The organism is Nitrospira sp. (genome assembly GCA_024998565.1).
GTDB lineage: Bacteria > Nitrospirota > Nitrospiria > Nitrospirales > Nitrospiraceae > Nitrospira_A.
Genome location: JACOEM010000001.1, coordinates 563744 through 621414, shown reverse-complemented (window position 1 = coordinate 621414; position 57671 = coordinate 563744). Strand labels below are relative to the sequence as shown.

58 protein-coding genes and 1 tRNA gene (2 of these 59 running past the window's edge) are annotated in these 57671 nt (G+C 60.0%); 25 read left to right on the top strand and 34 right to left on the bottom strand.

Annotation, left to right across the window (positions count from 1 at the left end; all coding sequences use genetic code 11):
• Positions 1–376: the start of an MBL fold metallo-hydrolase gene (locus tag H8K11_03180; GenBank protein MCS6262735.1), read on the bottom strand. 1247 nt of this gene lie to the left of the window's left edge; only the first 376 of its 1623 coding nucleotides appear in the window; it begins with the start codon at positions 374–376; its stop codon lies off the left edge, out of view.
• A gap of 5 nt (positions 377–381) precedes the next feature.
• Positions 382–870: a VOC family protein gene (locus H8K11_03175; GenBank protein MCS6262734.1), complete on the bottom strand. Its 489-nt coding sequence runs from the start codon at positions 868–870 to the stop codon at positions 382–384.
• A 115-nt stretch (positions 871–985) separates the two neighbouring features.
• Between H8K11_03175 and H8K11_03170 the strand changes: the two genes are divergently transcribed.
• Both H8K11_03170 and H8K11_03165 read left to right on the top strand, forming a co-directional pair.
• Entirely contained in the window at positions 986–1825 is an 840-nt protein-coding gene (locus tag H8K11_03170) for an SUMF1/EgtB/PvdO family nonheme iron enzyme (protein ID MCS6262733.1), read from the top strand.
• 41 nt (positions 1826–1866) lie between these two features.
• Positions 1867–2709 (top strand): uroporphyrinogen-III synthase, encoded by an 843-nt coding sequence (locus H8K11_03165; protein ID MCS6262732.1) that lies wholly within the window; start codon positions 1867–1869, stop codon positions 2707–2709.
• Here the strand turns inward: H8K11_03165 and H8K11_03160 are convergent.
• The 5 genes from H8K11_03160 to H8K11_03140 form a co-directional block, all read right to left on the bottom strand.
• Entirely contained in the window at positions 2684–3208 is a 525-nt protein-coding gene (locus tag H8K11_03160; protein ID MCS6262731.1) for a hypothetical protein, read from the bottom strand. The two genes, H8K11_03165 and H8K11_03160, sit on opposite strands and share 26 nt — an antisense overlap.
• A gap of 6 nt (positions 3209–3214) precedes the next feature.
• Positions 3215–4141: an SUMF1/EgtB/PvdO family nonheme iron enzyme gene (locus H8K11_03155; protein MCS6262730.1), complete on the bottom strand. Its 927-nt coding sequence runs from the start codon at positions 4139–4141 to the stop codon at positions 3215–3217.
• Between the two features lie 29 nt (positions 4142–4170).
• Complete coding sequence (locus tag H8K11_03150; protein MCS6262729.1) at positions 4171–4821, bottom strand: hypothetical protein; 651 nt, start codon at positions 4819–4821, stop codon at positions 4171–4173.
• 305 nt (positions 4822–5126) lie between these two features.
• A complete protein-coding gene (locus tag H8K11_03145; GenBank protein MCS6262728.1) occupies positions 5127–5738 on the bottom strand; it encodes a polyisoprenoid-binding protein in 612 nt (203 codons plus the stop codon).
• 2 nt (positions 5739–5740) lie between these two features.
• On the bottom strand, positions 5741–6766 hold the full coding sequence (locus H8K11_03140; protein MCS6262727.1) for an energy transducer TonB: 1026 nt from the start codon (positions 6764–6766) through the stop codon (positions 5741–5743).
• A gap of 152 nt (positions 6767–6918) precedes the next feature.
• On the opposite strand from H8K11_03140, the gene tdh reads away from it, so the two are divergent.
• Complete coding sequence (gene tdh / locus H8K11_03135; GenBank protein MCS6262726.1) at positions 6919–7953, top strand: L-threonine 3-dehydrogenase; 1035 nt, start codon at positions 6919–6921, stop codon at positions 7951–7953.
• A 90-nt stretch (positions 7954–8043) separates the two neighbouring features.
• Positions 8044–9234, top strand: coding sequence for a glycine C-acetyltransferase (locus H8K11_03130; protein ID MCS6262725.1), 1191 nt, complete (start codon positions 8044–8046; stop codon positions 9232–9234).
• Between the two features lie 4 nt (positions 9235–9238).
• Here H8K11_03130 and H8K11_03125 read toward each other — a convergent pair whose 3' ends face one another.
• The 4 genes from H8K11_03125 to H8K11_03110 form a co-directional block, all read right to left on the bottom strand.
• Positions 9239–10183 (bottom strand): VacJ family lipoprotein, encoded by a 945-nt coding sequence (locus H8K11_03125; protein ID MCS6262724.1) that lies wholly within the window; start codon positions 10181–10183, stop codon positions 9239–9241.
• Positions 10184–10441: 258 nt separating this feature from the next.
• Entirely contained in the window at positions 10442–11203 is a 762-nt protein-coding gene (locus tag H8K11_03120) for an alpha/beta hydrolase (protein MCS6262723.1), read from the bottom strand.
• 6 nt (positions 11204–11209) lie between these two features.
• Complete coding sequence (locus tag H8K11_03115) at positions 11210–11842, bottom strand: outer membrane beta-barrel protein (protein ID MCS6262722.1); 633 nt, start codon at positions 11840–11842, stop codon at positions 11210–11212.
• Positions 11843–11946: 104 nt separating this feature from the next.
• Entirely contained in the window at positions 11947–12186 is a 240-nt protein-coding gene (locus H8K11_03110) for a hypothetical protein (protein ID MCS6262721.1), read from the bottom strand.
• Between the two features lie 461 nt (positions 12187–12647).
• On the opposite strand from H8K11_03110, the gene H8K11_03105 reads away from it, so the two are divergent.
• Both H8K11_03105 and H8K11_03100 read left to right on the top strand, forming a co-directional pair.
• Entirely contained in the window at positions 12648–13067 is a 420-nt protein-coding gene (locus H8K11_03105) for a hypothetical protein (GenBank protein MCS6262720.1), read from the top strand.
• Between the two features lie 218 nt (positions 13068–13285).
• Entirely contained in the window at positions 13286–13738 is a 453-nt protein-coding gene (locus H8K11_03100; GenBank protein ID MCS6262719.1) for a PEGA domain-containing protein, read from the top strand.
• A 33-nt stretch (positions 13739–13771) separates the two neighbouring features.
• On the opposite strand, the gene H8K11_03095 is transcribed toward H8K11_03100, so the two are convergent.
• The 5 genes from H8K11_03095 to H8K11_03075 form a co-directional block, all read right to left on the bottom strand.
• A complete protein-coding gene (locus H8K11_03095; protein MCS6262718.1) occupies positions 13772–15727 on the bottom strand; it encodes a DUF4105 domain-containing protein in 1956 nt (651 codons plus the stop codon).
• A 2-nt stretch (positions 15728–15729) separates the two neighbouring features.
• The gene (locus H8K11_03090; protein ID MCS6262717.1) at positions 15730–16239 is read right to left on the bottom strand and encodes a DUF3015 domain-containing protein; all 510 of its coding nucleotides are present in this window, start codon (positions 16237–16239) and stop codon (positions 15730–15732) included.
• A 121-nt stretch (positions 16240–16360) separates the two neighbouring features.
• The gene (locus H8K11_03085) at positions 16361–16846 is read right to left on the bottom strand and encodes a metallophosphoesterase family protein (GenBank protein ID MCS6262716.1); all 486 of its coding nucleotides are present in this window, start codon (positions 16844–16846) and stop codon (positions 16361–16363) included.
• Between the two features lie 14 nt (positions 16847–16860).
• Complete coding sequence (locus H8K11_03080; GenBank protein MCS6262715.1) at positions 16861–17994, bottom strand: M48 family metallopeptidase; 1134 nt, start codon at positions 17992–17994, stop codon at positions 16861–16863.
• Positions 17995–18168: 174 nt separating this feature from the next.
• Complete coding sequence (locus H8K11_03075; protein ID MCS6262714.1) at positions 18169–18852, bottom strand: TIGR00266 family protein; 684 nt, start codon at positions 18850–18852, stop codon at positions 18169–18171.
• A gap of 246 nt (positions 18853–19098) precedes the next feature.
• On the opposite strand from H8K11_03075, the gene H8K11_03070 reads away from it, so the two are divergent.
• From H8K11_03070 to H8K11_03060, 3 genes are read left to right on the top strand one after another with little or no spacing between them, the layout of a single operon-like run.
• Positions 19099–19434, top strand: coding sequence for a hypothetical protein (locus H8K11_03070; GenBank protein MCS6262713.1), 336 nt, complete (start codon positions 19099–19101; stop codon positions 19432–19434).
• Positions 19431–20267, top strand: a complete 837-nt coding sequence (locus tag H8K11_03065) for an HDOD domain-containing protein (protein ID MCS6262712.1) — start codon at positions 19431–19433, stop codon at positions 20265–20267. The genes H8K11_03070 and H8K11_03065 overlap by 4 nt, the downstream gene beginning before the upstream one ends.
• Entirely contained in the window at positions 20264–21238 is a 975-nt protein-coding gene (locus H8K11_03060) for a diguanylate cyclase (GenBank protein MCS6262711.1), read from the top strand. The genes H8K11_03065 and H8K11_03060 overlap by 4 nt, the downstream gene beginning before the upstream one ends.
• 50 nt (positions 21239–21288) lie before the next feature.
• On the opposite strand, the gene H8K11_03055 is transcribed toward H8K11_03060, so the two are convergent.
• From H8K11_03055 to H8K11_03040, 4 genes are all read right to left on the bottom strand, one after another.
• The gene (locus H8K11_03055) at positions 21289–21795 is read right to left on the bottom strand and encodes a DUF3106 domain-containing protein (protein MCS6262710.1); all 507 of its coding nucleotides are present in this window, start codon (positions 21793–21795) and stop codon (positions 21289–21291) included.
• 300 nt (positions 21796–22095) lie between these two features.
• The gene (locus tag H8K11_03050) at positions 22096–22455 is read right to left on the bottom strand and encodes a hypothetical protein (GenBank protein ID MCS6262709.1); all 360 of its coding nucleotides are present in this window, start codon (positions 22453–22455) and stop codon (positions 22096–22098) included.
• Positions 22452–23003, bottom strand: coding sequence for an RNA polymerase sigma factor (locus tag H8K11_03045; protein ID MCS6262708.1), 552 nt, complete (start codon positions 23001–23003; stop codon positions 22452–22454). Before H8K11_03045 ends, H8K11_03050 begins: the two co-directional genes overlap by 4 nt.
• A gap of 445 nt (positions 23004–23448) precedes the next feature.
• A complete protein-coding gene (locus H8K11_03040) occupies positions 23449–28347 on the bottom strand; it encodes a hypothetical protein (protein ID MCS6262707.1) in 4899 nt (1632 codons plus the stop codon).
• 401 nt (positions 28348–28748) lie between these two features.
• Between H8K11_03040 and H8K11_03035 the strand changes: the two genes are divergently transcribed.
• Positions 28749–29585 carry an HAD-IIB family hydrolase gene (locus H8K11_03035; protein MCS6262706.1) on the top strand — a complete coding sequence of 279 codons (837 nt, stop codon included), beginning with the start codon at positions 28749–28751 and terminating at the stop codon, positions 29583–29585.
• Between the two features lie 55 nt (positions 29586–29640).
• Here H8K11_03035 and H8K11_03030 read toward each other — a convergent pair whose 3' ends face one another.
• From H8K11_03030 to pyrF, 8 genes are all read right to left on the bottom strand, one after another.
• Positions 29641–29868, bottom strand: coding sequence for a hypothetical protein (locus H8K11_03030; GenBank protein ID MCS6262705.1), 228 nt, complete (start codon positions 29866–29868; stop codon positions 29641–29643).
• Between the two features lie 47 nt (positions 29869–29915).
• Positions 29916–30623: a hypothetical protein gene (locus H8K11_03025; protein MCS6262704.1), complete on the bottom strand. Its 708-nt coding sequence runs from the start codon at positions 30621–30623 to the stop codon at positions 29916–29918.
• A gap of 57 nt (positions 30624–30680) precedes the next feature.
• Positions 30681–31982 (bottom strand): glycosyltransferase, encoded by a 1302-nt coding sequence (locus H8K11_03020; protein MCS6262703.1) that lies wholly within the window; start codon positions 31980–31982, stop codon positions 30681–30683.
• Positions 31983–32281: 299 nt separating this feature from the next.
• Positions 32282–32647 (bottom strand): hypothetical protein, encoded by a 366-nt coding sequence (locus tag H8K11_03015; protein MCS6262702.1) that lies wholly within the window; start codon positions 32645–32647, stop codon positions 32282–32284.
• Between the two features lie 227 nt (positions 32648–32874).
• Positions 32875–33219: a PilZ domain-containing protein gene (locus H8K11_03010; GenBank protein ID MCS6262701.1), complete on the bottom strand. Its 345-nt coding sequence runs from the start codon at positions 33217–33219 to the stop codon at positions 32875–32877.
• Positions 33220–33380: 161 nt separating this feature from the next.
• A complete protein-coding gene (locus H8K11_03005; protein MCS6262700.1) occupies positions 33381–33755 on the bottom strand; it encodes a PilZ domain-containing protein in 375 nt (124 codons plus the stop codon).
• Between the two features lie 37 nt (positions 33756–33792).
• Positions 33793–33869: transfer RNA gene (locus H8K11_03000), tRNA-His, on the bottom strand.
• A gap of 168 nt (positions 33870–34037) precedes the next feature.
• A complete protein-coding gene (gene pyrF / locus H8K11_02995; GenBank protein MCS6262699.1) occupies positions 34038–34757 on the bottom strand; it encodes an orotidine-5'-phosphate decarboxylase in 720 nt (239 codons plus the stop codon).
• 115 nt (positions 34758–34872) lie between these two features.
• Between pyrF and rpsT the strand changes: the two genes are divergently transcribed.
• Positions 34873–35148, top strand: coding sequence for a 30S ribosomal protein S20 (gene rpsT, locus H8K11_02990; GenBank protein MCS6262698.1), 276 nt, complete (start codon positions 34873–34875; stop codon positions 35146–35148).
• Here rpsT and holA read toward each other — a convergent pair.
• From holA to H8K11_02975, 3 genes are all read right to left on the bottom strand, one after another.
• Positions 35132–36241: a DNA polymerase III subunit delta gene (gene holA / locus H8K11_02985; protein MCS6262697.1), complete on the bottom strand. Its 1110-nt coding sequence runs from the start codon at positions 36239–36241 to the stop codon at positions 35132–35134. The genes rpsT and holA overlap by 17 nt on opposite strands.
• Before the next feature lie 20 nt (positions 36242–36261).
• Positions 36262–36888, bottom strand: coding sequence for a hypothetical protein (locus tag H8K11_02980; GenBank protein ID MCS6262696.1), 627 nt, complete (start codon positions 36886–36888; stop codon positions 36262–36264).
• A 67-nt stretch (positions 36889–36955) separates the two neighbouring features.
• Entirely contained in the window at positions 36956–39391 is a 2436-nt protein-coding gene (locus H8K11_02975; protein MCS6262695.1) for a leucine--tRNA ligase, read from the bottom strand.
• A gap of 227 nt (positions 39392–39618) precedes the next feature.
• Here H8K11_02975 and H8K11_02970 point away from each other — a divergent pair, with 227 nt between their 5' ends.
• Entirely contained in the window at positions 39619–40263 is a 645-nt protein-coding gene (locus H8K11_02970; GenBank protein MCS6262694.1) for a class I SAM-dependent methyltransferase, read from the top strand.
• Positions 40264–40421: 158 nt separating this feature from the next.
• Positions 40422–44366: a PAS domain S-box protein gene (locus H8K11_02965; GenBank protein ID MCS6262693.1), complete on the top strand. Its 3945-nt coding sequence runs from the start codon at positions 40422–40424 to the stop codon at positions 44364–44366.
• A gap of 46 nt (positions 44367–44412) precedes the next feature.
• Here H8K11_02965 and H8K11_02960 read toward each other — a convergent pair whose 3' ends face one another.
• The gene (locus H8K11_02960) at positions 44413–45099 is read right to left on the bottom strand and encodes an HAD hydrolase-like protein (protein MCS6262692.1); all 687 of its coding nucleotides are present in this window, start codon (positions 45097–45099) and stop codon (positions 44413–44415) included.
• Positions 45100–45159: 60 nt separating this feature from the next.
• Between H8K11_02960 and der the strand changes: the two genes are divergently transcribed.
• From der to H8K11_02915, 9 genes are all read left to right on the top strand, one after another.
• The gene (gene der / locus H8K11_02955) at positions 45160–46554 is read left to right on the top strand and encodes a ribosome biogenesis GTPase Der (protein ID MCS6262691.1); all 1395 of its coding nucleotides are present in this window, start codon (positions 45160–45162) and stop codon (positions 46552–46554) included.
• A 227-nt stretch (positions 46555–46781) separates the two neighbouring features.
• Complete coding sequence (locus H8K11_02950; GenBank protein MCS6262690.1) at positions 46782–47174, top strand: PAS domain-containing protein; 393 nt, start codon at positions 46782–46784, stop codon at positions 47172–47174.
• A gap of 214 nt (positions 47175–47388) precedes the next feature.
• A complete protein-coding gene (locus H8K11_02945; protein ID MCS6262689.1) occupies positions 47389–48399 on the top strand; it encodes a hypothetical protein in 1011 nt (336 codons plus the stop codon).
• 76 nt (positions 48400–48475) lie between these two features.
• Positions 48476–49105 (top strand): RNA polymerase sigma factor, encoded by a 630-nt coding sequence (locus tag H8K11_02940; protein ID MCS6262688.1) that lies wholly within the window; start codon positions 48476–48478, stop codon positions 49103–49105.
• Positions 49106–49136: 31 nt separating this feature from the next.
• Entirely contained in the window at positions 49137–49436 is a 300-nt protein-coding gene (locus H8K11_02935; protein ID MCS6262687.1) for a zf-HC2 domain-containing protein, read from the top strand.
• Between the two features lie 18 nt (positions 49437–49454).
• Positions 49455–49928, top strand: coding sequence for a cytochrome c (locus H8K11_02930; GenBank protein ID MCS6262686.1), 474 nt, complete (start codon positions 49455–49457; stop codon positions 49926–49928).
• A gap of 87 nt (positions 49929–50015) precedes the next feature.
• Positions 50016–51737 (top strand): hypothetical protein, encoded by a 1722-nt coding sequence (locus H8K11_02925; GenBank protein MCS6262685.1) that lies wholly within the window; start codon positions 50016–50018, stop codon positions 51735–51737.
• A gap of 108 nt (positions 51738–51845) precedes the next feature.
• The gene (locus H8K11_02920; protein ID MCS6262684.1) at positions 51846–52289 is read left to right on the top strand and encodes a PEGA domain-containing protein; all 444 of its coding nucleotides are present in this window, start codon (positions 51846–51848) and stop codon (positions 52287–52289) included.
• A 51-nt stretch (positions 52290–52340) separates the two neighbouring features.
• Positions 52341–53387 (top strand): NAD(P)-dependent alcohol dehydrogenase, encoded by a 1047-nt coding sequence (locus H8K11_02915; protein ID MCS6262683.1) that lies wholly within the window; start codon positions 52341–52343, stop codon positions 53385–53387.
• Positions 53388–53580: 193 nt separating this feature from the next.
• Here the strand turns inward: H8K11_02915 and H8K11_02910 are convergent, their stop codons facing one another.
• Both H8K11_02910 and H8K11_02905 read right to left on the bottom strand, forming a co-directional pair.
• A complete protein-coding gene (locus tag H8K11_02910) occupies positions 53581–54546 on the bottom strand; it encodes a multicopper oxidase domain-containing protein (GenBank protein ID MCS6262682.1) in 966 nt (321 codons plus the stop codon).
• A 156-nt stretch (positions 54547–54702) separates the two neighbouring features.
• Complete coding sequence (locus H8K11_02905) at positions 54703–56067, bottom strand: M20/M25/M40 family metallo-hydrolase (protein MCS6262681.1); 1365 nt, start codon at positions 56065–56067, stop codon at positions 54703–54705.
• A gap of 88 nt (positions 56068–56155) precedes the next feature.
• Here H8K11_02905 and H8K11_02900 point away from each other — a divergent pair, with 88 nt between their 5' ends.
• The 3 genes in view from H8K11_02900 to H8K11_02890 are tightly spaced (at most 13 nt apart) and all read left to right on the top strand, a layout consistent with a single transcriptional unit that may run on beyond the window.
• A complete protein-coding gene (locus H8K11_02900) occupies positions 56156–56644 on the top strand; it encodes a hypothetical protein (protein MCS6262680.1) in 489 nt (162 codons plus the stop codon).
• Between the two features lie 3 nt (positions 56645–56647).
• Complete coding sequence (locus tag H8K11_02895) at positions 56648–57598, top strand: NAD(P)-dependent oxidoreductase (protein MCS6262679.1); 951 nt, start codon at positions 56648–56650, stop codon at positions 57596–57598.
• Positions 57599–57611: 13 nt separating this feature from the next.
• Positions 57612–57671, top strand: the 5' portion of a protein-coding gene (locus H8K11_02890; GenBank protein ID MCS6262678.1) for a hypothetical protein. The gene runs 672 nt beyond the window's last position; only the first 60 of its 732 coding nucleotides appear in the window; the start codon lies at positions 57612–57614; the stop codon falls past the right edge of the window.

Below are 57671 nucleotides of genomic sequence, written 5' to 3'. Positions count from 1 at the left end.
CGCTGTTGACCACGGTGGCGGATTTCGTGGCATCGAAGGGATGCGACCAGTGAAACTGCCCATCCGGCTGACGCCGGGCCGTGATGTGCTGACTCAGCTGTTGTCGGGAATTGACCAGCTCGGCATAGGCGTCTTCCAGCCGTACCCTGGTCTGTGGGTCGCCGAGTGTCGCGCGACGGGAGAACACATCGCTGATGGCGGTTTCCACACAGGCGAGAAAGAGGCTGTGGGCTTCGTGCAAACTCGCCACCACCTCCGGGGCCACACCGCCGATGAATGGAAACGGCCCCGGGGGCTGATTACTTTCGAGCTGCACCCACACCCAGGGCGCCAGCCCTACATACTGATCGCGCGGCAATGTGTCCCAAATACCCATGGTGGTCAGGCGGGAGGCAAGAATTCCATCCGGCTGATCGTCGGTTCGTATAACGCCTGGATGACATTCCCGTCCGGATCAGTAAAGTAGAAGGAGTAGCTGCCGTCGCGATGTTGCTTGGGAGGCTTGGCGATGGTGGCCCCATACTGAGCCGCATCCTGCTGGACATCGCGGAACATCTCATCCACGTGCGCCGGGCTTTCCAGAATCACACCGACGTGATCGAGTAACTGCCCACCCAACGGCTGGTAGTGAGCCAACTCGGCAGACGCGATTTGATGCAGGGCCAGGTTGTCAGATCCCGAACTGAAGTACACATTGTCCGGGTCGGGCTCCCACACCACTTTCATGCCCAGAAATCGCTCATAGAACGAACGGGACCGGGCAAGGTCGGTCACACGCAGGGCCAGATGTCGCAAGCCTCGATGAGTCGGCACGTCGGAGTCTCCTTGGCCGTATAGTAGGTGGGGGCCCGTCACCCCGTCAATCCTCATTCTCCGGCCTCGGCCACCCCCGGCGAACACATTCTCCGCCCAAGCCGTGTCTGAATTCTCCGCCGCTGTGGTACGATCTGCCATCGACTTTTTTGAACCAAAGGAGTGTTGAGCTATGGTGGCACGATCCGTCCTCGCAATAGTGGTGGCGCTCATCGGACTGAACGATGTGAGTTCGCACGTATTCGCAGCGCAACAGACGGCTCTCCCCAAAGAGATCACAGGGAAGGATGGCGCGCCGTTGATCCTGATTCCATCAGGGTCGTACCCGATGGGCGTGCCGACCGGAGACCGCGACGGCGGACGCGATGAATACCCACGCCACGTCGTGGAGATTACCGACTTCTATATCGACAAGTATGAAGTCACGAACGCGCGCTACCTGGAATTCGTGAAGGCCACGAACCACCGCGTTCCGCAAAATCCCAAAAACCCGACCCGCAATCTCTGGGAGGGCATCGGCATTCCAGCCTCCCTGGCCGACCGTCCGGTGATCAATGTCGATTGGGCCGATGCCGACGCCTACTGCAAGTGGGCCGGCAGGCGATTGCCGCGAGAGGCCGAATGGGAGAAGGCCGCCAAGGGCAACAACGACTGGCGCTTCCCCTGGGGCAACGTCGAACCGACCGACAAACATCTCAACTTCAACCAGAAGTGGATCGGCGAGAAGACGCTCATGCCGGTGGGCAGCTACGAGAGCGGAAAAAGTCCGTACGGTGTCTATGACATGGCCGGCAATGTCTGGGAGTGGGTCAACGACTGGTACGATGCGAGGTACTACGAAAAGAGCCCCGACAAGAATCCTCCGGGACCGGACAGCGGCGAGAAGAAGGTCATTCGAGGCGCCGGCTGGCAAAATGAGACCCCCACGGTCCGTATCTTCACTCGCGTAGACAGCGATCCGACGATCAGAAATGAATCGACCGGGTTCCGGTGCGCGATAGATGCGAAGTAACTCAGCCGGCGGGGTAACCGGTGGTTGAATCACGGAGTACGATGGCCAGTGCGGGGTTTAACGGGTTGACCGTCGCTGCGTTTGAATCGCGCATGGCGGCGGAAATGACGCGGCTGATCGAGCGCCACGGCGGCAAACCGCTGGTGGCACCGGCCCTGCGGGAAATTCCGTTGGAAGACAACTCTGCCGCGCTGCAATTCGGCGAGCTGCTGTTGACTGAAGGCCTCGACGTGCTGGTCCTGCTGACCGGGGCCGGCACGACCACCCTCTTCGAAATCCTGCACAGCCGTCACGCCAAAGACACGATCAAGAATGCTTTAAAAGAGACGGTGCTCATTGCGCGCGGCCCCAAACCGGTGGCCGCACTCAAAGCTCTGGGATTCCAACCGACGTTGACGGTCCCGGAGCCCAACACCTGGGTGGATGTCGTCTCGACACTGGATGCCTACCGGCCGGTCACAGGGTTACGCGTGGCGGTGCAAGAATACGGGTTACCGAACCGCGACTTGCTGGAGGCGTTGAAGCAGCGTGGAGCCAATGTGGTTCAGGTGCCCGTCTACCGCTGGGCACTCCCGGAAGACACGGCTCCACTGAAACTGGTCATCAACCAGATTCTGGCTGGGCAGGTGCAGGTGATGCTGGTGACCAATGCCGCCCAGATCGATCACGTGATGCAGGTCGTGGAGCAGGAAGGAAACACGGCGCAGTTCAAAACGATCTGCCGGCAACTGGTCGTCGCCTCCATCGGTCCCACCGCCAGCGAGCGCATCCGCAGCCACGGCTTGCCGGTGGATTTCGAGCCCTCACACGGAAAGATGGGGATTCTGGTGAAAGAGACGAGCGAACAGGCCCACTCGCTTATGGCGAGGAAAGCGGGTGCGTGACGGGAGGAAGCTTGACGGCTACCCCATGCTCAATCGTGAATGATATGTGCCCTCGCTGTGCGCCTCGGTTGGCATAGGCTTCGTAGACTCTGCCTTCCTCCAACGCGACGAGGTGATTGCCTGAGGAGCCCTGGATGAAAAACCCGCTCGGCACCTCCCCGAACCGAATCGCTCCCACTGCGAGAGCATTGATCTCCGGCAACTCATCCAGCGGTTTGAGCAGCTTCTTGCCGTCTTGCATCCTGTACAGCGATGACTCTTCGTAGGTCGCAACCTCCCATCTCGCGCCGGAGTAGTGAGAGACGACGCCGAACCGGCTTAGAGGTGTGGGATCCGGTGCATCGTTTTCGTGAACGATGAATAGAACTGATCCGTCTTCATTCAGAATCTCAATGTTGAGATCCTCAATCTGACAGGCCGCGAGCAGCAGAACAAGGCTCATCAGGCCTGAGACGAGCTGATTGGTCCTTCGCTGTGTGGGAATTGCCAGGTGAGGCACCTCCGACTACTTCGCTTCGGTCGGCTGTCCTGAGGCCCCTTCGTTCACATCCCGCGCACAGCGGAAACCCATCCAGTTCATTTTGGTATTAGGATCCGTGCCATTGCGCTGCGCGACACGCACGCTGGGGGTGCTGTCGATCCAGCCTCCGCCGCGAAAGCTCCGCTGACTCCCCGTCTCCGGGCCTTTCGGATTCTTATCCGGTCCGGTGGTGTAGTATTTCGGGTCGTACCAGTCTGCGACCCACTCGGCCACATTTCCCGCCATCTGAAACACGCCATAGGGGCTGGCGGCATTGTCGTACTTGTCGACAGAAATGATCGGCGGATAGAGCAACAGCCGCTCGGGGCGGTCTCGCACCGGTCCTGACAGGCCCGTACGGCCAAAATTCGCCCTGGAGAGTCCGGCCATCTGATTGCCCCATGGATAAATGCGCCCATCCTCACCGCGCGCGGCCTTTTCCCATTCCGCCTCGGTCGGCAACCGTTTCCCCGCCCACTTGCAGTACGCCTCTGCGTCGAACCAGGACACGTGCATGACCGGGTGACTGACCATCGTCTCCTGAAAATTCCCGCCGTCATACTGCCAATCGATGAGGGGGTCGCGGTTCGACGCCAGGACAAACTTCAAGAACTGCACCGTGGTGACTTCGTACTTGTCGATCTCATAGGCATCGAGATAGATCTTCCGCTGAGGAAATTCGGCCAGGTAAGAATTCTTGTCGACTTTTCTATCGCTCCCCATGAGGAACTCGCCCGCCGGGATACGGATCATCTCGTCATGCGCCGGCAACTTGGCGCGCTCCATCGCCAGCTTCTTGCCTTCCGGCGTCCATTCACGAACGACATCGGCAACATCCAGCGCATAGAGGGACCCGCTCATTCCCAAGACCACCGCACTCATAGCCCACAGGGCCGTTCCTAGCTTACGCACGATGAGACTCCTTTATCTTCGAACACGCATTACATCGGCTGCTGGCTCGGTTCCGCGGCAGCCGGCTGGTGATCGAACTCTTCCAATGGCTCGAAATTGAGCGGCAACTGAAACAGATAGTCGATCAGGGGCCTGAATTTGACGTGCTGGTACTCGACAATCCAGCTCCCGTCTTTCTTGGCCAGTTTCATCGGAAAGTGGATATCGGTCGCGAGCCATTGATAGTAGACTTCCGTCCGCTCGCCTTCCTTCACCGTCACTTCATAGAGCGTGGTCGGATGCCCCTCGCGCGTTTCCGTCCCGATCTCTTCGCGCGACACCTCCCCTTCCAGCCGCTCCGTGACCTTCAGATCCTGCTCCGCCAGGTACGGCACGGTCTTGAAGTGCTTCATACGCGACAGCAGGAGCCAGACTACCTTCTTGTCTTTGCGCACAATGCTGATGTTGACGGGCCCCATCGTGTGATGTTCGATCCGCCACATGTTGTCCCGATAGAAAATGTTGGACTTCTGGGTTCGACCATTGATCTTGGTGATCTGATCGGCTGTAAACTCCAGCGCCCCGGCTTCCACGGCAGCCAGGCTCCACAGTAACGCCAGCACTGTCACCAGCCGGCCCATCCACATCCCGCGTATGTCACCGATGCCCGATCCGATTTTTCCAGCCCGCTTGCGACACATGACGATGCTCCTACTCTCGGCCTCCGAATGCCCCTTGTTGATCCATCACCCCACACCACCCATCGGCCCACAGCACCGAGTCGCCCGTAACGCGGCCAAGGGACCAGCCCGAACAAGAACCGGATGCCCGGGGACATCCTCCCTGCGCCTCAACCAGCTGCTGTGTCGGTTACAACCGGCATCACGGAGAGGGCGGCCCGCAGCGCTGATTCAGAGAGACCTCGCTGCATGCGCCGCGGCTGGATCCGCCTGCCCGGCATGGTGACCGGGCAGGCGTGCGGCTTCTGAGAGAGGGGGTATTCGACTTACGACTTGGCTTTAATACACTCGATGTCCAGCTTGATGAAGACCTCGTCTCCCACCACCAGCCCTCCGCTATCAAGGGCCTTGTTCCACACCATGCCGAAGTCTTTCCGGTTCACTTTGCCTTCGGCCGTAAATCCGGCCCGGATATTCCCCCACGGATCCTTGGTGACCCCGTTGAAATTGCCCGTGAGCGTCACCTCTTTCGTCACGCCATGCAGCGTCAGATCACCGACGGCGGTATAGCCGTCGCCCGTCTTTTTGTAGCTCTTCATTTTGTACGTGATCGTCGGGTATTTCTCGACATCGAAGAAATCGGGATTGCGCAGATGCGCGTCGCGCTTTTCATGGTTGGTCGTCACCGAGGCCGTCTTGATCGTCGCTTCAAGCCCCTTGACCGTCCCGGCGTCGGGGTCCATTTCGATAAATCCGGTGTAGTCTTTGAAATGCCCGGTGGTTTTTGAAATCACCATATGGGCGACTTTGAACTCCACGATCGAATGATCCAGATCCACATCGTATCGCGCCGTCTCGGCATGCCCGAACGTCGCGCCGAACAGCACCGTTGCGCCCATACACCACATGGCCATCGCACGACCGATCCGATTCGTCATAGCTACTCCTTTGCAGGACCGCTTCCGGCGGTGCCTTCCTTCGGTGATGGGGGCACGACAGGCTTGGACGGTTTTTTCTCGACCGTCATTTGCACATCGCGGGTCGCGACTTTCGCCCCCGTTCGCATGCGCACATGCACATCGACGACATCGCTGCTGATATCCGGCGGTATCGGAGGGAACGGATGGGCGTGGATGATCGTTTGCAACCCGGCGTCGTTGACATCCCGCGCTCCCGAGCCTTTCTCCAACTGAATCAACTGCGCCACACCGCTTGCATACATCTTGAAATGCACACGCACTGTCTCGCTGCTGGGAGCCCGGCGTATCGAGCGTATCTGCCGGCTCCAGTTCCGGCTGATCAAATCGCTGACCTGCTTCCAATAGGCTTTGGATTCTCCGGGGGGCGGCAAGGGCAAGAGGTCTTCCTCGGCGATGGTCGCATTCACCGCCATCACCTGCTCCGTCGCCTTTTGTACCGCCTCGGCATCGGCTTCAGGACTCTCGGCAGGCGGCCCGGGAACCACCTCGGCTTCGGCTTCTTCGACCGGCCGGTCGCCGAGCGTGACATAGACATCCCGCTTGAGAAACTCTTCGAGCCCCGTGATTTTTGCGCGAGCGAACGACACCCGAATCCGCACGGCCTTCGGATGCACGGTGGTCCGGCTCTTCAAGATGGAATTGGGCTCCAGAATCGCCGTGCCCTGAAAGACCGCGGGAGCGGCGTCTTCGCTCAACGATACCGTCTGACTCTGAAAGCCGGGAGACTCGATGATCGCCATGACCGACTCGGTTCCTGCGGGCACCCCGCCAAGGGTGATGCCGAGCACGACGTCCTTGCCGACCTGGACCGATCCATCCGGCTCCGTGCTGACCAGTTCGAATTGCGCCCACCGCTTCGCGGGTGTCGGCGTCGAGGCGGGAGAGGCACCGGCTGCGGCCTGAGCAGCCATGATCAGAAGGCCTAGTACGAGCCACAATCCGCCGAGAGCCAGGCCCGGAACCCTACCAAAGGTGTATCGCATCATCGCATCCTACCCATGAGCCCTACCCAGTTCAACCCGTATTTTGCCCCGGCGATTCGGGCGAACCGCATGCTCACATTCAGGCCAGAGACCACCTGGTCGGGCAAGTTCTCGCTTCGGCTAGGCATTTCCGGCGGTCTTGTTATAATGAGCCCATGCGCGCACTCGTGAAGACCGCCGCTCAACCGGGGCTGACCTATTCCGATCGCCCCGATCCCACACCCGGTCCATCTGAGGCCGTCATCCGGGTCAAAGCCACGTCGCTGTGTGGAACCGATGCCCACATCTATAACTGGGATGCCTGGGCCCACAGCCGCATCCATCCTCCCAGGACGATCGGACATGAAATGTGCGGCGAGGTGGTGGCCGTCGGGGCGGATGTCACGCTCGTGCGCGTGGGCGACTATGTCGCGGCTGAATCGCACTTGACCTGCGGCGCCTGCTTTCAATGCCGCACGGGCCAGGCCCACGTGTGCAAGAACTACCGGATTCTCGGCGTCGATCTGGACGGCTCGTTTGCCGACTACGTCGCACTCCCTGAAACCGTGCTTTGGAAAACGTCTCCGGACATTCCGCCGGAGCTGGCTTGCCTACAAGAACCTTTGGGCAATGCCGTCGATGCGGCCCTCGTGGAAGACTTGACCGGCCACACCGTTCTGATCACCGGCTGCGGCCCGACCGGCCTGTTCGCGGCGGCCGTCGCCCGCACCGCAGGAGCCGCCACCATTATCGCCACCGACGTCAGTGATTACCGCCTGAGCCTGGCCAAACAAGTGGGCGTCGATCACGTATTCAACGCCAAGACCGACGGCCCGGAGGCCATTGCCGCAGCGATTCTGGATATCACCAAGGGAGAAGGCGTCGATGCGTCGTTGGAAATGTCCGGACACCCCACGGCCTTGCACCATGCCTTCCGCGCGGTGAAAAACGGCGGTCGCGTCACGCTGTTCGGCATTCCCACCGGCCCCGTCACCTGCGACCTCGCCAACGAGGTCATCTTCAAAGGCATCCGTGTCCATGGGATTACCGGTCGTCGCCTGTTCAGCACCTGGTATCGCCTGGCCGGTCTCTTCAAAGCCGGCCTCAATATCCGTCCGGTCCTCACCCATACATTCCCCCTTAAAGACTTTGCCCAGGGATTTGAATTGATCAAATCCGGCCAATGCGGCAAAGTAGTCCTGTTTCCATAAACGACCGGGGCCAGAGTTCCACGAAACGGATCGGATATCGGAGCTTCCCTCAACCGTTTCACGCTTCATCTTTTACATTTCACGAGGATCATGGCCTATACCTCGCTCAAAACAGCCGCCGAACAACAACTGGCGGAGATCCGTGCCGCCGGTCTCTACAAGACCGAACGGCAGATCCTGAGCCCGCAGAGCACCGAGATTCAGGTGGCACAGGGGGACGTCGTCAATCTCTGCGCGAACAATTACCTCGGGTTGGCGAATCATCCGGATGTGAGGCAGGCGGCCATCGACGGACTCAGAGAATTCGGGTATGGCATGGCGTCCGTGCGATTCATCTGCGGAACGCAACGACTGCACAAAACCCTTGAAGCGGCGATCAGCACCTTCTTCGGCACTGAAGACACCATCCTCTATAGCTCCTGCTTCGACGCCAACGGCGGACTGTTCGAAACCCTGCTGGACGAGCGGGATACCATTATCAGCGATGCCTTGAACCACGCGAGCCTGATCGACGGCATTCGCCTCTGCAAAGCCGCCCGGCTGCGCTATGCCCATGCCGACATGGCCGAGTTGGAGACACGACTGGTGGAATCGACCTCAAGCCGCGTGCGCATGATCGTGACCGACGGGGTATTTTCAATGGACGGCGATCTGGCGAAGCTGGACCGCATTGTGGAGCTGGCCGATGGATACGATGCCGCCGTGGTCGTGGACGACAGTCATGCCACCGGCGTGTTGGGGAAAGGCGGACGCGGCACCCCGGACCATTTTGGAGTCGCCGGGCGGATTGACCTCGTCACGAGCACCCTTGGCAAGGCGCTGGGCGGCGCAACCGGAGGATTTACCACCGGCCGGAAAGAGCTGATCGAACTGTTACGACAACGTTCCCGGCCCTATCTCTTCTCAAATAGTCTACCGCCGGTCATCGCCGCAGCGGCACTGAAGGCCATCGAGTTGGTGGAACGAGGCGACGACCTGCGCCATACCTTGATGGAGCAGGCCCGCTGGCTCAGGGGGCAGCTGACCGCTCTCGGCTTCACCCTTGTGCCGGGCACCCATCCGATTATTCCGGTCATGCTGGGGGAGGCAACGGTCGCAACGCAGATGGCCGACCGCCTGCTACAAGAAGGAATCTACGTGGTGGGATTCAGCTATCCGGTCGTGCCGAAAGGACAGGCCCGCATTCGCTTGCAGCTGTCTGCAGCCCACACCCGCCCGCAACTTGAGCGGGCCGTGGCGGCCTTCGCGAAGGTAGGCCGCGAACTCAACGTGATCGGGTAACCGGTTATTCCCTGATCGCGTTTCGCCGTTTCTGAATGTAGGCGTTCTTCACTGCTGTATACAGATCAAGGGTCGCTTCCTCGACTCCCTGAAACTTCTCCAGGTTCAACGAGCGATCGTTCAGAATTTCTTCGACCCGGCCGCCGATCTGTGCGATGGACGAGGTCGTCCGATTGTGATGGGCGACCAAGGAAGGAATACCGTTCACCTCGATAATAGGGAACACCATCCAGTTGATCGGGTTCAGGGCGATATCTCCAACATACCCGATGAGATCCCGCAGGGTAAACGGAGGCAGAAACGGCAGCACTACGTAGGGCCCGGGCTTCATGCCGTAATACCCCAATGTCTGCCCGGTATCTTCTTCAGGCGTCGTGATGTCCATATACTTCGCGACATCGACCAGCCCGCCCAACCCGAAGGTGCTGTTCAGGAGAAACCGGCCGACCTCGGTGCCGGCACCGGATAATTTGCCCTGGGCGAGATTGTTGATCAGCCGGGACGGAAAGCGGATGTTATAAAACAGGTTACTGATCCCGATCTGCACCGGGTTCGGCACCACCGCGTTATACCCCTGCGCAGCCGGCTTGAGGACCCAGCGGTCCACTTGCCTATTGAATTCGAACACTTTCGTATTGAGCGGCTCCCACGGGTCATATTCTTCCCCCCCCGCAGGCTCGTCGCTTTTGGCAAACGGATCGTAAAACGGATCTTCGGCCGGTTCGACAGTCGGTTCCGTCGCCGCAGGGGGAGCGTTCTTATTCGCCACCAAAATCACATTGGACGAGACGGCTGGGGCGGCAGCGACCTGAACTGTTTTCACCCCCTCGCCTCGAGACTCCGCCCGTGCAATGGGGTCCGCCCCGGCACTTGTATTCAACGCGGTTTGAGACGGCCCGCCGGCACATCCCACCACCGTCAAGACCGCGCCTGCACACACCACCCTCACGAACCTTCTTGCGTTCACCCCTATCCGATGCACCATGCCTCCTCACCGAGAGCTCATCATGCCCGATTCGACTCAACTACCACACCTATCCGGTGCGACGAGCGGACGCACTCTAGCAGAATATACGGACAGCTGCCAGATGATGACGAGCCGCATGCCGACCTCACAGCCAAGCACGCGATCGCTTCATCGCATCTTACCAAGCGAACCGATCCTGACCAGAAAAAACACAGAAGGTGCGGAGCGCCCCTCACGACCTCAGCGACCGAACGCAGCGGCAATGAAGGCGGACAGTTTGGCAAAATAGGCCCGCCCGCCGACCGACGGCACATCGTTGTGATCGGCCCCGCGCACGATGTAGAACTCCTTCGGCTCTTTGGCGGCGGCAAAAGCCTGTTGGCCCAGTTCGATCGGGATAATGTCGTCACGATCTCCGTGCACGAACAGCTTGGGCAATGACAAATGTGGGAGCCGATCCTCCAGTCGAAACGAGGCTCCCAGCAACCAGTGCACCGGTAAACCCATGTAATGATGGCGGGCCACGGCCTCGATCGAAGGGAAGCAGGACTCCAGCAGCAGCCCCATGGCAGGCCGCTGCGTCGCCAGTTCCCCGGCCACCGCGCCGCCCAATGAGCGCCCGAAAATCATCAGACGTTCCGGCCTGATTCGGCGAACGCGTGTGAGATAGTCATAGGCCCCGATCGCATCCCGATAGAGTCCGTCTTCCGAGGGACGCCCCTGGCTCCTTCCATACCCTCGATAGTCGAACAGAAACACCGACAGCCCCAACCGATACAGGGCGCGAAGATTGTCCAACCGGTGGATCATATTGCCCGCATTCCCGTGGCACCAGAGCAGGACCGGAGACGCAGCAGACTGCTCTGCATACCAACCGAACAGCTTCGTCCCATCGGAAGCTTGAAACCAGACATCCTCCAACGGCACGCCGCCGGCCGCGGACCAATCGCCCTCTTTCCACGGTTCCGGATGATAGACAAAGAATTGATCGAGCAGACTCATGGCAGCTTAGAACCGCAGTCCAACGCCGACCACTCCATAATGAACGCGAAAATCTACCGCGAGCCCATCCCAATGGTAGTTGGCGGAAAAGTGGCGATACTCTCCGAAGACATAGACCTTCGGACTCACCATGACCTGAGCCCCCGCCAGATACTGATGACCGAATGCGCGCGCAGACTCGAAATCCTTGTCGGCCCGTCCGATGATATTGGGATTGAGCAAGGTCCCATGCGACCAGCCGCCACCGATTCCGATATACGGTGTCACCACCTCACCCGGATACCGGAGCACCAGGTTGACCATCGTATTCAACACCAGCAAGCTTGAGCGTCCGGTCCCGTTATTCTGTCCGTTCGCTGTATTCGGGAAGGAAAGTGCGCCGCCATGCCCGTAGGAATCAATCTCGATTCCGAACATCCGGCGCGTGGCATGGGGAAAGAGGCCGATTTTCAACCCCGCGCCGAAGCCATGCTGCACTGAAGCCGGCACCGTATCGCCCTGGTTGAAGAGGTTCTGGTCCCTCGGCCAACTCCCCAGTAAATATCCGCCCAGATCGATTTCGCCGAATTCCGCGCTGCCGGCTGCGAGCGGATGCCACAGGGAACCCACGAGAAGGCACAGGAGGATGGGAAGCCACATACACGTCGTACCGTACCATGTAGGAGGCCACTGAACGAAGAAAGAAAAAAGGGTCTTCGGGAGAGTATCCCGAAGACCCTTTCTCAGAGGGATAACAAACCGGATCAGCTGCCCTTAACGATGGTGCACCATTCGCCAAGGATGCCGAGAATGTTCTTCGCCGAGTGATCAACCGACGCCACCGTGGTGATCCCGCCCGCCGCTTTCGCCGCCGAGACGCTGGCATCACCCGTTGCAACCCAGCCGAGGATCGACTGGCCGCAGGCCTTGCCTTCCTTCGTGGCGCTGTTGTGGGTCGTGGCCACATCGCCGTATTTCGTTTCATTGTAGATTCCACCCGCCATCGGAGACGCCACGATCTGACAGCCCGTGAGGCTGAGATACGCTGCGCTGATCAAGCTCAGAGAAAACAAGACGGTCACCTTCTTCATAAGTCCTCCCTCTCGAGGTTAGTTGATGGCGCCCACCAAGTTGGGGCTCTACGTGGCGGGAGTATAGGTAACCTCTCCAGGCTTGTCAATCGCAAAGCCAGAAGTACCACGTACGATTACGCCGAACCGTACAAACCCTAGGGCCGTACGGCCCCACTGCGGAAGGGTCCGTTGATGGGGTGACTCACGAGGCTGAGATCGAGGCTCAGCGCAACGATGTGTCGCCTCCCACCGTTTGTAGGTCTCTGTTCGTGCCTCTGTACGTTAGCCGCACGTATTCCTCCTACCTCATAAAAGCCTTCGAGTCCTCGCAGACCGGAACGGCCATGTTCCCCCTGCGCGGATCGACTCACCAGAAATTCAAGGAGGCGGATATGAGGCATTGGGGAAAGACCAGAAACACCCTCTTGGCGTTGATTGCGGTTTCAATGATGACATCAGGCTGCTCCGTGGTTATGGCGGCCAGCCGATCTAGCTATCGCGGCGATGTGGCAGTGATTAAGGAGGGCGCGCCACGCACTGAGGTGCTTGCCGAACTGGGTCAGCCGGATTCGTTCAGCAAGACTGAAACGGGAGGATTTGACGATCGGTATGTGCTCGACCCAGATGCTCATCGTACATGGGTAAAAGTTGCTACCGCGATCGGTCACCTCGGGGCAGACTTTTTCACGCTGTGCCTCTGGGAGTTTGTCGGCACCCCGTACGAAATTGCCGTCCGCGACAAAGTGGTCACCTACCATCTGCAATATTCTCCTCAGGGAACATTGACCTCAATCGAAAAGATCAAGGGTTAGCACGGCGCCCACGTCTTCCTCATTGAGAGAATAGCTGTGGTTTGGCTGAGGGTCACGACCACAGCCAAACTATCCCCCCCCCAGAACGATTCATCTTTTCAAACCACTCGGCTTCGTTGACCTCCGGCAATCACCTGCTAGACTTTCCGATGGAACTGGAATTCAGCGGCTTCGAGACACGACCGCCTGAGAGCCATCACACCAGCTGAGGACTACCCATGCGCATATGGTTTATTCAAGCAATCCCGGCCATGTTCATCCTGGCGCTGAGCAGCGTCGTATCCGGCTGCGCCACGATCGTTCACCTGGGTGGCAACGAAGAACTCAACGTTTCCTCGGAACCGGCCGGCGCGAACGTCGTCATCGATGGGACGGAACGAGGCGTCACGCCTCTGGCCACCAAGGTCGAGCGCAAAAAAGACCATGCGGTGGTGCTGACCAAAGAAGGATTCGAGGAGAATCAGTCGAGAGTCGAAAGCCACCTCTCCTGGTGGGTAGCGGGAAATGTGATTCTAGGGGGAGTGGTCGGAATTCTGGTCGATGTCTTGAGCGGTGGCGGGTATACGATCGAACCCGACGCGGTGGCCGTGACGCTGAAGCCAATCGAAGGCGTAGCCACATCCGCAGCGCCCTCCCTCTCCAGCCTGACCCAGTCGCCGCCCGTTCCGTAATCTCCGAAATTTCCAGTCCGCCGTGCAGGCAAGCTAGAAAAATGCCTGCACGGTGAACAGTACATCATTGTCGTGATCGCGGTGACTGTACTCCAGGCGAAGCGCCCAATTCTGCGCGAGTGTATACCGCTGGCCCACCGACCAGCGCACATCGTCGGTCCTTTCACCCAACGCATACCGCAAGTAGCTGGTCGAGGCCAGCAGCCGCCACCGCTCAGCCAGATCGGCATAAAAGCCGACCGACGCTCCCCCGCCGACCCGATGCCTCTCCTCATAGGCTCGACTGTAATTTCCCTCCACCTCGGCAAACGCAAACCATACTTCACGGCGTAGCATATGTGTTTCCGCGGCCGCCCCGATCCCGCCGTTGAAATTCCAGTTACTGCACAACTGGCATTCGCGATGGCTGATTGTCTGCATGCCGATATTTAATTTCCACGACGGCGCATGAAACAGACTATCGATCGGCGAAAGCGACAACACGTTCAGCAGGGTGGCCCGTTCGATTCTTGTCTGGTCCGCTCGATTGTAATGGCGGACACTGATCGAGCCCACCTCGATCTGCGCATCCGGGGTATAGCCAGGTTCCGGATCCAGCAGATCGTGATACGCCATCCGCACACCGACCTCTTCGTAGCTGTCGTCGTTGCGCCAACCTGCCCCCAGACTTGCGCGAGATGTCTTGTGCCCCAGCTCCGGCTGCATGGCGAAGGGAGCAATCGAGAGATCCTCTGACGGAATTCGCAAGAGACTCCGTGCGGTCAGGATCTGCCGGTTGTGATCTCGAGCCGTCGCCGCCTGCGCCTCGTCGCGCTCAGCCTTGTACCGCACATAGTCGGACGCGACATCCAGCACGAACGCCTGACGGGAGAGCGACAGACTCCGAACAGCCTCCGATTGAGCGGCCGACGCATCGCCCACCAATTGTTTCACCAGCCTATGCTCCGAATCCGTCAGCTGTTCTCGCTTACGACGAATGAGCGTCACACGGGACGGGCGAAAAGCAATCTCTTGTACGAGGCTCGCCTCGGCGGCAAGCACTCGAACCGTGTCGGCCGGAATAGTCCAGAAACGGAACCGTTCGATGAGGTGCAGCGAGGGATCCGCATACTCCAGCAACGACAACAGGTGGTACGAACAATTTTCCTTGAAGAAAAAATAGTCAAACGACGCGTTCCCAAGTTCCCAGGCGTGCATGAGGAGCCGGCGGATCTGCCGATCGTTAAGATTCAGTCGATACTCCCAGATATCACGATTTTCGATGTCCCGATATTCCTGCACCTTCAGGTAATAGGGGACGGTGGAGAACTGCCCCCGGTAGCCGCCCAAAATACCGCGCACCGGATAGGCGAGACCTTCATCCGGAGGGACGTCGGCCGCAAAGTTGATCGTATAGGCCAGCAAACGAGTCTGAGCCGTTTGTCCTTCTTGATCGATGCGCAAGAAGGTGTGGCCGAACATGGAAGCCGGATTGTTCATAAAGGCCGACGGAAACACGAGCGTGATGGATCGAGCATGAAACTCCTCCAGCCATCGTTCGAACCGTTCGCACCGCATGGGTGGGAGCTGGACCGGATCGAAGCCGAGACGCTCTTGCAGCCATGCATACCGCGCCACAAAGGCGCATTGAGCCGGTTGCTTGGAGCGACCGACCAGCTCCGGCGAAAAAAACTGTCTCAACGTCGCCTCGAGTTCCACCTGGGGATCGGTTTTCCCCTCCGGCGCGAGAAAGAACCCGGGGTCGTCCTGCTCACTCGTGTAACCGCCGAACAAATTGGCACGATAGTGCAACAGGAGATGCCATTCGCGCGCATCCGCCAATCTCGCCTGGCGGGCCTGTTGAAGGAGTTGTGTGAAATACGGCGCGGGCGGATCTTCCGCCGCAACAGAAGTCGCGAGCAAAAAAATGACCAACAGAGAAAACAGGATGAACACGATGGGAAGCCGAGAAGCGAACAGGGCTCCGGCCGATGACCGGAGCCCTGACATCATTAGCGGCTGACGGCTTGAGCGAGGACAGGGCTCTTCGATACCGCGTCATTCAGCGTCTTCACCAACGCCACCGACGAGGTTTCACCGTCCTGCACGAGCGCCGTGTAGCGTTCCTGGGTCAACGCGAAAAACGCCGGATGCTGTTCATCCGGAATCCCCATGAGCGACGCCAGGGAGGCCAAATGCTCACCTTTTCCCTGCGCCATCTCCTGCGTCAGATTCTCAAAATTCAGGAGCGCAAACATGGTGGTCTTCTGATCCGCCATGACCTGCCCGTCGTTCGTGCACCCCGACGTCCCCGAACTGATCCCGAACGTGCCGCTGCCGAAGGTGCCGTTGGTCGTGGCCATCATGACCTGTGGCGCAATGTTCTTCTGATTCTTATAGTCCGCCCACGCCAGCTTCCCGAGACCACAACCCGGTCCGGTATCAGGATTCGCTGCCATGACCAAGCCGGCCTGGGACGCCACCGCCACCACACCCAACGCAACGATCAATTGTCTCAGCATAGGTCCTCCTCCTTTGCACAAGTGAATGACTCCGCCCGATGCTCCCCACAAATGACCTGCTCATTATAGCCAACGCTCCCCACCATGTAGAGCAAAAAATCCTGCAAGCGGGCAGAGCATCTCATTCCGCCCGATCGGCCAGCATAATGTGCCGCGCGTCGATGGTCCCGGCATCGAGCAGGAGCAGGCCCACTGCACGAGGCAGGTGAAACCGTTTCGGTCCCGCCGACCCGGGATTGAACAACAACACCCCCTCCTGCCATTCCACCTTCGGTTTATGGGTATGTCCGTAGACACAAATCGCCGGATGTGTCCGCGTCAAGAATCCAGTCCCGTCGCGGGTGAATCGCCCCCCTTCATACAGCCGGTGATAGAGGGCCACCCGATGCCCCGCCAGATCGAGCACCTGCTCCACCGGAAACCCGCTCGCCTCGAACCCATCCACGTTGCCGGATACGGCTGTGACCGGAGCAATCTGTGTCAGCAGTTCGATGACGCCACGCGTACCGATATCGCCGGCGTGAAGGATATGGTCGACCCCGGAAAAGTGACGGAGTAGCGCCCGATCGAACAGTCCGTGCGTATCCGAAACCACTCCAATCCGCATCCGCAGCTCCGCAACTATTTTTTTGGTTCGGACGCGCCCAGTGAATCCTGAACGCCTTTCCACTCAAAGGTGAACGGCTCGGGGGTCTGCTTGGGCAAGGCGGCCAGCTCTGCTTTCAACCGCTCGGCGCGAGCCGCGCTCATGGGATGCGTGGAGAAGAGCTCCACACGTTCCTTGTCTTTTTCCGAGAGACGTTCAAAAAACCGGATCATGCCGTCCGGGGCGATTCGTGCATCGGACAAGAGGCGAATGCCGGTGACATCCGCTTCCGTCTCCTGCTCACGGCCGAACTTCAATGTGGCCAACTCCAAACCCAGTTGCCTGGCCAACCCAATCAGGCCTTGCTGATCTCCGACGAGAATACTCACCACCGCGGCTAACCCCATCATCTTCACGAGGCGTTCCATCCCATGCCGCTGCAACACATGGTTCAACTCATGACTCAATACCCCGGCCACTTCTTCGCCGCTCTCCGCCTTCTTCATCAGGCCGGTGAACACCACCACATACCCCCCCGGCAACGCAAACGCGTTCACCACGGGGCTCTGGACCACCGACACCTGAAACGTGTAGGGGTTGTTGGGAATCTTGGCGGTCATGCGCTGAGTCATTTCCTGCACCGCGCTGACAGCCGGGCCTTCCTTGAGCACCGTTTCTTTTGAGAGGAAGTCCTGGTAGACCGTTTCGCCGAGCTTCTGTTCCCACTGGACCGGTATGCGAACGACCACCCATTCGACGATCAGATCCGACCCGAACCACACCATCAATCCCAGCCCGACCACCACCCCCACGGCACTGCCCCACAGGGCGCGATGACTGTGGCGCGCGCGACGAACTTGCTCAGCCGCCTGTTCCACACGCGCCATCAATGCAGACGGAGCGGCGCGACGAAACGCGATGATCAATGCCGGATCCTTGAGATACAACGTCCGGACCGATGCGCCGGCTCCCCACGACACCACCAACTGATCATGATCCAAGCCTCCGGCCTCGACCGACATGTCCGCGAACGAGACCAGCTGCTCGACGAGCGGAGAATCGCCCGTCGGCCTGATGTGCAAACCATCCGCCGACACTGCCACCACACAAGGGGCACCTGACGCCGGCAGTCCGTCAGCGAAATAGAGCGCGTTGGGAGTAGAGTTCATCGGGCCTGGACTTTCCTCATGAAAAACTATCGTCTGTGAAGCGGGCGTTCAAAACGGCGGCCAACGCGGCCGCAGGCGAGAAAAAACCGGAGGCGTACCCTCTGGGGTACGTTGAGGATTTTTTCGAACCGAGTACAAAGTTGGCCGGCGTTTTCAGCGCCCGCCATTCAGCCGCTACTCAGAGACGGGGATGAATTGCCTAATCCAATTCCCGAAGCTGCCGGGATTGCGGCTTTGGATATAGACCACACCGGGGCCACGGAAGCGGCACACCAGCCCTTCACCTGACGTCAGGCTGGCAATCCAGCCGGAGGAGGCCTTTTCGATATTGTATGTGGTGGTGGACGTCCAGGCCACGAGGTGGCTGTTATCGACGATATACTCTTCGTTCGGCTTCAGCTCGATTTTGTGGATCGCCCCGAAGCTGTTCAGGATCAGCTGACCGGTCCCGCCGATCTTCAGAATAAAAAACCCTTCGCCACCCAGCAAACCGCGCGTGAGACTTTGCATCTTGCTTTCGATCTTCACACCTTCCGCGCCGGCCAGAAAGCCATCCTTCTGCACCATGTATTCATTCACGCCGTCGAGATCCAGCAAGACAATTTCACCGGGCACGGTCGGGGCTAGGAGCACTTCCCCCGCTCCGCGGCTGGCGCGCAACGTCTGGAAGAAAAATTTCTCGCCGCTCAGCATCTTCCGCGATAACGCGCCCAGAAAACCGCCTTCCATTTTGCTTTCGATATCGATCGTCGGCGAGGCGGCCACCATGGCGCCGGACTCGGCTTTCACCGTCTCCCCCTCGTTCAGATAGACGCGCACCATCGGAAATGCCCCGGGATACAGAATCTCACTCTTCATCTCGCGCTCCCTTCTTGAAACCACAGCCCGCTGACGATGCAGCCGATTCTGTGGAATGTCCCCCATCCTGTCAAGTCACGCCCGACTTCCAGCAAGGCACCGTCTTACGCGACCAACGCAGCCTGCTCAAGATCGGTAGAGTTTACTCCGATAGAGACCACACGGGCACCCTCATGTTCGAACGGTCGGCCCATCCAGACAACGCACCGGTATGACTGAACACATCGACGGTATACGAGCGCAACGATGAAACGAGTCGTCATCGAAGAACTCACGACAGGCATGATTCTCGCCAAACCGGTCACCAACAACGCCGGGCTGGTAGTGCTTCCTGTCGGCGCCGAGTTGGATGAAGCGACCCTCTCGCGATTGCAGCGACTCGGCCTGACGTCCGTCTATGTGGAGGGGGAGGCCGGTGATGCGAGTGGCAAGACGCTCGACGAACTGGAGGCCGAGCTCGACCACCGCTTTCGACTGGTGGCACAGGATCCGATTCAATGCCAACTGCGCGAGGCGATTCGACTCCACCTTCGAGCCACCCATGGCATCAGCGACCATCCGGAGGCGACACCCTCGGCATGAATCCTTCAGAGAAAATCGATCTTCGACGGCGAATCGAGCAAGTCGGTGAGTTACCGACTCTCCCGCATGTCGTCCAAAAACTGGCTTCCATGATCGGCCGCCCCAACGTATCGGCGGAAGAAATCGGGGCTCTGATTGAAAAGGATCAAGTACTGTCCGCCAAAGTGTTGCGGCTGGCCAATTCGCCCTTTTACGGATTTCCTTCGCGGATCGCGTCGGTCGCCCATGCCGTAGTGGTCCTGGGCTTAAACGTGGTGAAGGGCCTCACCCTTTGCGCGACGGCGTTCGACATGATGCGAAACGCCGGCATGAACGAACTCTGGCGGCACTCGCTCGGGGTTGCGATGACCGCGCATATTCTGGGCACCAAGGCGGCCATGAAGAATCCCGAAGAAGTGTTTGTCGCCGGGCTCCTGCACGATATCGGCAAAGTCGTGCTGTACGTCAAATGGCCCGATGTCGGCCAACGGATCACCGCCGTGACCCGCAACACGTCCCAGCCCCTGATGGACGTGGAGCAGGAATTGTTCGAGGTGACCCATGCCGATGTCGGAGGCTGGCTCGCGAGCGCCTGGCACCTTCCGACCAGCCTGCGCGAGCCGATTCTCCACCACCACACTCCTGCGGCTGCTCAGGACGCAAAGCTCCAAACTGCCATCGTGCACGTCGCCGATGTATTGGTGAAGGGTCTGGCCTGCGGCAATCCCGGCGACAACCTGGTCCCGCCGCTGTCCCGGTCAGCCTGGGATCTGGTGGGTCTGGACGCGCAGAGCCTCGCCCACAGCCTCGCTCAGGCCACGGAAGAGTTCCAGACCATCGACGACTACTTATGAGCGGATCTCTACAAAACCGACGCATTTTGTTGCTGCACAGCGACCCGCTTGAAATCGAACGCCTGACAGCAGGATTGAACCGGTCAGGATTGACGGTGGTGTCAGCGGATGCCGGCCGCCTGGCGATGCACGAGCTGGTGCATGATCCGCCCTGTCTCGTGCTCGCGGCCGAAGGCACCAACGGCCGTTCGGCAGATACGTTAGCCCGGGACTTGCGCGCCGACCCCTTCCTGGGACGATTGCCCCTGATCATTCTGGTACGCGATATCCGGGTCAACGATTTGGATTGGGCGACGCTGGGGGTGGACGACTATATCGCCGTCCCCTACCGCCCCGACGAAGTGCCGCAGCGGGTGCGCCTCTGCCTGAGCCGACTTGAACGCTCGCTGGACGCGAATCCCCTGACCAGACTCCCCGGCAACAGCACAATTCTCCATGAAACGACCGCGCGCATCGAAAGCCGGGCGCCCTTCGCGCTGGCCTACCTGGATATCGACAACTTCAAATCGTTCAACGACCGGTATGGCTATGCCCGCGGCGACGAAGTCCTGGTCGTCACCTGCCGCATCCTTACGACTGTGGTCAGTGAACTAACCGGTACCGACGGATTCGTCGGGCATGTGGGTGGTGACGACTTTGTGTTTATGAGCGCCCCCTCCGCCATCGATGCGATTTGTCAGACTCTCATCAAGCGGTTCGATCTGGTCATTCCGGACTTTTACGATCCGGAGGATCGACAGGCTGGATTCATCGACTCCGTCGACCGCCGCGGCAACCACGAACGATTCCCCATCATGAGTCTGTCCATCGCCGTGGTGACGAATGAACATCGCGTGATCTCCCATCCGGGAGATGTCAGTAAGATTGCCTCGGAATTGAAGAAGGTCGCCAAGGGCCGGCCCGGCAGCGTCTACGTGAAGGACAGCCGGAAAATAGATTCCTCTGATTCAGCTTCTGAATCGACCCACTAGGTGCACGAGGAAAGTGTCATAGGGAGAGACCGATCGACACATTCCAATGATTACTGCGGCGATGACCCGCCGGGAGCCTGTCCGCCGCCGTTCCCGCCATACTGACGACGAAGTTCCCGCCGGTACGTGCGCCGTTCCTCCGGAGACATGCTTTTGAATTTTTCCCGCAGCTCTTTTCGCTGTTCGGGCGGGAGGGACCTGAACCACCGACGGGCATCGCGCACCGACTCGCGTTGTTCAGGAGGAAGCTGGCGAAACTGCTGATACCGTTCGCGCAGCTGTTGCTGTTGCTCCGGCGGAAGCGTCCGCCATTGTTTGAACCGTTGCTTGGCTTCCTGACGCTCTTCCGGCGTCATCGTCCCCCACTGCTGCGCCCCGTTGCGTAACCGTTGTTGTTTACGCGGAGGCAGCTGATCCCAGTTGTCGCTGAACCGTTGCAGCAGTTGCTGCTCGCCGGGGCTCAACTGGCTCCACGGCACGCCCGCCGCATCGCCCTGCGCCCAGGCAGACGCCACGCCGCATCCCAGCACGATTACACACACCAGCAACGCTCTCATGGTCCGGTCTGCATCCTCATCGGATCAGGTGGCACGTTCGAATTACGCTTCTGCTCGCCGCCCTTCGACGGTCTTCGGGGACTTGTCGCCGGGCCTCTCGTATCGTCCTTCGATGTCAGACGTTCGTCTCTAGGAACATCCTCCGTGACTTCGAATGGATCCACCCAGCGGCCTGAGTCGTTCTGCCAGGACCCCAGGAAGTCGAGAAAATCGGCATCGATCTCGTCCGGTTTCGGCGCCGGCTCCGGAGCTGCCTGAGCCAGTGAGGCAACCAGACAAAAGCCGAGCCACAGCCAACACCTAGCCGGTCGTGGCGGTGCCATCGGCCAGCCAGTTGTAAAATTCAAGATCTTCCGACAATTCGATATTTTCAGGGGATTGCATCAGTTCGAGATCTTCGAGCAAAAGATGGGAGTGATTCGCTCCGTTGGCTTGCCACAGCCAGATGGTGACAATCAGCGTGGCCATCGATGCCAGCGCCACACCCCCGGCCCACCGAAGCCAAGGTTGCCGGCGCCGCGAAGCCGCGTCCAGCGCAGCCAGTCTGGCCCGCTGCACCGACAGCACTGTCTTCTGATCGAGATCCTGCACACTGCGATCGAGGAGGTGTTTCGCCGCAACTGCGAGCGGATCCCGTTGTTCATCCGATCGTTCGTTCATGGCCAATGCGCTCCCAACCGCGTTCGCAACACCTGCAACGCCCGGAACAAATGCGTTTTGACACTGCCTTGCGAACAGCCCATGGCTTGAGCCGTTTGCGCGACATCCAGTTCTTCCCAAATGCGCAACAGAAACGCCTGCTGCTGTCGCAGCGGAAGGGCTCGCAACGCCACCTCCAGCTCCGCACAAGCACGTTTACGCTGCACGTCCTCATCCGGCGCCACGGCGGTCGCATCCGCAATCTGCTCCAGTGGATCCTCCCCCTCCTCTTCATCGTGAGGGCTGCGGAAAAATTCCCGCAGGCGATTGCGCACCCTCTCGCGGCGATACCAGTCCCGAATGCGGCTCTGCAGAATACAGTGGAACAGCGGGCCCCATTCCTCCTCGGCCCGTTCGCCATACTTGTGCGCCAGCTTCAACATGGCATCCTGCACCAGATCGAGCGCCTCATCCTCATTCCCCGTGGCGATATGGGCCATGCGGAATGCGCGCCGCTCAATCCCTGCCAGGAACCGATCCAATGCCTGGGTTCGATCCAGTGATCCCACCCTCTCACCCAGGCACAGGCTGCCTGGCTGTCCATCGACGGCAATCTGGGAATGACAGCCGTTCATTCCCGCCTATCCACTTCCACCCGACAACCTGCCGGACCACCATCTCCAATACCTGCCGACACGAGGATCGCCTCCTGCGAGCAAGTCCCATAGTGAGCACTTCTCCGAACGCAGATACTGGTGGCCCGGCTGAAGCTGAGATCGGGTAGATTCTCGACTCGAACGACCGTGAAATCAAGGAAAGGCAGGCAATGCACCATGGCATCGCCGACCATCCGCTCGTCCATCCCCTCTTCCCGTCTCTGGATAGTCACACCCTCTCCCCTAGACCGCGTGCTAGGAGAGGACAACGCATTAGGATGCTTCCGGTTGACCGGGCTGAAAAGGAAGGTGGGAGGGAGGGTCGGCAGCAGACCAGAATGTGGTTGAGGAGATCGGGTTACTTGGATTTATCCGCGTCTGCAGGCCGCTTTCCACCGGCCCATGCGACCGAGGGAATCGGCGCCACCAGGTCGAACCGGTCCTGTGCTTCATTGTCCTTCAAGTCCTGGCCGACACTATAGAGAACACCCTTCTTCATGTTCACCAGCATGGGGAACCCGGTGAAGGGGTCGTACACGCCTTGCCCCGCCTTGGCAATTCTGGTGAGCAGGTCTTGCTCCGGTGGCGTCCGGCGCAACCAGGCCTGCAGGGAAGCCAGCCGTAAGCGCGCATCCGTTTCCAGCACTCGACCTGCATAGGTCTCCCATGTCGGAAGGGTATCCACCCCGACGAGGCTTTCAATGGGATTCATCACCATGTCCCCGATCCCATACGGAGGCGCGTGCACAAACTGAGACTGTTTCGGCAAATCAATGTACCGCCCCTCTGCCGCAGCCTTGCCCGCGGCCTCATAATATTGCGCATAGGCATTGAACCGGCGCTGCTTCGGGAGCGGTAACGCCGCCGCGATGGAGCCATAGAACGGCCGAGCATCGGACCGGTCCTCGTTCATCGCCTGGTTCAGCGTCTTGGTGGCCAGCACGAACTGACTCTGCATCGGCCATCGGACCGACTGCTCTGCCTGCTCAAGCGGCCGGGCGAGTTTAGCCAATCGGCTGACGAATCGGTCGTCAAGCTCAGGCCGGAGCAAGAGTCCGCTCATGACCCTGACGTCATCATTCATCGCGGCACTGGCCAGCATTTTCACCGGCAATGTTCTGGCCTGCCCCAAGACCGTACGCCAGGCCGTCAAATCCGTCTCAAGCCGTGCAACCCCGGCCTCAACATCCTGCGCAAACCCCTCGGCAATATAGAGTTGATGAGCATAGAGAATGAGGCCGCAGTTCGGGGTCATTGATTGTCCATATCCCCAATCTTCAAAGGGCTTTGTCAGCCACTGCCGGTATCGTCCCAGACTGACCTCGGCCCGGGATGCCCATCCCTTCACATCCGTCGCCTCCGCGCGCATCTGCGCCGCCGGATCGGCAGTCTTCATCCACTTACCCACCGACTCCGCAGAAGCCCCCTGATCCGCGCCGGACAATGCTCCCTCACCGGTCAAGCAGGTGTGGGCATAGGCATGATCGGCCCCTTCCACACGCCGGTCTATCCCGGCCTGTACTGGATCCTGGGACGCCGCAACGCCGAATCCAAGGAGCAGGACGTATCCGTTCTTGCTGGAATCCTGCAATGTATGTTGCGGCACCGACGTCATCGTGCGATAGGCCGCACTGGGCTGCTCCTCCAGAACGAGCCACGTCAGAGCGACCGCCCCGACCACTCCGCCGATCAGTACAAGCGTGAGTCCGACCAGCGCAAGAGCCATGACGACTAAGGACTGGGTCGTCGAGACTCCGGCTCCAACCAGTGAGGCCACCAGCTCGCCCATTCGAGTCCACGTGCCGGCTCCGGCAGGCTGACTCGGCTTGGGTCGAGCGACGGGCTCGTACACGTGCATAGGCGCCACAGCTTCCTGTTCGTCGGGCAGGCGCTCCACCGTAACGACGGCGGGCTCCTGTTGCTCGACAGACACAGCAGGAACAGGAGTCGGTGCTTCATCGGGAACGGTCGCAGGGGGATTAGCCTCAGCAACTTTATTCGGCACAGGCTCTGCAGGCTTCTTGAGCCAGCGCGTCAGCATGTTTCCGGTTGAGGCGCTCGGAATCGGCTTAGACAAGGAGTCATCCCACAGAATCCGCAGCCCCTCACCTGTGTCGGTCGGAGAATCGGCCTGAGCCGTTGGAGTCGGCGCCTGCTCATCCGAAGAAGCCACAGACTCCGCAGGAGCCTCCACAAGTTCTGGTGATGGAGCGACGACCGACTCTTGCGTTAGTTCGACCGGAGGCAAAACAGCTTCTTCCGCTTCTCCAACAATCGGCTGAGGAACAGGTGTCAGTGAGACTGTCTCAGGAGCCGACGCGACCGAGGTACGCGATGCCTCCACCGGGGGCTCAGTGGGTACGCTTATGGAAACCGTGTCAACGTCACGAACCTCCAACGCCAATTGAGAAGATGGCTCCTGCTCGGTCACCACCATCTCCGGCTCTGATTGAGGTGTCACCTCCGGAACAACCGCCGGCAAGGGAGCATCGGGTGCAACCGGCTCCACTCCCGCAACCGGCTGCCCGTCGACTAGCGACGACGCGGCAGCAGGAACGAGGTCCTCGGCAACCGCCTCCGGCGCTGGCTCGACCATGACATGCTGTAAGCCAAGACTCTCCGCGGGCCGCTCCACCGGCAGGACTGGTTCCGAAGGCAGTTCCGCACTCGCCTCGCCGACCGGTGCCTGAGGCTCTTCGACGATGACCAACTCCGGTTCCGTCGGCGGGACGTCAGTGCTCACGGCAATAGCAAACTCCGTCACCGGTTCGACCGGAACAGGTGACGGTTCCTCCGGCACCGTGGCGATAACCGACTCACTGTCGGCCAGGCGCAACGGAGGCTCCTCCGCTCGATCGATCGTGGATTCGGCCGGTTGCTCAGCTTCAGGCACGGCGTCCGGAATCGGTCCCTCGACCGCCTTGGAAGTCTCGACTGGAATACAAATAGATTCCTCAGGCACCGCAATCGGAGCATCCGGGGAGAGAATCCGCAACTCCGAAATCTCTGTGGCGGCAGGCTCCACAGGACGATCAGCAACGGCTTCAACCGAACAAGCCTCTCCGACAAACGGTGCCTCAGTCGCGTCGGACACGACAGGCAAGGCCACCGTGGCGTCCTGCACTACCACGGCATCCTCGGCAGAGGCCGAACCAAACTCCGGCTCAGGCTCCTGGCGCGGAATCGTGACATCGTCCGCTTCAATCTGTTCCCATGGCATGGGTGCCGATAGGGATGGAGTTGCCGCGGGCTGATCAGCCGAGATGTCCGGTACCGTCGCCTCGAACAAGGGGGACTCTTCCTCTGCGGGAGCCGGTGGAGCCGTGAGCGCGCCGTCCGTCCGCTCCTGTGCCGCCGCACCGGAAGCAGGCTGTTGCTCACCAGCCGAAGGCGTCTGAGCGGGCGCAGGAGACGCTTGCATGGCCGCCACGGCCGCAAGAATTTCCTCCCATGAGAGTCCCGATGAGGTGAGTTCCGAAGGACGCGACGAGGGAACCGGCTCCGCGGCCCGACTGCCCTCGCCCGCCTGGTTGGTAACAGGTGACTCGATCGTGTGCTCAACCTCATCTGTTCCAGGCTCCACCAGGGGCTTAGTACGCGCCTCCACAGCACCCGTTGCTTCTTCGATCTGATCCCAGGGCATCGGCGCAGGACTTGTCGGCGCTTGGGCAATTGGGTGGATACTGGCCTGGGTGAGCACTTCGATCGTCGGCGTGATGGGCTCAGACTCTGGTGTACAGAGGTCCATCTCTTCGGACGGCATCGAAGCGGCAGCAGCCGGCGGTCCAGGTTCGACAGGTTGGACTGGAGCCACCCCGTCCAACGGCAGCGTTGACACTTCGCTCTGCGTGGGCGGCAATGACTCGGGGTCAACCATGAACGGTTCCGGACTCGGCGGCGGCGAGGGGATTACGACCGCAACCTCTTCGATCTGGTCCCAAGGCATCGGCGCGGGGCTCGCCGGTGCGGTGGCAATCGGGTGCGCACTGGACTGCGTGAGAACCTCGATCGTGGGGACTGCCGACTCGACCACTGATGGTGTGGGGGTCGTCTCTCCCGAAGGGCTAGGAGCAATGTCCGTCGGCGACGCCGCCGTTCCTTCAGGCTGCGGAGGAATGATCTCAGCGGCCTCTTCTACCTGATCCCAGGGCACCGGCGCAGAAGATGCCAACGGTGTGGGGATCGAGTCCGGACCGGTTTTCGCCGAGGCGTCAATCGTGGGAAGGGACACCTCAGCAACCGGTGCAGACACTATTTCGGCCGGCTCTGTCGAAGCAGGCGCGACATCTCTGACAGGAAGATCACTTTCAGCGGCAACCTGCACCGGCTCCACCGCCGGGATGACGGCTGAAACGGAGGACTCAGATTGAAGTGGAACCTCCGACTCCTGTGGCCCATCGACCGGCGGCGTGACCGACAGTGACTCCTCTGGCCTACCCTGCGGCAGACCTTCCATCACCGCCTCCAGGGTCGAAGAGGAGGTGGCTGCAGCGATCCCCTCAGGGGACTGCTCGACCGCCGAGCTCTGGATCTCCTGTTGACATGGGACATCACTGGAGGCCGTCTCCACCTGCTCCCAAGGCATGACCACCGCAGAGTCTGTATCAGGGGGAGTCTCGGTGAGTGCCGAAGCTTGAGTGGTCTCGTTGAGCGTCTCGACCGTGGACGGCTGAGAAGCCTGCAGGACCTGCCCCGTAACCGTGTCGAACATGGCCGCGAAACGAAAGGCCACCGGACTTCCCGGGGCCAGGGAACGAATACGGGCAAAGAGATCGCTGGCCCGGTTCGGATGGTCGGTGTCCGGATCCTCCAGCAACACCTCCACCGCCTTGCCGTACTCAGCCACCGCCGCCATCACGTCGCCCTTTTCCTCATAGACACGGCCGAGCATCTCCAGGAACGGAACATAGCGGGGTCCCGCCGTCAGATATTCCCGCAGGAGCGACTCCGCCAACCAGTAGTCCTGCCGCTCCATCGCTTCCCGAGCCAGCGATTCGAACGCCGTCCTGGCGCTCATGAGACTGCCCAGCCGCAGATGGAGGGTGGCGAAGAGGCGCCGGGCTTCCGCATTGAGCGGGTCAAGCGCAAGCAGGTCTTTTAACGCGGAGGACGCCCGGCCGTACTTGCCGGCGTTCATTTGTGTAATGGCATCTTCGAGCAGCGCCGACTTCTTGTTGAAGCCGATGCTCCCCTTTTTCTGGACCTTCGGAAGGACTTTTTTGTCTGACTTCAGAGGAGATTTCTTATCAGATCGCACTGTATAAACCTATAAAGTTACAGACATTTCTCACGTCGCATGACTTCACAACTAAAATGTCGGCTGTGACCATCCCAACCGGGCAGTCCACCGCCTTGAACAACTGCACCATTCGGGGGGAAAGCAAGGGAAGTGCCTTGGCCACTACATGGTCCTCTTCTGAGCCATGATGCGGTGATACCCATGGAATGCGTGCCGTTCTCCCGGATAAGGTCACCCAGATCTCCGACACGGCTATGTGTCTATCCTTCTCGGCATTCCTGGACACGATCTTGATTAGGGATTCTCCTGTGCCGGTTCTGACACAGGGCCTGGAATTCGCCACCGTCGGCAGGTGTGGGGACCGCTCGAGAATGATCTTTGATCCGTCACCGGGGGTTCGTATACTGTGATCAACGAGTATGCCATCGACCAAGACCCACATCCTCATCCTTACAGACCTCGATGGAACCCTCCTCGACGCCACCACATATTCCTATGAGGCAGCCAGGGAGGCCCTCTCGGCTATTCGGGCCCTGGATGCGTCCCTGATTCTGGTTTCGAGCAAGACCAGATCGGAAATGGAGCCACTGCGACTTCGCCTGGACAATCACCATCCCTTTATCGTCGAAAACGGCGGGGCCTTATTCATCCCCAAAGGCTATTTCCCATTTCCTTTGGGACAGGCCGCACCCCGCGGGGACTACGATGTGGTCGAAATCGGCACCCCCTATGTCCGGCTCAGGACGGCGCTGAAAGAAATCGGTCGGGATCTGGGCTGTCACTTGCGAGGGTTCGGGGATCTCACTCTCAAAGAGGTGTCAGCCCTCACGGGGCTGTCTCCTGCGGAGACCCTACTGGCCACCCAACGGGAATACGATGAGCCGGTTGTGGTGGAGTCGAATGGGATGGTCTGGAGCCGCTTGTCGGCAGCGGCGGCAACCCGCGGCTTGCGCTGGACCCGAGGGGGGCGGTTCCATCATTTGATGGGAGAGAACGATAAAGGGGTTGCGAGCCGGCGACTCATTGCCTGGTACGAGCGGCGCACACAGCAGGAGGGACGCGCCCTGATCACCGTGGGCATTGGAGATAGTCTGAACGACCTTCCCATGCTGGAAGCAGTGACCTACCCCATTCTCGTCCGGAAGCCGGACGGTTCCTACGATCCGGACGTGCAGTGTCCCCAGCTCACCCGCGCTGAAGGGGTGGGGCCTGTGGGATGGAACCGAAGCCTCATGGATCTGTTGCCGACTCTTTGACGATCAGCGGATCGGCACTCACGAACCACCCGGCACCAACGCTGCAATGGTCGATTCATGGTGACTCCTTCGCAGAGACAGGAGGACGACGCCGACACTGGAGACCTGCCAGAAGTCCACCGGCAAACCCTAGTCCGACCGCAAACGCCACAAGGCCCACAAGCGAGCGGTTGAACACGAACGGGCTCTGACGCCGGTGGGGGTAACGGGGCACGGCCGCTTCGCCGCCCAGCCAGCGACGCGCCTTGGCCTCAGCATCAACGTCTGAAATTTTATCGGTCACGCCAGATCCTTCTCATCGATGTGTTATTGGTCGAAACAGCGGTTGCCTTAGAGATGGCGCAAATCATCGGGCGCCCCATCCCGCGTGCGAATCGAAAGCCCGCGCTCAAGATAGTCTTTCGCCAGATCCTTGGCGCCTAGCCCGAATGCGATCGCCCCGGCCATGACGAGCCCACCGAGTGTAATGCCGAATCCCACCACCACGATATTCTGGGCGATCCCGAGTTGCTCGAGCGCCATGGCGACCGCCAACAGTTGAATCCCCCATCGCGAGCAGGTCGCTACCAGTCGCGCCGGAGGCAGGCCCGCATTGACCGCGGCAATCAGAACCGCCTGGGACACAAAATTGGATAATAACCAACCGGCGACGAGAATGAGACCTGCCGTCACGAGATGCGGCACATACGCCAGGAACGACTTGGCAAAATCGTTGATCGGCTGGAGATTGAGCGCGCCCAGGGCGGCGACGGTGGCGAAAATCATGACCAGCCAATAGGCCGCCTGCCCTACCAGCCGGGACGGGTCCGTCTTCACTCCGCCGCGCAACAATGCGCCCGTCACTCCCAGTCGATCGAACAATCGATCCAGACCAACCACCCGCAGCAACCGCTCCAGCGCCTGACTGGCGGTCCACGCGACCACCAGGCCCGCAAAGAAAATGATCGACATCGCCAAGAGGCTCGGCAGCACCGCAAGGACCTGCCGCGCCATCAACTCCAGGGGATCGAGTAGCCCCTTCTCAAAAAATTCTTTCATACTTCCCTCCTCCGGCCTCTACTGCAGCCTGCCTTCAGATGGATCGAGTCGCGCGCATTATCCTGCATGTGGCTCATTCCAGCGCGCCACCAGATAAGACTTATCCTTTTCAAACGCTTGGCACAAGGCTTCGATGCGGCCTTCGGCCTCGCTCGATGTGAGCCCCTGGGTATCCAACACAAACGAAGCGGTTCGCCCCAGGTACAAGGGAGTGAAGGCCTTCAAGACGTGGTCGCGCGGCAACACACGATTGCGATAGGCCACGGCGGCGTCATACACGACCCGCGCCCACAGATTGTCGGCAATCCGAAAGTCTTGCGCTGAACAGGTTCCCAACGGCCGCAGACTCTGCCTGGTACCGGGGGCGAGAATCTGATCCCAAATCGTCCCCAGATCGCTCAGGCCCTGCCGGAAGGTGCTGATCATCCGATCGACGTTGACGTTGACCGGCTCAACCCCGACCTCGTATTGAAACCCGAACAGCGGTACCGCATTGGAGCCATCCGTCTTGCCCCACACCGCATAGTGATCTTCCATCAACGCGAACACGGCGCCGAGCACCTGCACCAGCATCGCCGACAGGTCCGCCGCCGGATCTTTGGGGTTATGGATCTTCGCACCCAGAAAACTTTGACAGACGCGCGCTCCGCTGGCGATCGCTTCCGTCGTCATCCAGATGTCGATGCCGAACTTGGCCACTTCCGATTCCCACACATGCTTGTCGAGATAGTGCTGGGCCAACTGGCCGGAAAAACCGAAATCGCCGCCGATGGGCTGTCTGATACGATGCCCATAGAGGGTTCGTGTCAGCGGATACACAATGCTGTTGGTGATGGTCCCGTCATACTTGTGCCGCAGATAATAGGGCGCGACGTAGTCGAACCCCTGCTCGAATACCGGACTCACCAGCAACTCAATCCATTCCGGGGTGATGCTCCGCAGATCCGAGTCCACGACGGCACAGGCCTTGGCTTTCAAGCGACGCGCAATTTCAAAAATCGTGCGAAAGGCGCTCCCTTTACCCGGAATGCCGTGATACGGCGTGATGATCTTGTGGAGCGAGCTCTGCTGATCGCCGATGAAGAGGGTCTTGAGATCGACGACGGCCTGCGAGACCACTTGCTGCGTCCCGTCGGTCGAGCCGCCGTCCGAATTCACCAGGACGGCGCGGGCTTCAGGAAAGTACTTGGCCAGGCCGGCGCTCACCGCCTTGACGACATGCCCGATGGTTTCGACATTGTTGAAGCTGGGAATACCGACCAAAATATCCGTATGGGCGAATTGATCGACCTGCGCCTCCGTTTCAGGCGTCAGCGGGGTGGTATGGGTCGCATCGGGAAGTTGGGGGCCAGGCGTCATACGTCAAATCTCGCACGCCTCCGCCCTGGCAAACCATCTATGACATGACCGAACCGGACCGGCGAAAGGCTGGTGTGTGTGACAATGTCTCTTTGCTAAGAGACACCATCTTGCCCGATGATGTCAAGCAATCCTACCGCCACGCCGCTCGAACGCCTTCCGCATCTCGCTGACACATCCCAACAACACAGCGGCTCGATAGGCAGCAGACCTCGATGACGCAAGGCGTATGTACGCAGAACTACAGGCCGGCAGGTGAGGAAGAAGAACGAGGCCAAGCGGAAGATAATTCGAGGTGGCTATCCAGCGTCGGAAATCACGATCTGTTCTTTCCGATCCGTACTGAACGGAAGAGACGTGTCGTGGGCACTGACGAAGTCGTTTAAACGAAGTTGGTCATCGGCATCCATAAGAATGGGATCGACCCCCAGCTTCGACTCGCTGGCCCAACGGATCGTCGCCAGCCTCACCGAGAGGGGCCTGGGCTGCCCCGGAATATGCAAATGCAATTGGAGTAAGTCTCCCGCTTGTAAACCTTTGAGGCCGGTCCGTGACCATCCCGGAATCGAGAGATCGAGCATCCGGCCGTTCCACACTAACAAACCGTCTTCGGAACGGGATCCGGTACACTCGACGATAAAACGCGGGCGATTCTGTTGTTCCATCCATTCCTCCAAGCAAACGCCTCGGCAGAATATGAAAAACAACGAATAGCCTGATAGTCCCCGAAAGGTGGGGCGCTCCGAACAAGGCTCCTTATCCTGTTCAGGGAAATTCGTGGTATCGCCGGCGAAACGGAAGGAAGAGGGCAAGGAAACGAGAGCGGCTTGCCGCAAACCGGACTCAGAGTAGGGCGGAGAGCCGAACGACTAACCGATGAAGGATCAAAGGATCAGGCAACTCGCGAAGATCCCGACTCCTTGAGCACTGACTCCACAAATTTGTGAATGCGTGCTTGGGCGGTGGCGCTCATCCGGACGGTTTCAAGCCCAAAAACACGGTCTTGCACCCACTGCACCGTCACCCCATCCACATCAATCGCTTTCGGCTGGTCCGGCAAGAAGACGCGCAACGTGAGTTTCATACCGACCGTGACCGGCTTATCCCCGTCGATCCGCCAACCCTTGACCGAAAGATCGCAGACCTTGCCGGTTCCAACCAGGCCCTCCCCAAGATAATAGAGAAAGCAGCTGACGGGCACACGGGAATGGGATCGAGATGTCTGTGACTTAGCCATGATTTCCGGCAAGGGAGAGGGCTCTACGCCGCCTCAGTTTCGCTAGGACCCAGTCTACTCAACTCGCTGGGGATGGCCAAGCATATTCAGTTTCTCGTCAGGGCAGGCAGTCCCGTTTCGGGATTCACCGATCGGGAAGAAAAAATGGAGAAGGGCAGCGGTCAGACTAAAGCTGTGACGAACTGTTCAAGGCGAGCATGCTCATCGGCCTTGATCTCATTCACCTCAATTCCGAATTCCTGCCCACGCGACCACCGCACGACCGCGCGGTCTATAAACACGGTCGGATGCTGGTCGGGAAGAAACACGCAGAGAGTCACGACCGTACCGGGCTCGACCGGATGCGTCCCGTCGATACGCCACCCATTGAGGGAGAGGTTCCAGGCGACGCCGGATCCCTGGAGCGCATCGCTGGAGTAATACACCGAACACTGAACGGGGAAACGACGAAACGACCGCAAGTGAAAAGTAGTGGCGACCGTAGCCGGCGAGGAGCGCGGGGCCAATGGAGCGACCTGTTTGTTGCCACCGGTCATTTGGCTACCCGCTCAAGTGATCCGTATCCGCAGCCATTGGGGTGAGTGACGGGTTTCGAACCCGCGACCTCCGGATCCACAATCCGGCGCTCTAACCAGCTGAGCTACACCCACCACACAAGGTCAACGAGGAACGCGCATCTTAACAAACCCAGAAGAACAGTCGCAACCGCCCCGAGACCTCACCCTGACTCAGCGTTTGCTGCGTAGAATGGCCGGGCGAAGTCGCGACGCATTCCGTATTCCCGATCATATGCACGGAATCGACTTGGGACCTGACCGTCAATGTCCCCGGCGATCGAAGGCTGCTTGCATTTCCTCCAGGATGGCCGCCGTGGCGGCAGGAGGATCCTGGGCATCGCGAATCGGGCGACCGATCACCAAATAGTCGGCGCCGGCGGCAATGGTCTGGGTCGGCGTCGTCACTCGCGCATGATCATCCGTGCCTTTTCCCGCCGGCCTGACCCCGGGGGTCACGATAACCAGATTCGGTCCCACCTTGGCACGAATCGCCTGCGGCTCCTCTCCCGACGCCACCACGCCGTCGCAGCCCACTTCGGCCGCGAGCATGGCCCGCGCCGTCACCAAATCCTGAACACTTCGCTGAATGCCCATCTCCCGCAAATCTTCCCCGTCGAAATTGGTCAGCACCGTCACCGCCAGCAGTTTGAGATCGGACGATCCCCGTCCCTGCACCGCCGCCATCAACGCTTTTCGATTCGCATGGACGGTCAGAAAGGTGGCACCCATCGCGGCGACCCGGGCCGTCGCACGCCGGACGGTTTCTTCAATATCGAGGAACTTGAGATCAAGGAACACCCGCTTCCCGCGGTCCACCAGCTTCCGGACGATGTCCGGCCCCGCCACCGTGTACAACTCCAGGCCGACTTTCACAAATCGCACCTGGTCTCCCAAGCGAGCCACCAGCGCATCCGCTTCCGCCGCGGAAGGGACATCCAGCGCGACAATCAACCGATCTCGTGCATCAATCCGTGTCATCATGTGTACGCCGTTGCCCTCGAGGTTGCCTCGTGGCCCGGCTGACTCCTTTCAGTATCCTTGACCTCTCTTCTCATCCTATGTTACAAGCTCAAGCTTTGAACGTAGGAGAATCCGTATGCCTGTTGTCCACAAATCCACGATTCGCCGTGCCCGTCAATCTGAGAAGCGCCGTTTGCGTAACCGCGCCACTATCAGCTCGGTCCGTAGTATCCTCCGCAAGGTTCAGGATGCGATCGCGGCCAAGAAACCGGATGAAGCCAAGGCCACCCTGCGGGAAGCCACGTCAGCTCTTGGCAAAGCGGTCACTAAAGGGGTCTTGAAGCCGAATACGGCCTCGCGCCGCGTGTCCCGGCTGACTGTGCGTGTGAACGCGCTCACCGCTTCCGCGTAACGGTTCTGACATTCGACACCGGTCTCGAACCCGTCGGGCGCGGGACCGGTGGTGCTGGTTGCACCCGCGCTCCGGATGATGCTGATTTCGACGGCTGGCCACAGAGTCGGAACAAGAGGTCTTCCATCACGCGAACAGGGGCACTTCCACTCCCGCCTTTGAGCTTCGAGTCAGTTTCCAGAAACCAGTGAAACGTCTGCGTCAATTGCGCGTCTGCGAATTGCGCTAGAAACCCGCGTACCCGGGATGGATCCATCCGTAACGTCCTGGCCGCCTCCCCTTCCCGACCGCCGGATTTGAGCTGCTCCTTCATTTTCCACAACCGTCGGTATTGCCAGATCAAGGCACCGAGAATCCGGAGCGGAGCCTCTCCATTCTCAAGATTTCGCGCAAGGATCCGTAATGCCCGCCCATGATCGTGCGCCCCGATGGCGTTCATGAGATCGAAGACGGATGCACCGGACTCCGTCCCTCTCAACGCCTCGACATCCGCCGATTGCACGGTACGGTCAGGCGGCACATAGGCGGCGAGCTTCTCTAGCTCCCGCTTCACCGCATAGAGGGACTCACTCCCCGCTTCCTTGAGCAGCTGCGTCGCCTCTTCGTGGATGCGCACACCCAGCGCCGCCGCTTCCTGGCGAATCCACGCCGACAGCTGCGCCTCGCGCAGAGGGGCACAATTGACCGTCACCGCGCCTTTCGTCAAGGCTTGGGTCCATTTCATCCGTCCATCCAGCTTGACGGCCACCACGATCAACGTCGTGGTGTCATTCGGAGCGGAGAAATAGGAGAGGAGTTTTTCCCCTTCTCGGGCCGGGAGTTTTTCCACCGACTTATAGACCACCACGCGGCGTTCGGCGAATACGGGAATCTCCGACGCGCAGGCCAGCACATCCTCAACCGAGCAGTCGTCTCCGTGGAAAATATCGTAATTGAATCCGGTATCCGCCGCCGGTCCCAAGGCTGCGGCCCGCAATGCGGCCACAGACTGGTCCCGGAGATAGTCTTCTTCGCCGACCACGGCATACAGCGGCATCACCCCGCTACGCGCGAAGGATTGAGGCAGTTCCAGACTCATCACTGAAGCGCTCATCCGCAGAAACTTTCCATTGGTTATCGAGGCACACCGGGCTGTACCCCACCGTACGGAACAGCCTCGACTTTCACCGGTCGCTTCAACGCCTTGTCCAACTCGCCCGTATCCAGAAAGAGCAGGAATCGGGAGGCCAGATCTTCCGCGACGAACCGGCCGGCTTGCTCCAACGCCCGATTTTGCAGCACCCGATTGAATTGCAGATCCTGGGTCAGAAAAAACTCAGAGGTTCCCTTCGCGACCTGGTACCAGACGACCTTTTTCGTTTTGGCCTCTTCGATCCTCACGCTCACGAGCATTTCCACCCGGCTCTCAAATGTTGTGGTCTGGTCGAAACTCAAGGTCGGCAACGTGATCTGCATGATCTGTCCGGACAGATAGAGATCGGCCCCGGCCGAAGGGCCCACGATTTCCGCCCCAGCCCCAGCCGAGAACTCCCGACGCAGGTAATTGGCGAGCTTGACCTCGAAATTCGCCTCGTAGGTACTGTTGGCAATAGGAAGGATGGCCAGGCGTGGCGCCTGCGGCCGCTTCGTCGCCGTCTCCGGCGCGCCGCCGACCGTGGGACCGGCGCCCTGCACACGAAACTGATAGCCACAGCCGGGGAGCGAGACACTCAGCGCAAAGAACATAATCAGCCACACCACGCGACCAGGAACCTCCGGGCCGACACGTGCTGCGTTGTTCCTGTGACGTTCACCCTGGCCCACGGCATCACACCACGAAGTTGATCAGTTTCTTTTCGACGTAAATGACCTTCTTCGGCTCTTTCCCCTGCAGCCATTCAGCCACTTCTTTTTTCGCTAGAGGTTCCACCTGCCCGCGTGAAGCCCCGGCATCGACCTCGAGTTTTCCCCGGAGCTTTCCGTTCACCTGAATCGGGATCGTCAGCCGGTCGCTGACCACCAACGCGGGATCGAACTGCGGCCATGGCTGCTGACCGGCGCTCGGTTGCTGACCGAGACGTTCCCACAACTCCTCGCTCAGATGCGGCGCAAACGGCAAGAGCAACAACACAAACGGTTCCAGCAGGCGGCGCGGCCGCTGCTCCAGTTTCGTCATCTCGTTCGTGAATACCATCATCTGCGAGATCGCCGTATTGAAGCGTAAGGCGTCGATATCGTCGGTGACTTTCTTGATGGTGTAATGGAGCAGCCGCAGCTGTTCAGGCGTCGGCTCGGTATCCGTGACCGCGGGACTCAATGCGCCCTCGTCGCCGATCATCAGCCGCCAGACCCGATCGAGAAAGCGCGTGATCCCCTCCACACCGCGGGTACTCCAGGGCTTCATCGATTCGAGCGGACCCATGAACATTTCATAGAGCCGCACCGCGTCGGCCCCGAACTGGTCGATCATCTCGTCCGGGTTCACCACATTGCCGCGCGACTTGGACATCTTCTGATTGTCTTCGCCCAACACAATGCCCTGGTGCACGAGCTTCTTGAACGGTTCCGGCGTGCTGACCACCCCGGCGTCGAACAAGACCTTGTGCCAGAACCGGCTATACAACAGATGCAGCACCGCATGTTCGCTGCCCCCGATGTAGAGGTCCACCGGCATCCAATAGCGCTCCTTCGCCGGATCGACCATCTGCATGGCATTCTTCGGATCGATGAACCGCAAGTAATACCAGCAGGACCCGGCCCACTGCGGCATGGTATTCGTCTCCCGTCGCGCCGGTTTGCCGGTGACAGGATCCGTCGTCTCCAGCCAGTCGTGGAGATTCGCCAAGGGGCTTTCGCCGCTGCCGGACGGTTTGAAATTCTTGGTTTCAGGCAAGGGGAGCGGCAATTGCTCCTCAGGCAAGGGACGTGGCTCGCCGTCGACCCACACAATCGGAAAGGGCTCGCCCCAATACCGCTGCCGGGCGAAGAGCCAGTCACGGAGCTTGTAATTGATCGTCTTCTTGCCCCTGCCCTTGGTTTCGAGCCAGGCAGTCATTGTTGGAATCGCCTCGCTGGGCAATAATCCATCGAGAGAGCAGGATCCATCCGGCGTGGTCGAGTTGATGACACGTCCCCGGTCCGTGTCGGTGAAGGCCGCCTTGTCGACCTGCCCACCGTGAATGACTTCCCGAATCGGCAGATGGTATTGCGTGGCAAAAGCCCAGTCGCGTTCGTCATGCGCCGGCACCGCCATAATCGCGCCGGTGCCGTAACTCATCAGCACATAGTCGGCAATCCAGATCGGCAGCCGCTCCTGGTTCACGGGATTGACGGCATACCCGCCGGTGAACACACCGGTCTTGGCCTTATCCAGCTCCTGACGCTGCAGATCGCTCTTGCGGGACGCCGCCTCGCAGTAGGCCGTCACCTGCTCACGCTGCTCCGGCGTCGTCACCACGTCGACGAGCGGATGTTCCGGCGCCAAAACCATATAGGTCGCACCGAAGAGCGTGTCGGGGCGGGTCGTAAACACGCGCAGATTGCCCGTCCTGTCGGCCAAGGGAAAATCGACTTCCGCGCCGATCGACCGGCCGATCCAATTCTTCTGCATCTCGAGCGTGCTGGTCGGCCATTCGACCAGGGTCAGGTCCTCCAGCAATCGCTCCGCATAGGCGGTGATCTTCAAGACCCACTGCCGCATCGGCTTGCGAATGACGTCGAACCCGCCGACCTCGCTTTTGCCGTCCACGATTTCTTCATTGGCCAGCACAGTTCCCAAGGCAGGACACCAGTTCACCGGCACCTCGGCCACGTAGGCAAGACCCCGTTCGAACAGCTTCAAAAAGATCCACTGGGTCCAACGATAGTAGTCCTGGTCGGTCGTGCTGAGCTCGCGTTCCCAATCGTAGGAAAGCCCGACTCGCTTCATTTGCCGTTTAAAGGTCGCAATGTTCTGCGCCGTGGTGATGGCAGGATGCACACCGGTTTTCACGGCATACTGTTCCGCGGGCAATCCGAACGCATCCCACCCCATGGGGTGCAACACGTTGAAGCCGCGCATCCGCTTATAGCGGGATACGATATCCGTGGCGGTATACCCTTCCAAGTGCCCGACGTGCAGACCCGACCCCGACGGGTAAGGAAACATGTCGAGGCAATAGAATTTGGGCTTCGACTGATCGTCCAGCGCCCGAAACGGGCGATGCGTCTCCCAATAGGTCTGCCACTTCGATTCGAGGGCCTGATGATCGTATGTCTTGCTCATTGTGGTATCGTCATATGCGGGGCAATCGTTCGTGTTCGATGAAAGAACGGACGACTCTAGCACACGCCGCACGGAGCGACAAGGACGAGAGGGGACAAACAGGGACCGATTCGACCGTGAAGAGTCCCCCTATTTCTTGATCCCGGAATCGAGTCCTGTTCAAATGCCGGAACAACCGGTCGCCGAATATCGACCGCGCACGACCTCACAGACTTTTGCCAACGCCGATGTACGCTACCTACATCTTTCCGCGACTCATGGACTGGGTGCTCCGGGGCGAACGGTTTCAGACCGAACGCCGGCTCCTGCTGACTCCGGTACATGGACTCGTCCTGGAAATCGGGTTCGGAACCGGATTGAACCTGCCGCACTACCCCCCGACCGTGACCGCTCTGCACACCGTCGATCCCGCCCCACTCTTGCCGGATCGAGTCGCCGTGCGGGTGGCACAGGCTTCGTTCCCCGTTCACATTCAGCATGTCAGTGCCGAACGATTGCCCTATGACGCTGCCAGCTTCGACTACGCCGTCAGCACCTTCACCCTCTGCACCATTCCGGATCCGGCGAGGGCGCTACGCGACATTCGCCGGGTGCTGAAGCCGGACGGCCACTTCCTATTCCTGGAGCATGGCCGCAGCGACGATCCCCTCATCGCCCGGTGGCAGGACCGACTCAACCCGCTGCAACACGTCCTGGCCTGCGGCTGCAATCTCAATCGCCGCATCGATCGACTGATACTCGACGCAGGCCTGCGGCTGGAACAGCTTGATCGCTACTGTCTCCCCGGCGTCCCAAGAATCGGCGGGGAAATGTATCGCGGCACCGCCCGCGTCAACGGACAATCATCCCTGCCTTCCAGCCTCGACACCTGACCCCTCCTCACGACCTTGGCCTGGCACCGCGTTCAGAACCAGCCGAAGCAGCGACGACATGAAACAGGAAAATTGTATCCCTATCGGCAATTTTGTAGACTGCACCGTATAATGCACGATCGCCGCATTCGTCCATGCAGCAGACGGGAGTGACCCGGATGTCCTCCTCGCAGTCGTTCCCCGACAGAAAGCCTCCGTCGACCTCTCCATTATTCAAACCCATAGATTTAGCCCGGGACAGCAGCATCGCCTTGCAACGGGTGACGCTCCTTTATGAGGCGATGCCGGCCGCGCTGGTGGCCGGACTCGGCTGCGCACTCGCCCTGATCGCGGTCAATTGGCATGTCGTCCCGCACGACCGGCTGCTCGTCTGGCTGATGTACCATCTGATCCTCGCGGCAGGCCGATACGGGCTCGCCCGATCGTTCACGGCCAACAGGCCGGGGCTCGTCAACATCGAACGCTGGGACCGGGCGTTTCTGGTCGGCACGACACTCGCGGGTCTCGGCTGGGGCGCCTCAGCCCTGTTGCTGTTTCCGGAATCCTCACCGGCCCACCAGGTCTTTCTGGCCTTTGTGCTCGCAGGCATTACAGCCGGCGCCGCTTCCACCCTAGCCGCCCGCTTCGACGCCTTTCTGTCTTTCTCTCTTCCGATGTTGACGCCACTCATCCTGCGACTCTTCGCTCTCGACCATGAGCAAGCCCTGCCGATGGCGATCTGCACCATGCTTTTCTCGCTGCTCATGGTCTACACGGCGTATCGAACGTCCAACACCGTCCTGGAAACCCTCCGGCTGAAATATCACAACGCCCAACTGGTGGATCAACTCACCGGGCAACTGCAGGAAGGGGAGCAGATGGAACTGCTCCTCACCGTCAAGACCGAACACCATCGCTTCATCATGGAGTATGCCCAGGACATCATCTATCGGACAGACCGGAGCGGCCGTTTCACGTTCATCAACCCCGCGGTCATCCGGCTCCTGGGGTATCACGAGACGGAGATGCTCGGCCATCGTGCGCTGGATTTCGTTCATCCCGATTACCGCCGCCCGACCGAACGTTTCTATCTCCGGCAATTTCTCCGGAAGACGGCCAGCACCTATTGTGAATTCCCCCTGATCACCCACACGCAACAGACCCTGTGGGTCGGACAGAATGTGCAGCTACTGCAACGCGACCAGGAGGTCATCGGGTTCCAGGCCGTGGTACGCGATATTTCCGTTCGGAAACAGACCGAAGAAGCGTTACGCGTCAGCCAGGAGCGATACCGCGCGCTGTTCGAGAGCAGCCCTGAAATGCTGCTGACCGTCGACGCCCGGGGCACATTGCTGACGGTCAATACCACCACCGCCGCCGAATTGGGCTACGAGGCCGACGAGCTGATCGGTCAACCAGTGGCGGGAATTGTTCACCCGGATGACCACGGCAGTATGGAGAAGCATTTTGCCGACTGTCTCCGCCGGCCGGGAGAAGTCCTCCGCTGGAATTTCCGGAAGATGCGCAAGGACGGGAGCCTGCTCTGGGTGCGAGAAGCCGCCCGGGCCGTGCGTAACTCCGACGGACAGTTCGATATCATCATCGTGTGCGAAAACGTGACCGAACAGAAAGGCATCGAAGATGCCCTGACCCAGACGCGCCAACTCCTGGAGTCCATCGTCGAGCACATTCCCCACATGGTCTTTTTAAAAGACGCTCAAGAATTGCGCTTCGTCCAGTTCAATAAAGCGGGCGAAGACCTGATCGGCCTGCCGCGAGAGGCGCTGCTGGGAAAGAACGATTTCGATTTCTTCCCGCTCGAGCAGGCGGAATTCTTTACCGCCAGAGACCGCGAGGTCCTGACCGGCGGCACGATGATGGACATTCCGGCCGAACCGATCCAGACCAAGGATCATGGCCTCCGGTGGCTCCACACCAAGAAGCTTCCCCTCTACGACCAGGCCGGCATGCCGCGCTATCTCTTGGGGATATCGGAAGACATCACGGACCGGAAACAACGCGAAGAAGCCGAACGGCTGCGCTTGGGGAAATTAGAAACACAACAAGCCGTGCTGCATGAATTGGCGGAAGATCCGGCCATCCACAGCGGACACCCGCAGCAAGCCTTCCCGGTCATTACCGAATATGCGGTGAGCACGTTTGCCGTCGAACGAGCCGGCATCTGGCTTTTTGACGAGAATCAGTCCGCATTGATCCTTCAGGATCTGTTCGAAGCCACCCCCAAACACCATCTGCAGGGAACGACGCTCTCGACCGGTGAATACCCCGCCTACCTGCATGCGCTCGAAACCGAACCCTACTCGCTCGCGGCCCATGACGCGCAGACCGATCCCCGCACGAAGGAATTGACTCCGTCGTACCTTACCCCGCTTGGCATCGTGGCCATGTTGGACGCCCCGATCCGCCGGCATGGTCGCGTGGTCGGCGTGTTATGCCTCGAACACATCGGTCCGGGCAGAGTCTGGACCACAGAGGAACAAACGTTCGCCGCCTCCCTGGCCGCCATGGCGACCCTGACCCTGGAAGCGTCGGACCGCCGGCAGGCTCAAGAGGCGCTGGAGCAACATGTCCGTGAACGCACCGGCGAGTTGCGCCGGACGACCGCCCATCTTCAGACCATCATCGAAGAGTCCCCCCTGGCGATGATCGAATTGGACCAAGCGGGCCTCGTCACCACGTGGAATGCCGCCGCCACCGCCCTCTTCGGCTGGACCAAGGACGAAGTGCTGGGCAAGGAGCTGCCGTATGTGCCTCCCGGCCAGGAGGAGGTGTCGGAAGACTTGTGGACGGCAGTGATGAGCGGCGCCGCACCACGCAATCTCGAACTGCGCCGCCAGAAAAAGGACGGAACTCTGGTGGATGTGAACATGTGGGGGAGCCTGCTTCAGGGTCCGGCAGGCCAGGCGGTCGGCTCCATCGGATTCTTCGTCGATATCACGAAGCACAAACAACTCGAAGACCAGCTCCGGCAGGCCCACAAGATGGAAGGGATCGGCCGCTTAGCCGGCGGCGTGGCCCACGATTTCAACAACCTGCTCACCGTCATCAACGGGTGCGCCACGCTCTTGTTGGACCAGGTGCGGGCCGAGGATCCGCTTCGTCGCTCGTTGACCGAGATCCTGACCGCCGGCCAGCGTGCGGCGGCCTTGACCAAGCAGCTCCTGGCCTTCAGCCGGCGCCAAGTGTTGACCTTCCAGGTCTTTGACCTCAACGAGGCGCTCTCGTCGATCAGCTCCATGATCGAACGGTTGATCGGCGAAGACATCAACCTGATCAGAAATCTTGACTCGCGGCCCTGTACCATTCGCGCAGACAGAGGACAGATCGATCAAGTGGTACTGAATCTGGCCGTGAACGCCAAGGATGCCATGCCTACAGGCGGCACACTCACGATGGCGACGCAGGCCCTGCTGATTACACCCGACAGCCCCGTGCCTCATCCCGCATTACTCCCTGGAGCCTATGCGCACCTGTCGATCCGCGACTCCGGCCAGGGCATGGACCGCACGACCCTGTCCCATATTTTCGAACCCTTCTTCACCACCAAAGAAGAAGGCAAAGGAACGGGACTGGGATTGGCCACGGTGTATGGCATCGTCAAGCAGAGCCAGGGGTTCATTTTTGCCGACAGCACACCCGGTGAAGGGTCAACCTTCGAACTCTACTTTCCACTGGTGGAGGCGCCGCCGCTTGCGGCCACGCCGACACTCCCATCCCGTCCGCACTGCGGGCGGGAGACCATCCTGCTGGTCGAAGATCAGCATGCCGTCCGGTTGCTGCTCACCCAGGCCCTGTCCGATTACGGCTACACCCTGCTGGAAGCCTCAAGCGGACAGGAAGCCCTCCGTCTGGTCGCCGCCGCCCGCACCCCCATTCATATTCTGCTCACGGACGTCGTGATGCCGCAGATGACAGGACCGGCCTTGGCCGAGCACCTGCGTCGGCAATGGCCCGAGTTACGGGTACTCTTTATGTCGGGATATGCCGAGGGGAGCGTGTTACCGACGTTTCTCGCGGAACCGGGCACCGGCTTCATTCAGAAGCCCTTCCTCCCCACTGAATTGGCGCAGAAGCTCCGGGAATTGCTCGATCCCGCGAAATAGCACACGTGATGGATTGCGCAGAGAGACCGACTGCGCGACAAACGGCTTAGCCGGGCAGGATCGCGTGGAAATGTTCGATGGAGGTAAACCGCGCGGAAGGAACGGCTGACGCCTGAGAACTCGACCTGGAGCGGTGAAAAATCCGGCCGATCCCGAAATCTTCCGCCGCAGCCAGACATTGCTCATCGTCGTCGATGTAGAGCGCCCGTGCAGGATCAAATCCCACCAGTTGCCGGCAGGTCGGCCAATACTCCGATCGCATCTTGAGCCACCCCACCTCGAAGGCATCCACGATACGATCGACATGCCGATCCAGCCCCGTCTTGGCAGTTTTCACATCCACTCCTGCCCGATGCGCGTTCGTCAGGATCGTCACGCGCTTCCCCAATCGACGCAAGGATGAAAGAAACTCCTCGGCATCGGGAAGAAACCCGATCATGTGGTCGAGTTCGCGATGCATCGCCACCACATCGATGTCTACCCGCTCCGACCAATAATGTAAATCCGTCCAGGCCAATTCCCCTTCGACGGAACGATACATGGCCATCAAGCGATCCCGGGCGGCCTCGAAGGTCAGCGCATGCTTCGCCGCATACCGCCTCGGCAGTTCTTCCTCGAAGAAAAAGTTGTCGAAATGACGGTCGAGTAACGTGCCGTCCATGTCGAGCAACACATCGTCGATCCGACTCCAATCGACGGACTGATGGGCAGCGGCTGAGCGATGTGACAGCATCTCGGCAGTATACCGGAGACAGGCGCGGCAAGACGAGTCATTGTGTTCGGTGAAATCTCTATGCTACCGTCGCGCACCATGTCACGCACCAAACAGACGCGCGGTCCTGTGGCCCCGCTCTTCACCCTTGAGGGCGGCCGGCTGCCCATTATCGCCCTCATCGGGCGGCCCAATGTCGGGAAATCGACGCTCTTCAACCGCATTCTCGGCACGCGGGCGGCGATCGTGGACGATGTGCCGGGCGTGACGCGGGATCGCAACTACGCCGATTCGACCTATCGCAATCGCCGCTTCCGTTTGGTGGATACGGGCGGGCTGGACCCGACAGCCAGCGAAGGCATGTTGTCCCTGATCCGGCAACAATCCCAACTCGCCATCGCCGAGGCGGATATTCTCGTCCTGGTTCTGGATGCCCGTTCAGGCCTGACGCCGGCCGATGAAGAAGTCGTACAAACCCTGCGCGGCTCCGATAAACCCGTCTATTACGTGATCAACAAAATCGATACCCCGAAGGCCGATCCGCTGGTCGCCGATTTCTATCGCCTCGGGCAGGAGCAGCTGTATCCCCTGTCGGCCGAACATGGCATCGGCGTCGCCGAGTTGCTGGACGATCTCTTCTCGCACATGGCCGAACCCCTCGACGAAGAAGCCACGAGCGACACGCCCCGCATCGCCATCGTCGGACGTCCGAATGTCGGCAAATCCACCTTGGTCAACTCAGTCCTCGGCGAAGCGCGCGTCGTCGTCAGCGATGTGCCGGGCACGACGCGTGATCCCGTCGACTCGGTCGCGACATTCAAAGACCGGCAGTATGTGCTGACCGATACGGCCGGCATCCGCCGCCGTGGTCGTGTGGAACGAGGCATCGAGGGCTACAGCGTCGCCCGATCCCTGCGCGCCATCGGCCGATCAGACATCGCTGTACTGCTACTGGATGCGGAAGAAGGCGTCACCGAGCAAGACACCAAAATTGCGGGCCTCGTTCTCAAACAAGGACGCGCCTGCATTCTCATCGTCAACAAGTGGGACCTCAAGGCCGATGACGTGCACGCGCGCGAGGCCTACAAACAAGATCTTGAACGTCGCTTCCCGTTCCTCGCCTGGGCGCCGGTGCTGTTCATTTCGGCGCTGGAACCGGATTTTCTGCGCGGCTTGTTCGCCTTGATCGACCAGGTCTATTTCTCATTCTGTAAACGGGTCCCCACCGGCCCCCTGAATCAATTCTTTCAGGGTCTGCTGGAAGAACATCCGTTGCCGGTCAGGAAAGGAAAGCCGGCCAAAGCCAGCAAATCGGCATTCATGACGCAAGTTGCGACACGGCCTCCCGCATTCGCCCTCTTTGTGGGACATCCCGACAATATGACCCCGGCCTACCTCCGTTTCCTCGAAAACCAGATCAGGAAGGAATATCATTTCTCCGGCACGCCCGTTCGACTGATGACCAGAAAAAAATGAGGCAGCCTTGCCGGGGCGCGACGCATTCGACACAATCGACGACATTTTCCTTCGCCCCCTTCGTTTCATCGCTCACGATTCCTTGAACATTTCGTAGATTTCCTCCCTTCTCTCAGCTCAACGCAATGGCCCGCATCTTGCTTTTCCATTCAGCGTTCGAATGGCAGCGACGACCGTCCTCGCTGACCGCATGAGGGACATGCCATAGCAGAGAGGAGCTCATCTCCATGTTCATCGGACAACCAGATCTCGCCGCACCCGCCGCACCGACCTCGTCGGCCGAGACCGGCCTCATCGTCCTTTCCATGGACGGTCGTATTCTCTACACCAACGAGCGGGCACGCGAGTTCGCACGCCATTTCACGAACGAGCCGCGCCGGCTGCAGACCTCCGAGACCGCATCACTCCGCCATCCGTTGATGGACCTGTTTCATGACGTGCTGGCCAAGTTGGAGAAACACATCGCGGCAGAAGACTGGAGCCAATTCGAAATCACCCGCCTGACCCGATGGGGCGGCGGCACAGTGCGCCTCCGGGGATTCGGCATGCCAGATCAAGCCAGACGCCAACAGTCACGTATCGTCCTGACAATCCATCACCAATCAGGCCCAACCCCCTAGTAATATTGAGTCTGCGCGACACAAGGCCTGAGGCGATTCGCAGGTCACGAACGGCTTTCAACTTGACTCATGCGGATCAGCATGTTATTCGCACAGGAGACGTTGTTGTACGCCACGCGCGACAAGGCAGGAACCGGCCCCCTCCAGCTACGGGAGGTTTCTCCTCCACTCTTTCGGCGTCATACCATTCCGGTCAAGACGGTCTATAACCACTATGGCTTATTCTACGAATTCCCCTCAGCGGCTCCTCTTTCTCTCGATCCGGTTGGGCGTTTGTCTTATCCTGGCACAACCAGCGTGGGCAGACACCGCCACACCCCTCATTGAACCGCCCCCGCTCGCTGAGTCCGGAGATCCGGTCGCGGAAAACAACCCTGAACCGGCGGTGGCCCCCGCGCCCGTGTCCCCTTCGGTTCAGATTTCCGGCGCGATCTGGCGCTCGAAACCCGGCATCGTGTTCTTGCAGACCCCGATCGGGCCACTCTCCCTGAGTTCGAAATCCACCCTTCGCGACATTAAGACCTCACAAAAGATCACTCTGTGGGTCCATGGCACGACGAGTGTCATCGACATCCGCGAGAGAGGCATCGACAAACTGGTCCATCGGTATGTCACCGGCCTGCCGAACTTTACCTCTCCCGAGAAAACCGCCGTCACACTCTGGACACCGGACGGCGAACAATCCTTCACCCTCGGCGCATTTGAAACCAAAATCGCCGGACGCCAGGATCACCAACCATTGACCATCGAGGTTGATGGGACCGGAGCCATCAAAGGTCTGCACGATGTGCAGTTCGATCTCCAGGTCAATCAGGTGCCCCGCACAGCCTCGTCGCTGCATCTCTTGTTGAACGGGACAGTCTCGAAACTGAAGTCGAACTATGTGTTCCTGAAAACCCCTCTGGGCATCGTGACAGTCAGCGGAAAGACCGGTGTGCGGAACGCCAAGGTCGGGCAGGAGATGTCGGTGTGGATCCAGGATCGCCATGTGGCTATCGACCTGTATCAGGACGGTCTTACAAGTCCATCACGACGGTTCCTCACCGGGCCGCTGGCCTACGGGTCCGACGCGCATGACACCCTCACCATGCAGGGCCCCGAGGGAGCCCAGTCCATTCCCCTCACGCAACGGCCGGCTGCTCTCGCAACCCTGAAGGAAGGGCTCCCGATCACCGTCGAACTCAACCAGCAGGGTGAACTCGTCGATATCCGACGGGTCAATTGACACCCTCCGTCGGCACCTCGACATCCGGACCGCTTCTTGACAGTGCCCGACGCCCCCCGTAGACTCCGTGACGCGTATGGCATCACGGAAGAACAGTCGGCCGGAAATCCCCGACGGGCGCGGCGTCTCCCCCTCCACCTCCGCTCCATTCGATCAGCTGTATCGTGATCACGTCGACGTGATGTACCGCTTTGCCTATCGGCTGTGCGGTGAAGCCGAGGCGGCCAAAGATCTGGTCCAGGAAACGTTTCTGAATGCCTATCGCGCGTACGACCGATTTCGTGGCGACGCGCAGGTCTCGACCTGGCTGTACGCCATCGCCTCCCATGCCTGTCAACGTATGCGGCGGAAACGCAAAGGCGAACCGGAGCGCGAGTTATCCCTGACCGAATTCGTTCCGACATCGGAGGGCGAGTTTTCCCTGCAGATCCCGATGGAGGGCCTCAGCCCTCAAGAAGCGCTTGAAAATAAAGAATTGCGGCAGATACTCGATCGCGCCATCGCAAAGTTGCCGCGCAAATACCGGATGGTGTTGGTGCTCCGCGACATGGAAGGATTGAGCGCCAAAGAAGTGGGCAGCATTCTCGGGCTCAACGAACGGGCGATCAAATCGAGGCTGCATCGAGCCCGCCTCTTTGTCCGCAAGGAACTCAGCGGCAAAGGATTGGCGGCAGAATTTCATCCGTACATTACCACCGGGCACTGATAGTTTGGTATAGTCAAGAAGAAGCACCGCCATGGCTGATCGCGTACGCACATATCCAGGCACCCGCAAGCCCGCCCTCCACCAGGGTCACGGAAAACGAAATTGCGTGAAAGTGCTCGAACGGCTGTCTGCCTATCTGGACGACGAGCTTTCCGGTGACGTCTGTCAGGAAATTCGCGCCCACCTAGGCGACTGTCCGAATTGCGAAGTGTTTCTCGACTCCCTGCGCCAAACCGTGCAGCTCTGCCGCAACCGTCCTTCCCCGGCACTCTCCCAAAACGATCGTGCGAACCTCCGCCGGCAGATTTTGAAGGCTGCGGCCACGGCATAACCAGTCGTGATTGGCCCGATGATCACGCCGACCGGAGCACGACCGGCAGAGGGGGCGAGAGACGAGTCGCAGAATGATCAGCGGCGTCGCTCGCCGCAACCATCTGTTCCTTCGATTTTAGGCCCCCTCCTGCTCACCCTTCTATTGACCTGCGGTGGAACCGGCGTCCTGCTCGCCCAGCCGTCAGAAACACTCGACCACGGGCAAGCCATCTACCGTGCGCATTGCATGGAGTGCCATGGCACAACCGGCAAGGGCGATGGGGCCAAGGCCCCGTTTCTGTCCCCTCGACCGGGCAATCTCATCTCGGCGGCCACCTCTGCCAAAACGGATACAGAGCTGCTCCGCACCATCGCCCAAGGAAAGCCCCGCACGGCCATGCCGGCCTGGAAGAACGTGCTGCCTGCCGAGGACCAGCAGGCCGTTCTCCAATACATCCGTTCCTTGGTCCGGTTTACCCGGCCACTCACACCCCCTCCCCCGGGTCCGTGATCTTGCATCGACTCCGCCAGCCCCTTTCACCTGAAAAGAGCCCCGTGGTACAGTGACATTCTTTTATTGCCACCGGAGGTCGTTCGCATGATTCGCGGGAACCAGTTCCATCGACGACAGACCATTGCCATCGTGACCCTCGCGGTCTCTCTCGGTCTCTTGACCGGGACAGCCGAGTCGGCACCGGCTACCGGCGGGAAGGGACATCGCCCAACCGCCTCCGCTAAGCAACCACCGGCGGTCCAGACCGCCGTCCGATATGCCGAAGCCCTTGCGCACGGCGATCGCGTCACCGCCGGGCAATTGGATTTTGCCTGCCAATACCGATACGTCGTCGCTTCTCCGGCAAAGGTGAAACAATTCGCGCCGGTCAACGACACGTCCTACGATTCCTGCTGGCAAACCCTGACCGATGCCTATGCGCCCATGCTCAAGCGGTCGGACATTGCCATGGATATCATTTGGCCGAGCACCGGCCCGCTGATGTTTTTCGGTGACGATCTCCCGAGGGCGCCGGCCTCGACCTTCGTGGCCGACGTGCTGGGCACCTCCCCTCCCGGGAGCGGCCTTCATGTGACCGTCGTCGGCAGCCGCACCATTCCGTCCGGTTCGTTCCGCCTGGGACGCACCGGGAAAGTGCTCGGCGCTCCCACGACGCTGGTCCAACTATCCGTACAGTATCAGGATCCCCTGACATCGCCGGTGACCTATGCCCCCGGCAACGTCAAGTGGACGAACACGATCAAGCGCCCGAGACTGGCATTGAAATCCGTGACCACTCAGTGGGTCGTCTTTACCGGGCTGAAACAGCATGGATTTCCCGGCGATACCGCCGTATTCAATCTGCCGGTCGCCTCACAGCCGGAAGCCCCGGGCATGATGGCAGACAAGATTCCGTTTGCCACGGAAGCAAGCCGTGCCCTGCCTGAATCCCTGGCCTGGTGGGGACCGGACGATCAACCCGGCACGTTGACAGCCGCTGCGGCACGCGCCGCCATCTTTCCCGATCTGCGCGACCGGGTGGCCTTACTCAACCGCGTCTTGCTCATCGACCCGAAGCAGCCGGACGCCCTGACGGTCTTAACCCGCCACCTGTACAGCGTGTTGCTGCGTGAAGCCAGAAATAGCCATCAGGTGCCTATAAAGGATCCCGCCCTAGGCATCGTGGTGGACGAATTTTATTGGAACATCTATGCGCAGGGCGCCCGCTTGGATCTCTCGAACGGGATGGAAATGGGCGGTCTCTCACAGCCGACCCCGGCGGACTTTCTCTATCGTCTGATCCCGGCACTTCAAACGCTCGTTTCGGTCAGGCCGGAACAACTCGACAACCGGTTTCGACTAGGAATCGCCTACCGATGGAATAACGACCAGCTCCCCATGGTCGAGACCTTCGAATCCCTGGTGAAAGACATACCCGAGCACCGGAGAACGCCCAAGTCCGAAGCCCTGCTTCAACTGGCCTGGTCCCGGATCAACAAGGTCTCCTGGAACCGGATCCTTCACGATACGGAAACGCCTCGGGCCTATGCCGATGCCGAGGCCGCCCTGGCACAGGCGGAACTTCCTCTCGATAAGTTTCTGGCCGAATATGCGATGGCCTACGCCATGATCTTTTTGCCGAACTACGGGGACAAGGCCAAAATGCTCCAGCACCTGACCGAAGCCAAGCGGTGGTTCGACGAGGTACCCGGCAAGTCGGATGAGGTGTGGCGGTACTTCCTGCACTCGGAACTGCTCAAGGCGGTGCTGGATGCCGATCCGATGTTCCAACCGATCCTGGCAACCACCGCCGCCCCCCACGCCTGACAACGCACAAAGCGGGGCGATGGAGTACTTCTGACTCCACCGCCCCGCACACTCCAGCCTCCGCCGCCTTGTCAGCCCGCATACGCTGTGCTAACCATGGTGATCATCATGTCTACGGAGGAGTCCATGCCCGTCACGGCCAGAACCGCCAGCGCAAGTCGTTGTGCCATCGTCGCAACCCTGATCGCGTCTCATTTCAGCCTGACCGGCTGTTCGATTTTCGGTGGAAGCACGCAACCACTGATGGTCAATTCAGAGCCACCCGGCGCACAGGTCCTCATCAATGGCACCGCAGCCGGAACGACGCCGTTGCAGTATCAGGTCCCCCGAAGAGGTGACCTCACCGTCGAAGTGCACAAAACGGGATACCAGACTCAGTCCCGAGTGACGGGCCGGAAGCTCAGTAGCACCGGGATCGTCGATGTCATCGGGGGCGCATTGTTCCTTCTTCCGTTGCTCGGACTGATTGCACCGGGCGCGTGGGAACAGGACCCCTCCACTCTCGGCATCACCCTCGAACCCGACACACATCAGCCGGCCCAGGCGCGTTAGCGACGCCTGCATCACAGCACAAACACGCCATTTTTTCAGGAGCAGACCATCATGATCGACGTCCACGGGTATGCTGCACTCAACGCTCAATCCCCACTCACGCCGTTCAGATTTTCACGCCGCGAAGTGGGCAGACAGGATGTATTGATCAAGATCCAGTACTGCGGGATTTGCCATTCGGATGTGCACCAGGCGCGGGATGAATGGGGCGGATCACTCTTTCCGATGGTGCCCGGACATGAAATCGTCGGCACCGTCGAAAAGGTCGGGGCCTCCGTCAAACAATTCACCGTCGGTCAAACCGTGGGGGTCGGCTGCTTCGTCGATTCCTGCCGGACATGCCCAGCCTGCAAGAAAGGCCTGGAGCAATATTGCGAAGGCCACCTCGCCTTCACCTATAACGGCAAAGAGCGGGACGGCGTCACACCCACCTACGGCGGATATTCCACCAAGGTCGTCGTCGATCAACGCTATATCGTGCGGATTCCCAAACGGTTGCGCCCTGAAGAAGCGGCGCCGCTCTTGTGCGCTGGTATCACCACCTACTCCCCCTTGCGGCACTGGGGGGTGGGCAAGAAGCATCGGCTCGCTGTGGTCGGGTTAGGTGGCCTCGGGCACATGGCCGTCAAAATCGGCAAGGCGCTCGGCGCTCACGTGACGGTTCTCAGCCACTCCGATAAAAAGCGGCTCGATGCCAAGCGATTAGGCGCCAAAGACTTCTATAAGACGTCTGATCCGGACACGTTCACGACCCTCAACAAACAGTTCGATTTCATTCTGGACACCGTGTCGGCACCTCATGACCTCAATGCCTATCTGGAATTGCTGAAGACCGACGGCACCATGATCCTGGTCGGGGCTCCGGATAAGCCCGCGGAGCTCGGCGCCTTTCCTCTGATCATGCGCCGACGGCGACTGGTCGGATCGTTGATCGGCGGGATCAAGGAGACTCAAGAGATGCTCGACTTCTGCGGCACACACAAGTTCGGCGCAGATGTGGAAGTCATTCCCATCCAGCAGGTGAACGCCGCCTACGACCGTCTTGTTCGGGGCGACGTGCGTTATCGCTTCGTGATCGATATGAGTTCCCTGACGTAGCGCCTGGCATCCGACGCTCTCAGAGATGAGTCCCAACCAGGCACGGGCTCGCCTTCTATGCGCACCCACTCAAATCGGGTGGGGGCAGAACCTGTGGTCAGCGAATGCAGCAACTGAGAGCGGCTCACGAAAGTGGGAGAGTCGAACGAAGCGGCAGGCCGGGCGGCCGCAAGGCCGCCCGGCGAATCCACCACTACTTGGCAGGAGTGACAAACGGCATGAGCGGCAACTGCCGCGCATCCTTGTCCACCTTCAACAGGGCAATGGCACCGCGAAGGGCGTCGGTCAAGGAGTGGGTGACGATCGGGTAAACCCCGTCGTTGTTGTCCAGCACCATATCGAGGATCGCCGCGCCCGCCGGCGGAATCAGCTGCGTCTGCACGCCGCGCGTATGGTTGGCGGGATTACCGCTCTCCCACACATCATCCCAGATTTCAGCGATCGGATGGACCGCCGACACGTTGTTCGGTCCGGCATTCACGAAATAGAACCGGACCCGCTCACCCGGCTTGGCGTCCAGGAAGTCGCCTCCCGCCTTGCTGTGCACAGGATCGTACCGGAAGACGGAGCCGTTAAACACCACATGCTGATACTTCCGGTCGAACATCCCATCGACATCGTCGGGATCCTTGAACAGTTCGCTCTGCACCAGCACATACTCGCGATCGGCTTTCGGCAGTGCCTTGGGATCCTTGGGATCGACGATAATGGCACCCATCATGCCGCGCGCAATATGCTGAATCATGGGAGAGGCACCGCAGTGATAGGCGAAGATGCCCGGCCATTTGGCCTTGAAACGATATTGCAGCGACTCGCCGGGACGCACTTCCTTGTAGTGCTCCAGGAAGTTGGTCTCCGCCGCGTGAAAATCCATGGAATGGGGGCGACCGTTGGTCTCTGGATTCGTCAGTGAAAAGACGACCTCGTCGCCTTCCTGCACGCGAATCACCGGACCGGGAAACTGACCGTTGAAGGTCCAAGCGTCATATGTATGTCCCTCGCCATCTATCACGAGTTTGGTCTCCACGGCCGTCATGGACACTTCGACGACTTTCGCGAAGGCGGAGTCGACCGGTTGCATGGCCACGCCATACACCGAGGCCACCCCCAAGACCGTGCGAATCACAGATTGACGAAAGCGGGTGTTACGTACTGTCATAATGCTGCGGCTCCTCCTGTTGAAAGTGAATGGGTATCGGTTCATTCAGAACCACAGGCAGGATACCGAATCGTCAGCTCAAACCAATATGACAATTGTCATGTTTTTAAATTACCTCCGGACAGGTAGGCGTTCTCCTACAGCTCAGGGTACCGCTTAGCGCTTCGCGGCCAGTTCCGAAAAATAATGCACAAACGCCTTCATCCCGCCTGAGGCCTGGCCCCAGTCGAAATATTCGTTCGGCGCATGGTAGCCGTGCTCAGGCAGGCTCAAGCCCATGAACAGAATCGGAACTTTCCAGGCCTTCTGCATCGTCACGACCGCGCCGATCGAGCCACCTTCGCGAATAAAGGCCGGTTCTTTGCCGAATCCGGCCTTCACGGCGCGCTTCACCGCATCGACGTACGGCCCGTCAAACACGCCTCTGAACGGATGCAACATCCCCTCGCGCTCGACCTTCACCTCCGGATTTAACTTGGCGACATGTTTCTTGAGCAGCGCAAAGGCCTTCTCCGGAGTCTGATTCGGTACGAGCCGCATGCTGACCTTCAACTCCCCATGGCCAGGGACCACCGTTTTCACCCCCGGCCCATGATAGCCGCCGACGAGTCCGTGCACCTCAAACGTCGGCGCAGCCCAGATCCGCCGCATGACCTCCGCCGGATCGTGCGTGCGCAACGTTTTAAACCCGTAGGCCTGCTTAAACTTGCTCACTTGAAATCCAGACTGCAGGAAACTCTTGATCTCTGCCTTTGTCGGCTCGACCACATCATCGTAGAAGCTCGGAATTTTCACCTTACCGGTCTTGGCATCCACACAGGCATGGACGATGTCCATCAACTCGGCCAACGGATTACGCGCCGCGCCGCCCGTCACCCCCGAGTGGGCATCCTTGGAGCCGGTACGCAGGACGAGCCGCGCGCCGAGCAAACCGCGCAAGCCATAGGGCATCGCCGGCTGGTTCTTGGACAGCCAGATCGTATCCGAAATCACCACCGAGTCCGGGCGCGGAATCGCCGCACGATTCTTGATCGCTGCCGCGAAACTTGGACTGCCGTTTTCTTCTTCCAGTTCCCACAAGAATCGCACATTGATGGGCACCCCCTGCTCGATCGCATAACGCGCGCCGAACAAGGCCGCCAACGCCGGGCCTTTGTCGTCCGTCGCCCCTCGCCCCCGGTAGATGCCGTTGTCGTTTTGAAACGCGAAGGGGGCCTGTTTCCATTCCGGCTCCTGCGCCGGCTGCACATCCATGTGATTGTAGACGGTCACGGTCGGGTAACTCGGATCGACCGTCCATCCACCCGAGACAACCGGGTAGCCCGGGGTCTCGACGATGTGCGTCTCCGCCCCGGCAGCCCGCAGATATTGCGCGGCCAATTCCGCCATTCTGCCCACATCCGGCGCATGCCGGGGATCCATGCTGATCGAGGGGATTTCCACTGCCTGCCCGAGCATGTCTTCATAGCGCGGGCGAATGTCCTTGATGTACGTATCCAACTGGCGCTGCAAGTCGCTCATCGCTGTGCCTCCCTGTGATCGCCGGCGATTATATCGACTCGCAGAGGGAAAGCCTATGAGGGCGATGATCGAAACAAAGAATGGTAGAATGCGCTCGATGATCCACAATGGTCTCCATATCTTGAATCGTCCTCTCGCGAGATTGCTCTTAGGCCTGACGGCGTGCCTGTTCCTTCATAGCGGCATGGCCGCCGCGCAAGAAGCCGTCACCGTGCAGGAAATCCTGACCGATCCCGCGCTGTTCCACCTGCGGCAGATCACGCTACGAGGGACGGTACGTAACGTCCAGCCGCTCGATCCCTATGAGATCCCAGCCGGCTCAACCTGTTATGGCGGCTATCTCTTCAACCTGGAAGATGATACGGCCACGCTCCCGGTCGCGGTCCCGGGACTCTGCGGCGTCCCGATGGTGAAGGACCCTGACGTGGAAGACGGGGCGCGCGTGGTGGTGGACGCCACGGTCCAGGCCCCGAGCCATGGAGGCTATGCCTTGAGCTTCAAGGGCGGAAAGATCGCCATGGATCAAGAGGGCGTCGTGCAGGCCATCGCGAACCGGATTACGCCGCTGGTGGAATAACTCATGGCGCTTCCTCTCCCTGAACAATCTCCCCGCCTCGTGACTCCCGCTCAGACACACGTCGGCTGGATCGGTACCGGCGTGATGGGCGCATCCATGTGCCAGCACCTCCAGGCCTCGAACTATCGACTCACCCTTTACACCCGGAACCGCAGCAAGGCGTCCCTGATTCTCGCGAAGGGCGCGACCTGGGCCGATTCCCCGCGTGCAGTGGCTGAGCAGACAGAGGTCGTGATGACGATGGTGGGATTCCCCCGTGACGTACGCGAAGTATACTTCGGCAAGCAGGGTATCCTGGCGGGCACACGTCCGGGCATGGTGCTGATCGACATGACCACCACCGAGCCGTCGCTCGCGCAGGAGATCGCCCGGGCGGCTCAATCACAGGGGGCCTTCGCCGTGGACGCCCCGGTCTCCGGAGGCGATGTCGGCGCGCGCAACGCCACCCTCTCCATCATGGTCGGAGGGACGACCAACGCCGTTCAGGCCATCATGCCCCTGCTGGAATGCCTCGGCCAGAAAATCGTGCACCAGGGCGGTCCCGGCGCGGGACAGCATGCCAAACTCTGTAACCAAATCGTCATCGCCGGCACCATGATCGGCGTCTGCGAGAGTCTCCTGTACGGGTACAAAGCGGGGCTGCAGTTAGATCGTATGCTGGAGTCGATCCGCGGCGGCGCCGCCGCCTGCTGGACCCTCGACAATCTGGCGCCACGCATTCTGGCGCGCAATTTCGACCCGGGGTTCTTCGTCGAACATTTCATCAAAGACATGGGCATTGCGTTGGAAGAGGCGCGACGACGGCAACTCACCTTGCCGGGGCTCACACTCGCGCATCAATTATATGAAAAGGTTCAAGCGCTCGGCCATGGCCGATCCGGCACCCATGCCCTAGTGCTGGCGCTGGAAGATCTGTCGCATATCAATCCGGCCAGGCCTTCGGCGTCAACGTAACCACGGGAGTTCTATGAGAACCGTTCCTCTGCGCATCCTTCTCCTTCTTCTCTTGTCGGTCACGGTCTCCGCC

Excerpts from the sequence above, each read along its gene's own strand:
- H8K11_03175 (MCS6262734.1), bottom strand. The coding sequence starts at position 870 with ATGAGGATTGACGGGGTGACGGGCCCCCACCTACTATACGGCCAAGGA.
- H8K11_03170 (MCS6262733.1), top strand. The coding sequence starts at position 986 with ATGGTGGCACGATCCGTCCTCGCAATAGTGGTGGCGCTCATCGGACTG.
- H8K11_03165 (MCS6262732.1), top strand. The coding sequence starts at position 1,867 with ATGGCCAGTGCGGGGTTTAACGGGTTGACCGTCGCTGCGTTTGAATCG.
- H8K11_03150 (MCS6262729.1), bottom strand. The coding sequence starts at position 4,821 with ATGTGTCGCAAGCGGGCTGGAAAAATCGGATCGGGCATCGGTGACATA.
- H8K11_03145 (MCS6262728.1), bottom strand. The coding sequence starts at position 5,738 with ATGACGAATCGGATCGGTCGTGCGATGGCCATGTGGTGTATGGGCGCA.
- H8K11_03140 (MCS6262727.1), bottom strand. The coding sequence starts at position 6,766 with ATGATGCGATACACCTTTGGTAGGGTTCCGGGCCTGGCTCTCGGCGGA.
- tdh (MCS6262726.1), top strand. The coding sequence starts at position 6,919 with ATGCGCGCACTCGTGAAGACCGCCGCTCAACCGGGGCTGACCTATTCC.
- H8K11_03130 (MCS6262725.1), top strand. The coding sequence starts at position 8,044 with ATGGCCTATACCTCGCTCAAAACAGCCGCCGAACAACAACTGGCGGAG.
- H8K11_03120 (MCS6262723.1), bottom strand. The coding sequence starts at position 11,203 with ATGAGTCTGCTCGATCAATTCTTTGTCTATCATCCGGAACCGTGGAAA.
- H8K11_03115 (MCS6262722.1), bottom strand. The coding sequence starts at position 11,842 with ATGTGGCTTCCCATCCTCCTGTGCCTTCTCGTGGGTTCCCTGTGGCAT.
- H8K11_03110 (MCS6262721.1), bottom strand. The coding sequence starts at position 12,186 with ATGGCGGGTGGAATCTACAATGAAACGAAATACGGCGATGTGGCCACG.
- H8K11_03105 (MCS6262720.1), top strand. The coding sequence starts at position 12,648 with ATGAGGCATTGGGGAAAGACCAGAAACACCCTCTTGGCGTTGATTGCG.
- H8K11_03100 (MCS6262719.1), top strand. The coding sequence starts at position 13,286 with ATGCGCATATGGTTTATTCAAGCAATCCCGGCCATGTTCATCCTGGCG.
- H8K11_03095 (MCS6262718.1), bottom strand. The coding sequence starts at position 15,727 with ATGTCAGGGCTCCGGTCATCGGCCGGAGCCCTGTTCGCTTCTCGGCTT.
- H8K11_03090 (MCS6262717.1), bottom strand. The coding sequence starts at position 16,239 with ATGCTGAGACAATTGATCGTTGCGTTGGGTGTGGTGGCGGTGGCGTCC.
- H8K11_03085 (MCS6262716.1), bottom strand. The coding sequence starts at position 16,846 with ATGCGGATTGGAGTGGTTTCGGATACGCACGGACTGTTCGATCGGGCG.
- H8K11_03080 (MCS6262715.1), bottom strand. The coding sequence starts at position 17,994 with ATGAACTCTACTCCCAACGCGCTCTATTTCGCTGACGGACTGCCGGCG.
- H8K11_03075 (MCS6262714.1), bottom strand. The coding sequence starts at position 18,852 with ATGAAGAGTGAGATTCTGTATCCCGGGGCATTTCCGATGGTGCGCGTC.
- H8K11_03070 (MCS6262713.1), top strand. The coding sequence starts at position 19,099 with ATGAAACGAGTCGTCATCGAAGAACTCACGACAGGCATGATTCTCGCC.
- H8K11_03065 (MCS6262712.1), top strand. The coding sequence starts at position 19,431 with ATGAATCCTTCAGAGAAAATCGATCTTCGACGGCGAATCGAGCAAGTC.
- H8K11_03060 (MCS6262711.1), top strand. The coding sequence starts at position 20,264 with ATGAGCGGATCTCTACAAAACCGACGCATTTTGTTGCTGCACAGCGAC.
- H8K11_03055 (MCS6262710.1), bottom strand. The coding sequence starts at position 21,795 with ATGAGAGCGTTGCTGGTGTGTGTAATCGTGCTGGGATGCGGCGTGGCG.
- H8K11_03050 (MCS6262709.1), bottom strand. The coding sequence starts at position 22,455 with ATGAACGAACGATCGGATGAACAACGGGATCCGCTCGCAGTTGCGGCG.
- H8K11_03035 (MCS6262706.1), top strand. The coding sequence starts at position 28,749 with ATGCCATCGACCAAGACCCACATCCTCATCCTTACAGACCTCGATGGA.
- H8K11_03025 (MCS6262704.1), bottom strand. The coding sequence starts at position 30,623 with ATGAAAGAATTTTTTGAGAAGGGGCTACTCGATCCCCTGGAGTTGATG.
- H8K11_03020 (MCS6262703.1), bottom strand. The coding sequence starts at position 31,982 with ATGACGCCTGGCCCCCAACTTCCCGATGCGACCCATACCACCCCGCTG.
- H8K11_03015 (MCS6262702.1), bottom strand. The coding sequence starts at position 32,647 with ATGGAACAACAGAATCGCCCGCGTTTTATCGTCGAGTGTACCGGATCC.
- H8K11_03010 (MCS6262701.1), bottom strand. The coding sequence starts at position 33,219 with ATGGCTAAGTCACAGACATCTCGATCCCATTCCCGTGTGCCCGTCAGC.
- H8K11_03005 (MCS6262700.1), bottom strand. The coding sequence starts at position 33,755 with ATGACCGGTGGCAACAAACAGGTCGCTCCATTGGCCCCGCGCTCCTCG.
- pyrF (MCS6262699.1), bottom strand. The coding sequence starts at position 34,757 with ATGATGACACGGATTGATGCACGAGATCGGTTGATTGTCGCGCTGGAT.
- rpsT (MCS6262698.1), top strand. The coding sequence starts at position 34,873 with ATGCCTGTTGTCCACAAATCCACGATTCGCCGTGCCCGTCAATCTGAG.
- holA (MCS6262697.1), bottom strand. The coding sequence starts at position 36,241 with ATGAGCGCTTCAGTGATGAGTCTGGAACTGCCTCAATCCTTCGCGCGT.
- H8K11_02975 (MCS6262695.1), bottom strand. The coding sequence starts at position 39,391 with ATGAGCAAGACATACGATCATCAGGCCCTCGAATCGAAGTGGCAGACC.
- H8K11_02970 (MCS6262694.1), top strand. The coding sequence starts at position 39,619 with ATGTACGCTACCTACATCTTTCCGCGACTCATGGACTGGGTGCTCCGG.
- H8K11_02965 (MCS6262693.1), top strand. The coding sequence starts at position 40,422 with ATGTCCTCCTCGCAGTCGTTCCCCGACAGAAAGCCTCCGTCGACCTCT.
- H8K11_02960 (MCS6262692.1), bottom strand. The coding sequence starts at position 45,099 with ATGCTGTCACATCGCTCAGCCGCTGCCCATCAGTCCGTCGATTGGAGT.
- der (MCS6262691.1), top strand. The coding sequence starts at position 45,160 with ATGCTACCGTCGCGCACCATGTCACGCACCAAACAGACGCGCGGTCCT.
- H8K11_02950 (MCS6262690.1), top strand. The coding sequence starts at position 46,782 with ATGTTCATCGGACAACCAGATCTCGCCGCACCCGCCGCACCGACCTCG.
- H8K11_02945 (MCS6262689.1), top strand. The coding sequence starts at position 47,389 with ATGGCTTATTCTACGAATTCCCCTCAGCGGCTCCTCTTTCTCTCGATC.
- H8K11_02940 (MCS6262688.1), top strand. The coding sequence starts at position 48,476 with ATGGCATCACGGAAGAACAGTCGGCCGGAAATCCCCGACGGGCGCGGC.
- H8K11_02935 (MCS6262687.1), top strand. The coding sequence starts at position 49,137 with ATGGCTGATCGCGTACGCACATATCCAGGCACCCGCAAGCCCGCCCTC.
- H8K11_02930 (MCS6262686.1), top strand. The coding sequence starts at position 49,455 with ATGATCACGCCGACCGGAGCACGACCGGCAGAGGGGGCGAGAGACGAG.
- H8K11_02925 (MCS6262685.1), top strand. The coding sequence starts at position 50,016 with ATGATTCGCGGGAACCAGTTCCATCGACGACAGACCATTGCCATCGTG.
- H8K11_02920 (MCS6262684.1), top strand. The coding sequence starts at position 51,846 with ATGTCTACGGAGGAGTCCATGCCCGTCACGGCCAGAACCGCCAGCGCA.
- H8K11_02915 (MCS6262683.1), top strand. The coding sequence starts at position 52,341 with ATGATCGACGTCCACGGGTATGCTGCACTCAACGCTCAATCCCCACTC.
- H8K11_02910 (MCS6262682.1), bottom strand. The coding sequence starts at position 54,546 with ATGACAGTACGTAACACCCGCTTTCGTCAATCTGTGATTCGCACGGTC.
- H8K11_02905 (MCS6262681.1), bottom strand. The coding sequence starts at position 56,067 with ATGAGCGACTTGCAGCGCCAGTTGGATACGTACATCAAGGACATTCGC.
- H8K11_02900 (MCS6262680.1), top strand. The coding sequence starts at position 56,156 with ATGCGCTCGATGATCCACAATGGTCTCCATATCTTGAATCGTCCTCTC.
- H8K11_02895 (MCS6262679.1), top strand. The coding sequence starts at position 56,648 with ATGGCGCTTCCTCTCCCTGAACAATCTCCCCGCCTCGTGACTCCCGCT.